At 65.9% G+C, this 52,874-nt stretch carries 57 protein-coding genes (1 of these 57 running past the window's edge); 29 read left to right on the top strand and 28 right to left on the bottom strand.

Annotated elements, in window-relative coordinates; translation table 11 throughout:
- Positions 1-542: the 5' portion of a uracil-DNA glycosylase family protein gene (locus AC2FNJ_RS03110; protein WP_496762344.1), read on the bottom strand. The gene continues 49 nt to the left of window position 1, outside the view; only the first 542 of its 591 coding nucleotides appear in the window; its start codon is at positions 540-542; the stop codon falls past the left edge of the window.
- A 327-nt stretch (positions 543-869) separates the two neighbouring features.
- Between AC2FNJ_RS03110 and AC2FNJ_RS03105 the strand changes: the two genes are divergently transcribed.
- From AC2FNJ_RS03105 to AC2FNJ_RS03090, 4 genes are read left to right on the top strand one after another with little or no spacing between them, the layout of a single operon-like run.
- Positions 870-1,529 carry an ABC transporter ATP-binding protein gene (locus AC2FNJ_RS03105; protein ID WP_496762343.1) on the top strand — a complete coding sequence of 220 codons (660 nt, stop codon included), beginning with the start codon at positions 870-872 and terminating at the stop codon, positions 1,527-1,529.
- Complete coding sequence (locus tag AC2FNJ_RS03100) at positions 1,507-3,093, top strand: KpsE/RkpR family capsule polysaccharide export protein (protein ID WP_496762341.1); 1,587 nt, start codon at positions 1,507-1,509, stop codon at positions 3,091-3,093. The genes AC2FNJ_RS03105 and AC2FNJ_RS03100 overlap by 23 nt, the downstream gene beginning before the upstream one ends.
- 5 nt (positions 3,094-3,098) lie before the next feature.
- Positions 3,099-3,932 (top strand): 3-deoxy-8-phosphooctulonate synthase, encoded by an 834-nt coding sequence (gene kdsA, locus AC2FNJ_RS03095; protein WP_496762340.1) that lies wholly within the window; start codon positions 3,099-3,101, stop codon positions 3,930-3,932.
- A gap of 15 nt (positions 3,933-3,947) precedes the next feature.
- The gene (locus tag AC2FNJ_RS03090; RefSeq protein WP_496762339.1) at positions 3,948-5,444 is read left to right on the top strand and encodes a phosphomannomutase/phosphoglucomutase; all 1,497 of its coding nucleotides are present in this window, start codon (positions 3,948-3,950) and stop codon (positions 5,442-5,444) included.
- 147 nt (positions 5,445-5,591) lie between these two features.
- On the opposite strand, the gene AC2FNJ_RS03085 is transcribed toward AC2FNJ_RS03090, so the two are convergent.
- Positions 5,592-7,538, bottom strand: a complete 1,947-nt coding sequence (locus tag AC2FNJ_RS03085) for an AsmA family protein (protein WP_496762337.1) — start codon at positions 7,536-7,538, stop codon at positions 5,592-5,594.
- 102 nt (positions 7,539-7,640) lie between these two features.
- Between AC2FNJ_RS03085 and rimO the strand changes: the two genes are divergently transcribed.
- Both rimO and AC2FNJ_RS03075 read left to right on the top strand, forming a co-directional pair.
- Positions 7,641-9,035, top strand: coding sequence for a 30S ribosomal protein S12 methylthiotransferase RimO (rimO, locus tag AC2FNJ_RS03080; RefSeq protein ID WP_496762336.1), 1,395 nt, complete (start codon positions 7,641-7,643; stop codon positions 9,033-9,035).
- A 64-nt stretch (positions 9,036-9,099) separates the two neighbouring features.
- On the top strand, positions 9,100-9,738 hold the full coding sequence (locus AC2FNJ_RS03075) for an imm11 family protein (RefSeq protein ID WP_496762335.1): 639 nt from the start codon (positions 9,100-9,102) through the stop codon (positions 9,736-9,738).
- Between the two features lie 60 nt (positions 9,739-9,798).
- Here the strand turns inward: AC2FNJ_RS03075 and AC2FNJ_RS03070 are convergent, their stop codons facing one another.
- Positions 9,799-10,155, bottom strand: coding sequence for a diacylglycerol kinase (locus AC2FNJ_RS03070; protein ID WP_496762334.1), 357 nt, complete (start codon positions 10,153-10,155; stop codon positions 9,799-9,801).
- A 117-nt stretch (positions 10,156-10,272) separates the two neighbouring features.
- On the opposite strand from AC2FNJ_RS03070, the gene AC2FNJ_RS03065 reads away from it, so the two are divergent.
- A complete protein-coding gene (locus AC2FNJ_RS03065; RefSeq protein WP_496762332.1) occupies positions 10,273-11,091 on the top strand; it encodes a trypsin-like serine peptidase in 819 nt (272 codons plus the stop codon).
- A 72-nt stretch (positions 11,092-11,163) separates the two neighbouring features.
- On the opposite strand, the gene AC2FNJ_RS03060 is transcribed toward AC2FNJ_RS03065, so the two are convergent.
- Positions 11,164-11,352, bottom strand: a complete 189-nt coding sequence (locus AC2FNJ_RS03060; RefSeq protein WP_496762331.1) for a hypothetical protein — start codon at positions 11,350-11,352, stop codon at positions 11,164-11,166.
- A 204-nt stretch (positions 11,353-11,556) separates the two neighbouring features.
- Here AC2FNJ_RS03060 and AC2FNJ_RS03055 point away from each other — a divergent pair, with 204 nt between their 5' ends.
- Positions 11,557-11,799 carry a CDGSH iron-sulfur domain-containing protein gene (locus AC2FNJ_RS03055; RefSeq protein WP_496762330.1) on the top strand — a complete coding sequence of 81 codons (243 nt, stop codon included), beginning with the start codon at positions 11,557-11,559 and terminating at the stop codon, positions 11,797-11,799.
- Here the strand turns inward: AC2FNJ_RS03055 and AC2FNJ_RS03050 are convergent, their stop codons facing one another.
- The 5 genes from AC2FNJ_RS03050 to AC2FNJ_RS03030 form a co-directional block, all read right to left on the bottom strand.
- Positions 11,800-12,057, bottom strand: coding sequence for a DUF6455 family protein (locus tag AC2FNJ_RS03050; protein WP_496762328.1), 258 nt, complete (start codon positions 12,055-12,057; stop codon positions 11,800-11,802).
- The gene (locus AC2FNJ_RS03045; protein ID WP_496762325.1) at positions 12,057-12,326 is read right to left on the bottom strand and encodes a DUF6455 family protein; all 270 of its coding nucleotides are present in this window, start codon (positions 12,324-12,326) and stop codon (positions 12,057-12,059) included. The genes AC2FNJ_RS03050 and AC2FNJ_RS03045 overlap by 1 nt, the downstream gene beginning before the upstream one ends.
- 14 nt (positions 12,327-12,340) lie before the next feature.
- Entirely contained in the window at positions 12,341-12,592 is a 252-nt protein-coding gene (locus AC2FNJ_RS03040) for a DUF6455 family protein (RefSeq protein ID WP_496762323.1), read from the bottom strand.
- 70 nt (positions 12,593-12,662) lie between these two features.
- The gene (locus AC2FNJ_RS03035; protein ID WP_496762321.1) at positions 12,663-13,031 is read right to left on the bottom strand and encodes a YigZ family protein; all 369 of its coding nucleotides are present in this window, start codon (positions 13,029-13,031) and stop codon (positions 12,663-12,665) included.
- Positions 13,028-13,732 (bottom strand): M48 family metalloprotease, encoded by a 705-nt coding sequence (locus AC2FNJ_RS03030; RefSeq protein ID WP_496762319.1) that lies wholly within the window; start codon positions 13,730-13,732, stop codon positions 13,028-13,030. The genes AC2FNJ_RS03035 and AC2FNJ_RS03030 overlap by 4 nt, the downstream gene beginning before the upstream one ends.
- A gap of 122 nt (positions 13,733-13,854) precedes the next feature.
- On the opposite strand from AC2FNJ_RS03030, the gene AC2FNJ_RS03025 reads away from it, so the two are divergent.
- Positions 13,855-14,103, top strand: a complete 249-nt coding sequence (locus AC2FNJ_RS03025) for a DUF8831 family protein (protein ID WP_496762317.1) — start codon at positions 13,855-13,857, stop codon at positions 14,101-14,103.
- A 21-nt stretch (positions 14,104-14,124) separates the two neighbouring features.
- On the opposite strand, the gene AC2FNJ_RS03020 is transcribed toward AC2FNJ_RS03025, so the two are convergent.
- Positions 14,125-14,319 (bottom strand): hypothetical protein, encoded by a 195-nt coding sequence (locus AC2FNJ_RS03020; protein ID WP_496762316.1) that lies wholly within the window; start codon positions 14,317-14,319, stop codon positions 14,125-14,127.
- Positions 14,320-14,461: 142 nt separating this feature from the next.
- Between AC2FNJ_RS03020 and AC2FNJ_RS03015 the strand changes: the two genes are divergently transcribed.
- Positions 14,462-15,040, top strand: a complete 579-nt coding sequence (locus AC2FNJ_RS03015) for a nitroreductase family protein (protein WP_496762314.1) — start codon at positions 14,462-14,464, stop codon at positions 15,038-15,040.
- Positions 15,037-15,750, top strand: coding sequence for an EI24 domain-containing protein (locus AC2FNJ_RS03010; RefSeq protein WP_496762312.1), 714 nt, complete (start codon positions 15,037-15,039; stop codon positions 15,748-15,750). Before AC2FNJ_RS03015 ends, AC2FNJ_RS03010 begins: the two co-directional genes overlap by 4 nt.
- On the opposite strand, the gene AC2FNJ_RS03005 is transcribed toward AC2FNJ_RS03010, so the two are convergent.
- The 3 genes from AC2FNJ_RS03005 to mce are packed head-to-tail and all read right to left on the bottom strand — an operon-like array spanning position 15,741 to position 17,825.
- Positions 15,741-17,060 carry a ferredoxin reductase family protein gene (locus tag AC2FNJ_RS03005; protein ID WP_496762311.1) on the bottom strand — a complete coding sequence of 440 codons (1,320 nt, stop codon included), beginning with the start codon at positions 17,058-17,060 and terminating at the stop codon, positions 15,741-15,743. The two genes, AC2FNJ_RS03010 and AC2FNJ_RS03005, sit on opposite strands and share 10 nt — an antisense overlap.
- 60 nt (positions 17,061-17,120) lie before the next feature.
- Positions 17,121-17,396: a DUF1467 family protein gene (locus tag AC2FNJ_RS03000; protein WP_496762310.1), complete on the bottom strand. Its 276-nt coding sequence runs from the start codon at positions 17,394-17,396 to the stop codon at positions 17,121-17,123.
- A 24-nt stretch (positions 17,397-17,420) separates the two neighbouring features.
- Positions 17,421-17,825, bottom strand: a complete 405-nt coding sequence (mce, locus tag AC2FNJ_RS02995; protein WP_496762308.1) for a methylmalonyl-CoA epimerase — start codon at positions 17,823-17,825, stop codon at positions 17,421-17,423.
- A 138-nt stretch (positions 17,826-17,963) separates the two neighbouring features.
- On the opposite strand from mce, the gene AC2FNJ_RS02990 reads away from it, so the two are divergent.
- Positions 17,964-18,683, top strand: coding sequence for a response regulator (locus tag AC2FNJ_RS02990; protein WP_496762307.1), 720 nt, complete (start codon positions 17,964-17,966; stop codon positions 18,681-18,683).
- Between the two features lies 1 nt (position 18,684).
- Complete coding sequence (locus AC2FNJ_RS02985) at positions 18,685-18,855, top strand: hypothetical protein (RefSeq protein WP_496762305.1); 171 nt, start codon at positions 18,685-18,687, stop codon at positions 18,853-18,855.
- 142 nt (positions 18,856-18,997) lie between these two features.
- On the opposite strand, the gene aspS is transcribed toward AC2FNJ_RS02985, so the two are convergent.
- Positions 18,998-20,779, bottom strand: coding sequence for an aspartate--tRNA ligase (gene aspS / locus AC2FNJ_RS02980; RefSeq protein WP_496762304.1), 1,782 nt, complete (start codon positions 20,777-20,779; stop codon positions 18,998-19,000).
- Between the two features lie 206 nt (positions 20,780-20,985).
- Here aspS and AC2FNJ_RS02975 point away from each other — a divergent pair, with 206 nt between their 5' ends.
- Entirely contained in the window at positions 20,986-22,212 is a 1,227-nt protein-coding gene (locus tag AC2FNJ_RS02975; RefSeq protein WP_496762302.1) for a class I SAM-dependent methyltransferase, read from the top strand.
- Positions 22,213-22,225: 13 nt separating this feature from the next.
- Here the strand turns inward: AC2FNJ_RS02975 and AC2FNJ_RS02970 are convergent, their stop codons facing one another.
- From AC2FNJ_RS02970 to AC2FNJ_RS02960, 3 genes are read right to left on the bottom strand one after another with little or no spacing between them, the layout of a single operon-like run.
- Positions 22,226-22,897, bottom strand: coding sequence for a CPBP family intramembrane glutamic endopeptidase (locus AC2FNJ_RS02970; protein ID WP_496762301.1), 672 nt, complete (start codon positions 22,895-22,897; stop codon positions 22,226-22,228).
- On the bottom strand, positions 22,894-23,541 hold the full coding sequence (locus tag AC2FNJ_RS02965) for an aminotransferase class IV family protein (RefSeq protein ID WP_496762299.1): 648 nt from the start codon (positions 23,539-23,541) through the stop codon (positions 22,894-22,896). Before AC2FNJ_RS02965 ends, AC2FNJ_RS02970 begins: the two co-directional genes overlap by 4 nt.
- Positions 23,496-24,623: an aminodeoxychorismate synthase component I gene (locus AC2FNJ_RS02960; RefSeq protein ID WP_496762298.1), complete on the bottom strand. Its 1,128-nt coding sequence runs from the start codon at positions 24,621-24,623 to the stop codon at positions 23,496-23,498. The genes AC2FNJ_RS02965 and AC2FNJ_RS02960 overlap by 46 nt, the downstream gene beginning before the upstream one ends.
- 179 nt (positions 24,624-24,802) lie before the next feature.
- Here AC2FNJ_RS02960 and carB point away from each other — a divergent pair, with 179 nt between their 5' ends.
- Both carB and AC2FNJ_RS02950 read left to right on the top strand, forming a co-directional pair.
- The gene (carB, locus tag AC2FNJ_RS02955; RefSeq protein WP_496762297.1) at positions 24,803-28,147 is read left to right on the top strand and encodes a carbamoyl-phosphate synthase large subunit; all 3,345 of its coding nucleotides are present in this window, start codon (positions 24,803-24,805) and stop codon (positions 28,145-28,147) included.
- 361 nt (positions 28,148-28,508) lie between these two features.
- The gene (locus AC2FNJ_RS02950; protein WP_496762295.1) at positions 28,509-29,633 is read left to right on the top strand and encodes a beta-ketoacyl-ACP synthase III; all 1,125 of its coding nucleotides are present in this window, start codon (positions 28,509-28,511) and stop codon (positions 29,631-29,633) included.
- 19 nt (positions 29,634-29,652) lie between these two features.
- Here the strand turns inward: AC2FNJ_RS02950 and AC2FNJ_RS02945 are convergent, their stop codons facing one another.
- Positions 29,653-30,600, bottom strand: coding sequence for a hypothetical protein (locus tag AC2FNJ_RS02945; protein ID WP_496762294.1), 948 nt, complete (start codon positions 30,598-30,600; stop codon positions 29,653-29,655).
- 112 nt (positions 30,601-30,712) lie between these two features.
- On the bottom strand, positions 30,713-31,174 hold the full coding sequence (locus tag AC2FNJ_RS02940) for a hypothetical protein (RefSeq protein ID WP_496762292.1): 462 nt from the start codon (positions 31,172-31,174) through the stop codon (positions 30,713-30,715).
- Positions 31,175-31,517: 343 nt separating this feature from the next.
- On the opposite strand from AC2FNJ_RS02940, the gene AC2FNJ_RS02935 reads away from it, so the two are divergent.
- Entirely contained in the window at positions 31,518-32,108 is a 591-nt protein-coding gene (locus tag AC2FNJ_RS02935) for a thymidine kinase (RefSeq protein WP_496762291.1), read from the top strand.
- On the opposite strand, the gene AC2FNJ_RS02930 is transcribed toward AC2FNJ_RS02935, so the two are convergent.
- The 5 genes from AC2FNJ_RS02930 to AC2FNJ_RS02910 form a co-directional block, all read right to left on the bottom strand.
- Positions 32,098-33,054: a 2-hydroxyacid dehydrogenase gene (locus tag AC2FNJ_RS02930; protein WP_496762290.1), complete on the bottom strand. Its 957-nt coding sequence runs from the start codon at positions 33,052-33,054 to the stop codon at positions 32,098-32,100. The genes AC2FNJ_RS02935 and AC2FNJ_RS02930 overlap by 11 nt on opposite strands.
- Positions 33,054-33,392: a tRNA-binding protein gene (locus AC2FNJ_RS02925; RefSeq protein ID WP_496762288.1), complete on the bottom strand. Its 339-nt coding sequence runs from the start codon at positions 33,390-33,392 to the stop codon at positions 33,054-33,056. Before AC2FNJ_RS02925 ends, AC2FNJ_RS02930 begins: the two co-directional genes overlap by 1 nt.
- Entirely contained in the window at positions 33,385-34,200 is an 816-nt protein-coding gene (proC, locus tag AC2FNJ_RS02920; protein WP_496762287.1) for a pyrroline-5-carboxylate reductase, read from the bottom strand. Before proC ends, AC2FNJ_RS02925 begins: the two co-directional genes overlap by 8 nt.
- A gap of 39 nt (positions 34,201-34,239) precedes the next feature.
- Entirely contained in the window at positions 34,240-34,740 is a 501-nt protein-coding gene (locus AC2FNJ_RS02915) for a type III secretion system chaperone family protein (RefSeq protein WP_496762285.1), read from the bottom strand.
- Between the two features lie 324 nt (positions 34,741-35,064).
- The gene (locus AC2FNJ_RS02910; protein ID WP_496762283.1) at positions 35,065-35,313 is read right to left on the bottom strand and encodes an accessory factor UbiK family protein; all 249 of its coding nucleotides are present in this window, start codon (positions 35,311-35,313) and stop codon (positions 35,065-35,067) included.
- A 97-nt stretch (positions 35,314-35,410) separates the two neighbouring features.
- Between AC2FNJ_RS02910 and lgt the strand changes: the two genes are divergently transcribed.
- From lgt to AC2FNJ_RS02890, 4 genes are all read left to right on the top strand, one after another.
- Positions 35,411-36,298, top strand: a complete 888-nt coding sequence (lgt, locus tag AC2FNJ_RS02905) for a prolipoprotein diacylglyceryl transferase (protein WP_496762281.1) — start codon at positions 35,411-35,413, stop codon at positions 36,296-36,298.
- Positions 36,295-37,362, top strand: a complete 1,068-nt coding sequence (locus AC2FNJ_RS02900) for a class I SAM-dependent methyltransferase (RefSeq protein ID WP_496762280.1) — start codon at positions 36,295-36,297, stop codon at positions 37,360-37,362. The genes lgt and AC2FNJ_RS02900 overlap by 4 nt, the downstream gene beginning before the upstream one ends.
- Positions 37,359-38,114 carry a peptidoglycan editing factor PgeF gene (gene pgeF / locus AC2FNJ_RS02895; RefSeq protein ID WP_496762278.1) on the top strand — a complete coding sequence of 252 codons (756 nt, stop codon included), beginning with the start codon at positions 37,359-37,361 and terminating at the stop codon, positions 38,112-38,114. Before AC2FNJ_RS02900 ends, pgeF begins: the two co-directional genes overlap by 4 nt.
- Before the next feature lie 734 nt (positions 38,115-38,848).
- Positions 38,849-39,631: a Hint domain-containing protein gene (locus AC2FNJ_RS02890; RefSeq protein WP_496762277.1), complete on the top strand. Its 783-nt coding sequence runs from the start codon at positions 38,849-38,851 to the stop codon at positions 39,629-39,631.
- Between the two features lie 96 nt (positions 39,632-39,727).
- On the opposite strand, the gene AC2FNJ_RS02885 is transcribed toward AC2FNJ_RS02890, so the two are convergent.
- Positions 39,728-40,228: an Lrp/AsnC family transcriptional regulator gene (locus AC2FNJ_RS02885; RefSeq protein WP_496762276.1), complete on the bottom strand. Its 501-nt coding sequence runs from the start codon at positions 40,226-40,228 to the stop codon at positions 39,728-39,730.
- A 224-nt stretch (positions 40,229-40,452) separates the two neighbouring features.
- On the opposite strand from AC2FNJ_RS02885, the gene trxB reads away from it, so the two are divergent.
- From trxB to AC2FNJ_RS02870, 3 genes are all read left to right on the top strand, one after another.
- Positions 40,453-41,394 (top strand): thioredoxin-disulfide reductase, encoded by a 942-nt coding sequence (gene trxB / locus AC2FNJ_RS02880; protein WP_496762275.1) that lies wholly within the window; start codon positions 40,453-40,455, stop codon positions 41,392-41,394.
- Positions 41,395-41,505: 111 nt separating this feature from the next.
- A complete protein-coding gene (locus tag AC2FNJ_RS02875; protein WP_496762274.1) occupies positions 41,506-43,167 on the top strand; it encodes an adenylate/guanylate cyclase domain-containing protein in 1,662 nt (553 codons plus the stop codon).
- A gap of 221 nt (positions 43,168-43,388) precedes the next feature.
- Positions 43,389-45,107, top strand: a complete 1,719-nt coding sequence (locus tag AC2FNJ_RS02870; RefSeq protein ID WP_496762272.1) for a bifunctional sulfate adenylyltransferase/adenylylsulfate kinase — start codon at positions 43,389-43,391, stop codon at positions 45,105-45,107.
- A 217-nt stretch (positions 45,108-45,324) separates the two neighbouring features.
- On the opposite strand, the gene AC2FNJ_RS02865 is transcribed toward AC2FNJ_RS02870, so the two are convergent.
- Positions 45,325-46,224 carry an alpha/beta fold hydrolase gene (locus tag AC2FNJ_RS02865; RefSeq protein ID WP_496762270.1) on the bottom strand — a complete coding sequence of 300 codons (900 nt, stop codon included), beginning with the start codon at positions 46,222-46,224 and terminating at the stop codon, positions 45,325-45,327.
- Positions 46,225-46,476: 252 nt separating this feature from the next.
- Here AC2FNJ_RS02865 and AC2FNJ_RS02860 point away from each other — a divergent pair, with 252 nt between their 5' ends.
- The 5 genes from AC2FNJ_RS02860 (at position 46,477) to AC2FNJ_RS02840 (ending at position 51,468) form a co-directional block, all read left to right on the top strand.
- Positions 46,477-46,788: a co-chaperone GroES gene (locus tag AC2FNJ_RS02860; protein ID WP_496762269.1), complete on the top strand. Its 312-nt coding sequence runs from the start codon at positions 46,477-46,479 to the stop codon at positions 46,786-46,788.
- A 53-nt stretch (positions 46,789-46,841) separates the two neighbouring features.
- Entirely contained in the window at positions 46,842-48,485 is a 1,644-nt protein-coding gene (gene groL / locus AC2FNJ_RS02855; RefSeq protein WP_496762267.1) for a chaperonin GroEL, read from the top strand.
- 177 nt (positions 48,486-48,662) lie between these two features.
- Positions 48,663-49,505 carry a DMT family transporter gene (locus AC2FNJ_RS02850; RefSeq protein WP_496762265.1) on the top strand — a complete coding sequence of 281 codons (843 nt, stop codon included), beginning with the start codon at positions 48,663-48,665 and terminating at the stop codon, positions 49,503-49,505.
- A gap of 38 nt (positions 49,506-49,543) precedes the next feature.
- Positions 49,544-50,314: an alpha/beta fold hydrolase gene (locus AC2FNJ_RS02845; protein WP_496762264.1), complete on the top strand. Its 771-nt coding sequence runs from the start codon at positions 49,544-49,546 to the stop codon at positions 50,312-50,314.
- Positions 50,311-51,468, top strand: a complete 1,158-nt coding sequence (locus AC2FNJ_RS02840) for an alpha-D-ribose 1-methylphosphonate 5-triphosphate diphosphatase (RefSeq protein ID WP_496762262.1) — start codon at positions 50,311-50,313, stop codon at positions 51,466-51,468. The genes AC2FNJ_RS02845 and AC2FNJ_RS02840 overlap by 4 nt, the downstream gene beginning before the upstream one ends.
- 183 nt (positions 51,469-51,651) lie before the next feature.
- On the opposite strand, the gene AC2FNJ_RS02835 is transcribed toward AC2FNJ_RS02840, so the two are convergent.
- Positions 51,652-52,512: a glycosyltransferase family 10 fucosyltransferase gene (locus AC2FNJ_RS02835; protein WP_496762261.1), complete on the bottom strand. Its 861-nt coding sequence runs from the start codon at positions 52,510-52,512 to the stop codon at positions 51,652-51,654.
- Positions 52,512-52,874 (bottom strand): PhzF family phenazine biosynthesis protein (locus tag AC2FNJ_RS02830; RefSeq protein ID WP_496762259.1); only part of this gene is annotated, 363 nt, incomplete at its 5' end. The genes AC2FNJ_RS02835 and AC2FNJ_RS02830, both read right to left, overlap by 1 nt.

Raw genomic sequence — 52,874 nt, 5'->3', positions numbered from 1 at the left:
TCGGCCTCGAACCACGGGTTCTTCTTCAGCCAAGCCGTATTGCGCCAGGACGGATGAGGCAAGGCGAAGACCCGCGGCGCATGGTCCCGCCAGTTGCGCACGGTCTCGGTGACGGGGGTTCGGGCGTTCAGGTGATAGCGGTGCGCGTGCCCGCCCACGAGGACGGTCAGCGGCACCGCGCCCAGTTCGGCCATCACCCGGTCATGCCAGGTGCGGCGGCAGATCGGCGGCGGCGGCAGGTCGGCCTTGCGGGCGTCGTAGCCGGGAAAGCAGAAGGCCATCGGCACCACCGCCACGCGCGACAGGTCGTAGAACACCTTGGCGCCGATCCCCAGCCAGTCGCGCAGCCGGTCGCCGGAGGGGTCGGTGAAGGGCCGGCCCGACGCGTGCACCCGCGCGCCCGGCGCCTGACCCGCGATCAGGATCCGCGCGCCGGGGCGGAACCAGACCACCGGCCGCGGCCGATGCGCGGTGGCGGTGGCGGCGAACCGGTCGGCGCAGAGCCGGCAGCTTTTGATTTCCGCGGCGACGGACGTGTTCATGTCATCCCCTCAGGATCGATCCGGCTTGCGCCGGGGCGCTCCGCAATGCTAGCGGCAAGGTTCCGACTGTCCAGAAACGAAGGCTGGAAGCCGCGCAAACCGTTAACGATTTGGAAACAAAATCCCGCCCGAAGCGCCGGCCCGATAGCGGCCGGCCCGAGTCCCTGCGCCCACAGGTGCAAAGGAAACGCCCGGCCCGCATTGAAGATTTGTTTCACATTTCGACATAATGTGGCCAAGATCGAACGGTAACCGGCACCTTGTCCCAGAAAAACGATAACGACCGGTGTCCGGCAGCCGAAACCGCGACGTGGCAGCAGACCTGAGATGCTAGAATTCGAGAATGTCAGCAAGTCCTTCTGGACCGGCACCCAGCGCAAGGTGATCCTGGACCGGGTTTCGTTCCGGGTGGAGTTGGGCAAGTCGATGGGCATTCTGGCCCCGAACGGCACCGGCAAGACGACGCTGATCAACATGATGGCGGGTCTGGAGAAACCGGACGAGGGCGTGATCCGCCGCGACTGCAACATCTCGTTCCCGCTGGGCTTCATGGGTGGGGTGATCGGCCGGATCTCGGCGATGGAGAACGCCCGCTACATCGCCAAGATCTATGGCATGGACCCGGATTACGTCGAAGCCTACTGCCGCTGGCTCTGCGATCTGGGCGAGTATTTCGATCAGCCGCTGGGCACCTACTCGTCGGGGATGCGCGCCCGGTTCACATTCGCGTTGATGCTGGCGCTGGATTTCGACATGTACCTGATCGACGAGGGCATGCCCGCGACCACCGATGTGGAGTTCAACAAGAAGGCCGGCGCGATCCTGCAGGAGCGGCTGCGCACCACGACGATCGTGATCGTGTCGCACAGCCCGACGGTGCTGGAGAAATTCGCCCGGCAGGCGGCGGTCCTGATGGATGGGCAGCTCTACCATTTCGACTCCTTGGAAGAGGCAAAGCAGCTTTATGACTACCAGACCCAAGGCTAGAAAATACCGCATCCGCCGTGAGCCGGACCCCGCCGCGCCCGACGCGGGCGGGCACAGCGCGGATGCCGGCAAGCCCGATCCGGCCGAGCGCATCCGCCGCGCCATGGGGCAGCGCGACCCGGACACCCCGGCCGGCGCCGAGATCGAGGCGATCAAGCACGAGGGTCTGACCGGCCGCCAGCTGCGCATGGCGCGGAGACTGGCGCAGAAGCACAACCTGCCGGCCACCTCGGACTATGACGCGGTGCGGCTGCTGCGCCAGAAGGGGATCGACCCCACCCACCGCTCGAACGTGCTGGACCTGGTGGTGCCGAACAAGCCCCAGGACCAGGACGCGCCCCGCGACCGGGTGCAGTTGCCGCAGACCGTGGACACGCCGCGAAAATCCCTGCCGTCGATCGAGTTGAGCCCGTCGCAGCGGCGCGAAATGGAAATCGGCCGCATCCAGCGCGACATCGCCCGCAGGCGGCGGCGCAAGCTGTTCGGGCTGCTGGCGCGGCTGGCGGTGTTCGTTCTGCTGCCGACGGCGCTGGTGGGCGTCTATTTCTATCGCTACGCCACACCGATGTATTCCACCAAGTCGGAATTCGTGATCCTGCAGGCCGATGGCGCGCTGAGCAGCGTCGGCGGCCTGTTCGCGGGCACCCAATTCGCGACCAGCCAGGATTCGATCTCGGTCCAGTCCTTCCTGGAATCCAAGGAGGCGATGCTGCTGCTGGACCGCGACGCCGGGTTCAAGGCGGAATTCCAGCAACCCTGGATCGACCGGATTCAGCGGCTGGCCCCGGAGGCCAGCAACGAAGAAGCCTACAAGACCTACAAGCACATGGTGAAGCTGGGATACGACCCGACCGAGGGCGTGATCCGGATGGAGGTGATCGCCCCCGACCCGCTGGTGGCGACAGCGTTTTCCGAAAAGCTGATCTCTTATGCCGAGGACCGGGTGAACGACCTGTCGGAGAAGAAGCGCGAGGACCAGATGCGGGACGCGCGCGAAAGTTTCGAACTGGCCCAGCAGGAACGGCGCAAGGCGCAGGAGGCGCTGGTGCAGCTGCAGCAGCAGGGCGCGATCCTGGACCCCGAGGGCGTGATCGCCAGCCTGCGCGGACGGATCGACCAGGTCGAGGTGCAACTGCAGGAAAAGGAACTGCAGCTGGCCGCGCTGCTGGACAACGCGCGCCCGAACCAGGCCAAGGTCGAGGGGGTGGCAGGCGACATCGAACGGCTCAAGGCGGTGCTGGCCGGGCTCAATGCCGAGATGGTCGACGCCTCGGCCGGCGAGAATTCGCTGGCCCAGCTCAACGTGCGGATCCAGATGGCGCAGGCGGATCTGGTTTCGCGCGACATGATGCTGCAGACCGCGCTGCAGCAGATGGAAACCACGCGGGTCGAGGCCAACCGCCAGGTGCGGTACCTGACCGTCTTCGTGAACCCCGTGCCGAGCCAGGAGCCGAGCTATCCCCGCAAGTTCGAAAATACGATTTTGGCATTCCTGCTTTTTGCTGGTATCTACCTCATGATCTCGCTCACCGCGTCGATCCTTCGTGAACAGGTATCCTCGTAAGACTCATGAAACATGTGAAAATCGCCGATCTGACGGTCGGCAATGACCTCCCGCTCACCCTGATCGCGGGCCCCTGCCAGCTTGAATCGGCCGATCATGCGCAGATGATCGCCGGAACCATGAAGGACGCCTGCGACGCGGCCGGCGCGCAATACGTGTTCAAGGCATCCTATGACAAGGCCAACCGCACCTCGCTGAGCGGCAAGCGCGGCATGGGCATCGAGGCCGGGCTGAAGGTTCTCGACGACATCCGCAGGACGATGGGCATCCCGGTGCTGACCGATGTGCATACCGAGGCACAATGCGCGCAGGCGGCCGAGGCGGTAGACGTGCTGCAGATCCCGGCCTTCCTGTGCCGTCAGACCGACATGCTGCTGGCCGCCGGGGCGACGGGCAAGGCGGTCAACGTCAAGAAGGGGCAGTTCCTGGCCCCCTGGGAAATGCCCAATATCGTCGAAAAGATCGAAAGCACCGGCAACGAGAACATCCTGCTGACCGAGCGCGGCACCTCGTTCGGCTACAACACGCTGGTGGCCGACATGCGGTCGCTGCCGCAGATGGCGCAGACGGGATATCCCGTGGTGATGGACGCCACCCATTCGGTGCAGCAGCCGGGCGGGCGTGGCGGCTCGTCGGGCGGCCAGCGGGAGTTCGCTCCGGTCATGGCGCGTGCGGCGGTGGCGCTGGGGGTGGGCGCGGTGTTCATCGAGACCCATCAGGATCCCGACAACGCGCCTTCGGACGGGCCGAACATGATCCCGCTGGACCAGATGCCCCGGCTGATCGACACATTGATGCGCTTCGATGCGCTGGCCAAGGCGAATCCCATTCAGATTTAACCATTGAGACCTGTTATGACCAAACCGATCCCCGACGTGACCCCGAACACCTGGAGCTTTCTGCGCGATCCGATGATCAAGCCGACCGGCTTTCGCGAATACGACGCGCGCTGGAAATACCCCGAAGAGATCAACCTGCCGGGCATGACCGCCCTTGGCCTCGGACTCGGCACCCAGATGCAGCGGCGCGGGATCGCGCCGGTGATCGCGGTCGGCAACGACTATCGCGACTATTCGCTGGCGATCAAGAACGCGCTGGTCCTCGGGCTGATGCAGGCGGGCATCCAGGTCAGGGACATCGGCCCGGCGCTGAGTCCGATGGCCTATTTCGCGCAGTTCCATCTGGACGTGCCGGCGGTGGCGATGGTGACGGCCAGCCACAACCCCAATGGCTGGACCGGGGTCAAGATGGGCTTCGACCGCCCGCTGACCCACGGGCCGGATGAGATGGCCGAACTGCGCGACATCGTGCTGAACGGCGATTTCGAGACCCGGCCCGGCGGGTCCTATGAATTCGTCGAGGGCGTCAAGGAAGCCTATATCGACGATCTGGTGGGCGATTTCCGCATGTCGCGGCCGCTCAAGGTGGTCTGCGCCACGGGCAACGGAACCGCCTCGGCCTTCGCGCCGGAAATCTTCGAGCGCATCGGGGTCGAGGTGGTGCCCAGCCACACCCGGCTGGACTATACCTTCCCCCACTACAACCCCAATCCCGAGGCCATGGAGATGCTGCACGACATGGCCGCCACGGTGAAGGCGACCGGCGCCGACCTGGCGCTGGGCTTCGACGGCGACGGCGACCGCTGCGGCGTGGTCGATGACGAGGGCGAGGAGATCTTCGCCGACAAGGTGGGGGTGATCCTGGCCCGCGACCTGTCCCGGCTGCACCCCAACGCGACCTTCGTCGCGGATGTGAAATCCACCGGCCTCTTCGCGGCCGATCCGGAGCTGCAGAGAAACGGCGTGACGGCGGATTACTGGAAGACCGGCCACAGCCACATGAAGCGGCGCGTCAAGGAAATCGGCGCGCTGGCCGGGTTCGAGAAATCCGGCCACTACTTCCTGGCCGAGCCGATCGGGCGCGGCTATGACTGCGGGATGCGCGTGGCCGTCGAGATCTGCAAGCTGATGGACCGCAACCCGGACAAGAGCATGTCGGACCTGCGCAAGGCCCTGCCGAAAACCTGGTCGACCCCCACCATGTCGCCCTTTGCCGCCGATACCGAGAAATACGACATCCTCAAGCGTCTGGTGGACCGGCTGGTCGCCAAGCACGACGCCGGCGAACCGCTCGCCGGCCGGCCGATCAAGGAGGTCGTGACGGTGAACGGCGCGCGCGTGATCCTGGACAATGGCAGCTGGGGGCTGGTGCGGGCCTCGTCCAACACCCCCAACCTCGTGGTCGTCTGCGAAAGCAGCGAAAGCGAAGAGGAGATGCGCGCGATCTTTGCCGATATCGACGCGGTGATCCGTACCGAACCCGGCGTCGGAGACTACGACCAGACCATCTGAGAGCGGGAATTTGCCGGGCCTTTTGCGAGGCTCCGCCTCGCGCTCCGGGGTATTTTCGACCAGAAAGAAGCCGGATCGCGGCGCTGCTTCTTTCTGGTCCGAAATACCCCGGGGTGAATTGCCCGAAGGGCAAGAGGGGCAGCGCCCCTAATCCGCACCGAGCAGTTTCAGCAGACCTTTCCTGGCTTCGTCTTCCAGCCGGTCCTTGATCAGTTCCTCGATATCCTGATCCTCGGTCACCGGGGTGTCGAGCTCTTCGCTCAGTTTCCGGCGCAGCTTGTCTTTCGCCTGCGCCTCGATCTCGTCGATCTTCTTGTCCGTGGCGGCCTCGATCATCTGGCTCAGGTCGGGTCGGATCCGGGGGTCCGCCCAGGGGCCGACGATCCGAACGGGCACGGCCAGACCCTGGCCGGAATTGGCCCGCAGGGCGACCGGCGTGAACAGATAGTCGATGTCGCGGTTGCCCAGACCGATGCGCCCGTCGCCATCCGCGCGGAAATTGTCGAGCTGCATCAGCAGGTCGCGGTTGAAGAGATCGCCATCTGTGATCTCGAAACTTGCGGTCAGGCTGTTGAAGACGGTGGTCCCTCCGGTGCCGGTGCCGGTCTCCATCAGGCGGTCCAGGTCGAGGCCCGAGATCACGCCGCGCCCCATTTCGACACGCCCCGCCCCGCGGAGCGACCGCATGATCTGAGCCTCGGTCTGGCCGACGCCGAGGAATTCCAGTTCCCCGGCCGCCTCGCCCGACAGCCGTTCGATGTCGGCCAGGGCGGACAGGGCCTGTTCCACGTCGATGCCATCGGCGCGAATCCTGCCGCCGACCGACAGTCCGTTGCGGTTGTTGGCCACCAGTTCCCCGGTCAGGCGGCCTGAAAACAGCGTGACCGGGTTCATGTTCAGCACCGCGCGCGCCCGGTCGAGCGTGAGCGTCAGGCCGCTGGGGCCGAGGGTCAGGCCGGGCGTCGAAATCGACTCGGCGTCGAGGCGTATCGATCCGTTTGCAAGCGCCAGGGCCGAGGCATCGATGGGCGCGTCGGACCAGCCGGACGGTGCTTCCGGGCTTGTCAGTCCGGACCCGGCCGCGCCGGGCTGCGTGCCGGCCCCTGTTCCGGTCAGATCCAGATGGCCAGCGGTCAGCCGGGCGGTGACCTGGGGCGGATCGGAGATCATGATGTCGGCCTCGCCCGCGAGTCGATTGTGATCGAGCGCCGCGTCGAGGTCGCGCAGCGACAGGCGGCCGTTCCGGGTATAGGTCGCCTGAGCCCTGACATCGGCGGTCTGCCCCAGGCCGGGCGCAAGGGACAGGCCGGGTTGCCCCAATGCCGCCAGCATCCGGGCGGTGTCGGTCGTCCTGAAGCGGGCCGCGCCCGCGGCTTCCCCCGCGATATTGGCCGCGCCCGAAAAGGTGAGGTCTCCGCCCGGCGCGGTCAGGGTCATGTCCAGACCGGTATCCGCGCCCGAGGCGAAGGCGGGCAGGTCGGGAAGCGTCAGCGCGACGGCGATCTCGCCCTGTCGCGCCTGGACCTCCAGCGGGTCGGAGGGGGACGGCCACCGCGCCGACAGATCCACATGCGCAAGGTCGAACCGCGTCGTGCCCTCCTCGACATAGATCAGCCGCGCATTGGTGAGTTGCAGCTTGTCGAGCGTCACCTCCTGCTGCCGGCCCGCACCGTCCGAAGCCGCGGATGCGGGCGCGGACGCGGCGGCGGGCGGCGGTCCGAATTCCCAATTGCCGCGCCCGTCGGCGATTTCGAGGCGCAGGACCGGATCCTGCGCCACGATCTCGCGGATCCGGACCTGCCCCGACAGCAGCGGGGCGGCCTCGACGCCCACTGCCAGCGCGGCGGCGGACAGCATGGGGTCGGGTCCGGCCCAGGCGGCGTTGCCGAATGTCACGGGGCCGGTTTCGAACCCCAGAACCGGCCAGAGGGACAGGCGGACATCCCCCTCCAGCGTCAGCGTGCGCCCGGTCTGCGCGCGCACCTGATCGGCCAGGATCCGGCCCAGCTTGTCCCCCGGCATCAGCAGCAGCGCGCCGGCCACCAGGACCACCACCGCGATCAGGATGAACACGATCCGAATCAACCAGACCATTCCGCTGCTCCCTTTGTGTTCTGGTTCAGAACGGCATATGGCAACTGAGCCCTGCGCCGACAACATTTGCAAGGGGAAGCGTTCCCCACTATATGCGCGCGCATGAGCACGAACCCGCCAAACCTCCGCCCCGACCTGGCGCCCGCCGCCCGCATCGCCGACGCGCCCCGCGCGGGCCAGCCGACCATCGGCATGGTATCGCTGGGCTGCCCCAAGGCGCTGGTGGACAGCGAGCGCATCCTGACGCGGCTGCGCGCCGAAGGCTATGGCATCTCGCCCGACTATGCCGGGGCGGATGCGGTGATCGTGAACACCTGCGGGTTTCTCGACAGCGCCAAGGCCGAAAGCCTCGAGGCGATCGGCGAGGCGCTGGTGGAGAACGGCAAGGTGATCGTGACCGGCTGCCTGGGGGCCGAGCCGGATTACATCCGCGAGCACCATCCGCGCATTCTGGCCGTGACCGGCCCGCATCAGTACGAACAGGTGCTGGATGCGGTCCATGCCGCCGTGCCGCCCGACCCGAACCCCTTCGTCGATCTGCTGCCGGCCTCGGGGGTCAAGCTGACCCCGCGCCATTACAGCTATCTAAAGATTTCCGAAGGCTGCAATCACAAGTGCCGGTTCTGCATCATCCCCGACATGCGGGGACGTCTGGCCAGCCGCCCCGCCCATGCGGTGCTGCGCGAGGCTGAAAAGCTGGTGGAAAACGGCGTGCGCGAATTGCTGGTCATCTCGCAGGACACTTCGGCCTATGGGTTGGACCGCAAACATGACGAGAACCCGTGGAAGGACCGCGCGGTGCGCAGCCACATCACCGATCTGGCGCGCGAGCTGGGGCAGCTGGGGGCCTGGGTGCGGCTGCATTACGTCTATCCCTACCCGCATGTGCGCGATCTGATCCCGCTGATGGCGGAGGCGGGGTCGGGCGTGCTGCCCTATCTGGACATTCCGTTCCAGCACGCGCATCCGGACGTGCTGAAACGCATGGCGCGGCCGGCGGCGGCGGCGAAGACGCTGGACGAGATCGCCGCCTGGCGCGACATCTGCCCCGACATCACCCTGCGCTCGACCTTCATCGTCGGCTATCCGGGCGAGACCGAGGCCGAGTTCCAGACCCTGCTCGACTGGATGGACGAGGCGCAGCTGGATCGCGTCGGCTGCTTTCAGTACGAAAACGTGGACGGCGCGCGGTCGAACGCCCTGCCCGACCATGTGCCGGACGAGGTCAAGCAGGACCGGTGGGAGCGGTTCATGCAGAAGGCGCAGGCGATCTCGGAGGCGAAACTGGCGGCCAAGGTGGGCCGGACCATCGAAGTGATCGTCGACGAGGTGGACGCCGAGGCCGCCACCTGCCGCACCAAGGCCGACGCCCCCGAGATCGACGGGAACCTGTTCATCGACGAGGGCTTCGAGGGGTTGAAGCCGGGGGATGTCGTGGCGGTCGAGGTGGACGAGGCCGGGGAATATGATTTGTGGGGGCGGCTCAACACGCAATAGTTGAGTTTCCCTCGGTCATGTGCTTGATTTGCTGAAGGTTTCCCTTCAGTTTGAGACCATCAGTATGGCGACAAAGAAATTGAAAGTCTGGGTAACGCCGTTTCTGGCCGATCCCGCCAATGTAATATCAATAGGATACTCTGTTGATGGAAATTTGGACGACAGACTAAGCTTGTCAAGAAAGGCTAAATCGTCTCACGAAGCGGTTTGCCCGAATGAGGTGCCGAAGTACTTGTACTTCGATTTGCGGAACCTTGCAGAATCAAAAAAAGGCAATCTGCCGGATCTGTTTAGAATCGAGGACGGCCTTCCGATAATTTCGGAGAAACTGCACAAGCTGCTTCAGGATTTTGATCTTGGGACAACTCAGTTTTTCGAGGTACCGCTTTTTGAATTTGATGAAAAAACAAAAAGACCCGATGTTCTCTATCTCATGAACATCACGGAAAAGAAACCCGCGTTTGTTCCAGAGGAATCCGAAGGGTTTAGAAAGAAAATTCCAACAGCCAGCTCGTGGACCTCATACACTTTGAGTGACAAGTCAGCTGTTCGACAGAAAATTGCTGAAGTTGGTGTCGATCTTTGGGTTGATCCCTCAGTGCACCAAAGAGTTTATTTGTCAGATCGATTGGCTCAAGCGATCAAGCAGGCTGGAATAAAAGTTCGGTCGTTTCGGCTGCGACCGTGCAAGATTGTTCCCTAGGAAACTCGTCCTGGGTTTCACATCCATCAAGTCACCGACTTCGTGCACGCCTCTGACCGATCACACCAACCCCACCAGCACCACCACCCACGCCACCCCCGCCGCAACCGCGGTCAGGGCCACCGCGGCGCTGGCGGCGTCCTTGGCCTGGCCGGCGAGTTCGTGGTGGTCGGTCGAGGTGTGGTCCACCGCCCGCTCGATGGCGGTGTTGACCAGTTCGGCCACCAGCACCAGCAGCCCCAGGGCCAGGATCAGGGCGCGTTCGCCGGGGCTGAGCGGCAGTCCCAGCGCCAGCGCGGCCGAGACCAGATTGGCCCAGACCCAGGCGCGAAAGGAATACTCGCTGCGCCAGGTGGCGATCAGGCCCGACCAGCTCCACCGGGTCCGGTCCTTGAGATGTAACAGAAATCGCCGCATCGTCCCTCCGCGCGGCCACTCTGGCGCGGGACGGGGCGGGATGCAACGGGGGCCGCGCGCCCTGCCCGACCCGCGCGGGGGTTGCCATCCGGGGCGCGGCATGCCGAAGCTGCGGGCATGGTGATCAGGCTGCTTTCCCTCTGCGCCCTGGCGCTTGTGCTGACCGGACCCGAGGCCGCGGCGCAGGTGGACGAGGTTTTCGTTCCGGATTTCGATGCGCTGTGCCGGGCGGGCGAGCGACTGGCCGAAGGCTGCGACGCGATCCGCGCCCGCGATATCGTGGATGCGCGGGCCCATCCCTGGCGCGCCATCGGGCGGGTCAATTTCGCCAGCACCCAGCTGCGCAGCCACTGCACCGGCACGCTGGTGGCCGACCGGATCGTGCTGACCGCGGCGCATTGCCTGTACAACCGCGCGCGCAGGGCATGGATCCCGCCCGAGAGCCTGCGGTTCGTGGCCGGGTATCAGCGCGGCTCCGGGTTGGCGGTGTCCGGGGTCGAGCGGTATGTGCTGGCCGCGGAGGTCGAGGCCGGGCGGCCTGCCTATGACCTCGCCCCTGCCGACGACTGGGCGCTGCTGGTGCTGACGCAGCCCCTCGGCGCGCGGCTGGGGGTTCTGGGCGTGTCGGCGCAGGTGCCGGATGCGGCCGGTCCCGCCGGGTTTGCGCTGGCCGGCTATCCCGGTCTGCGCCCGCATGTCCTGTCGCTTGACCGCGGCTGCGGTGCGCCGGCGCGGAACAGGGCACAAACGCTGGTCCTGCAGCGATGTGCGGCCATGTCCGGGGATTCCGGCGCGCCTTTGCTGGCAGAGGTCGGGGACCGTTGGGCGGTGATCGGGGTTCTGTCCGGCGTCGCCGCCACAGGGGCCGGCGTGACCAGCATCGGGGTGCCGGCCGCGGCCTTTGCGGAGGCTCTGCGCCGGGAAACGGCCGAGTGACACCTTCCCGAAACGCGGGTTTCGGGAAGGCGACCTTGGTTTCAGGTGGCGGTCGAACCGCCGGGAACTGATTTACTGGGTGACCGGCGAGCAGACGGTCTGACCGGCTTCGGTCGTCGCCAGCTGGTAGCCCGCGGCGCAGCTCGGCGTGCCGTACTTGTCATAGCTCGGTTCGATAAAGACCGGCGCAGGCTCTTCCTGCTGCGCGCAGGCGGTCAGAAACAGGGCAAATGCACCAAGGGCAGCGAATTTCAGTTTCATGTCCTTCAATCCTCGTTTGTCGTTAAGCGTTGTCCCCCAATACTCCTTGGGCGCGGCCCTAGGATAGGGACCGCCGTATTTGATTGCAATCGCAGGATTCTTTGCGCCGCGCCAAATGGCGGAACGCCGCCAGCCCGGCCCCCTACCAATTCGCAACGGCCCCGCTATTCTTTGCACCAGACATCAGCCAGAGAGGAAAGCCACATGTCCGACGCGCCCCATATCGCGCAGAAAGCCCCCTATCCGGTCGAGGTGACCGAAGGAAAGACCTATTTCTGGTGCGCCTGCGGGCGGAGCGCCAAGCAGCCGTTCTGCGACGGCTCGCACAAAGATACGGAGTTCTCGCCGGTGAAATACACCGCCGAGGCGGACAAGAAGATCTTCTTCTGCGGCTGCAAGCATTCGGACAAGAAGCCGCTCTGCGACGGCAGCCACGCCAAGATCTGATCAGCGCAGGCGGTTGAGCGTTTCCGCGTTGGCGCAGAACTCCGGCGCGGCGTCGGCGCGGGATTGCTGGTGGGCGAGCCAGTGTTCGCATTGTGCCTGGCATTGGCCGGCGCGGCAGCGCGTCACCATTTCCGCATAGCCGTGTTCGGTCAGCCGCCCCTCGGCCATCGCCTCGGTCAGCGACAGCCCCATGCACCGCGCCACCGAGCGCGTCAGCCAGAAATGCCGTTCGATGTCGCCAAGCGGAATCTGGGCCATCACGTGTCCTCTGTCTGGTTTTGCCGGAGCGCGGCGAAGCGGGCGCGGTTCGGGCAGGTTTCGGGGGCGTCTTCGATGCGCTCGTTGTCGTCCAGGAATTCCGGACAGCGCCCGGACCATGCGCAGGCGCGGCAGGTCGTGACCATGTCGGCCCAATCCTCCTGGCTCAGCCGGCCCGCGCGGTGCGCGGCCACCAGATCCGTCCCGGTCGCCCGGCCCATCCCCAGCACGAGGCGCAGGTGGGTCATGATCTTGCCAAGGCGCGGCATCGGCTGGCTCCGGTTCAGGCGGTCAGGCGGGCGAACAGATCCGCGTTGCGGCAGTATTCGGGCGTGCGGTCCAGCATGGGCCGGTCGGTCAGGGTCTGGCCGCAATGGTCCGGGTTCGGGCAATCGGTGCAGCGCAGCACGACCTCGGCAATGTCGTCGGCGGTGAGCCTTCCGGCGATGGCGGCCTCTTGCAGGTCGAGCCCCTGCGCGGTGGCCATCCGGTCCACCAGATCGGCATGTCTGCGGAGCGTTTCGCGGTCGGGCATGGTCGGATCCTTTCTGTCGCGCGATGCAAGAAAGGGTAAACCCTGCCGCGGCATTCGCCTTTGACTCAGGTCAAGACGCGATTCCGATGTGATCGAGATAGGCGCGGGTCGCCTCCTGCACGTGGCGGAACCGGTCGCCGCCCAGCTTCTTTCCGCCGTACCATCGGGTGACGATGATGACGTGATCCTGCAGCCCGGCACGTTCCATCATCCGCAGGATCACCATCCCGGCGCCGCCCTCGCCGTCGTCGGCCTTGAGCGCCCCGGCCGGCAGGATGGCGGCCCAGCTGTTGTGGGTCGCCTTGGCATAGGACCGGTCGGATTTGAGCGCCGCCAGAACCGCGTCCACGTCGTCCCGGCTCGCCGCCCGCGCGCCGGACACCGCGTATTTCGACCCGCGATCGGTCAGCACCACGCCCAGCCGCGTCAACCCGGTCACTGGACCAGACCCAGCTGCGCCGCGGTGGCGCGGACCAGTTGGGTTCTCTGCGCGTTCGGGGGGTGGGTGCCGAGGAACCGGTCGCCGGGATCCGGGATGCGTTCGAAGAACTTGACCCCGGTCAGCGGGTTGTAGCCTGCGTTGTAGGTGATGATCGTGCCGAGTTGATCGGCCTCGAGCTCGAATTCCTTGGAATAGCTGCGGGCGCCGACGACGGCGCCGAGCTGCTGCGCCGCCTCGATCGACGCGGAGTTTCCGCCGGTCAGCCCGGCGAGCTGGCCAAAGATCACCGCGCCGACCGCGGCGTTGTCGGCCTGGCGCGCGAGATGCCCGCGGATGTGGTGCGCGGCCTCGTGACTCATGACAAAGGCCAGTTCGTCGCCGTTGCGCGCCGAGGCGATCATGGCGGACGTGAAGATGATGACCGGCCGGCCCTGTTTGTCGAGCGTCTGATAGGCGTTGACGGGCGCGCGCGGATCGGGATCGACGACGATGCGGAAATCGCAGTTGCCGCCATTGGTGCGGCGCAGGCATTCGGCCCGCGCCTGCGCGCCGACCGCGCGGCTGACCGCGTCGAAATCGCGCGGGGCCGCCTGGGCATCCACCGCGACCGGCTCGACGCGCGGCGCCGGACCGCCCACCGGCTGCGGTACGTCGCAGCCCGCGAGAAAGACAACCAGTAGCAGACTCAACCGACGCATTGCGGGGCCTTTCGATTCAGGAACTCGGATCGGGAAAATAGCCCGGCCACCGACGGCCTTCCAGAGGCGTTGCGATTTCTTGCCGGCTTGCAATGGCGGCGCGGCACCGGCAGTCTGCGGGCATGTTTAGTATCGAGCACGAATTCGACTCCACCGTCATTACCCTCGTCGATGAAGGCGACGCGCCCTTGCAGGAGGACGTGGTCATCAACGGTTTCGCGGAATGCGTGACCGTGGAGCAATACGACCCGCGAACGCAGACGATGCAGAAGATCACCCTGTCGCCGGAACAGCTGCGCGATCTGGCGGCGGCGCTGGACCTGCCGGAAGGTGTCTATCAGTTCCGCGAAATGCCGCATCAGGGTTCCTAGGCCCCGGGATCGGCGCGGGCCTCAGAACTCGTCACCGCGGGGGCCGGAATAATAGGCGTTGGCGGCGGCTCTTTGTTCGGGCGTGCGCCCACGGGCGGGGGCCAGGCCGCCCTGAGCCTCGGCCACCTGGGTGGCATGGGTCGGAACCGGCGGGGCCAGATCGCAGCCCGACAGGGCAAGCGCGGCGAACAGGGCAAGGCACGGCGGTTTGGGCATGGGGCCTCCGGGATGATTTGGGTCAGTCTAGCAGCTTGGGCGCGGGCCGCATGGGCAATTCCTGCCGGTCACGCCCATTTTATCCTTGAAACCCGGCCGCGGCTGTCCGAGATACAAGGGGCTATGTAAAAGGGTTTCACATATGACGCTGAAGAACCCCGCCGCCCTGGATTTTCTGCTGTCGCGCCGTTCGCGGCCGGCCAAGACCCTGAGCGCGCCCGCGCCGACCCGCGACGAGCTGCGCCCGCTGCTGACCGCCGCGGCGCGCAGCCCGGATCACGGCAAGCTCGAACCCTGGCGCTTCGTCGTGCTGGAAAAAGGGGCGATGCCGCGCCTGGCGGACCTGGCCGAGGCCCGCGCCAAGGCCCTGGGCAAACCGCCCGAGGACATCGCCAAGGCGCGCAGCCAGTTCGACCTGGGGCAGCTGGCGGTGGCGGTGATCGAGGTTCAGAAACCCTCGGACAAGGTGCCGCCCATCGAGCAGAGCTATTCCGCCGGCGCCGTGTGCCTGGCGCTGCTCAACGCCGCGCTGGCCGCGGGATGGGGCGCGAACTGGCTGACGGGCTGGGTCGCCCATGACCGGACGTTCTGCACGCAGGCGCTGGGCCTTGCCGACAATGAGCGCATCGCCGGCTTTGTCCATATCGCCACCGAAGGCGCCGCCCCGCCGGAACGGCCCCGGCCCGACGTGGACGCCATCACCGAATGGGTGAGCGAATGATTGTCCTGAACGGGTTCCTTCTGGCCCTCGGGCAATTGGGAGACCCGCGCTTTCGCAAGGTTCTGCTGCTGGGCGTCGGCCTGACCCTGGCGCTGCTGTTCGGCTTCACGGTGGTGGCGGTCTGGGGCGCACGCATCTTCGTCGGCGATACCGTGACCCTGCCCTGGATCGGCACGGTCAGCTGGGTCGGCAACGTGCTCAGCTGGGCGATGATACCGCTGATGCTGCTGCTGTCGGTGGTGCTGATGGTGCCGGTGGCCTCGGCCATCACCTCGATGTTTCTGGACGACGTGGCGCAGGCGGTCGAGGACCGGCACTATCCGGGCCTTCCGCGGGTCGAACCCGTGCCGTTCCGGGATGCGGTGCGCGATTCGCTGGGATTTCTCGGCGTGCTGGTCGCGGCGAACCTGCTGGCACTCATCCTCTACGTGATCTTCACGCCGCTGGCGCCGTTCATCTTCTGGGGCATGAACGGGTTCCTGCTGGGTCGGGAGTATTTCACACTGGCGGCGATGCGGCGGCTTGGCCGGGACGGCGCGCGCAGGCTCAGGGCGAAGCACATGCCGACGATCTGGATCGCCGGGACGCTGATGGCGGTGCCGCTGTCGGTGCCGCTGGTCAACCTGCTGATCCCGATACTGGGCGCGGCGACCTTTACCCACATCTATCACGGTTTGAACGACCGGTCCGGGACGCGAGGTCAGTCGTAGACGAAGGATTCGCTGAGAATGCGGCGCGGCGGGACTCCCATCGCGATCAGATCCCCCCGCACCGCCCTGAGCATCGCCGGCGGGCCGCACAGGACATAGACCCAGTCCCGCTGGGCCGGGTCCGGGAACACCCGTTCAAGCAACGCCCGGTCGATCATCCCGACCTCGCCCTGCCAGTTCTCGGGCGGCTCGGAGAGGGTATGGACCAGGCGCAGCCGGCCCTCGCGCTCCAGGGCGGCCAAAGCCTCGGGATCGACGATCTGCGACGCGGCCCGGTTGCCGTAGACCAGCGTCACCGGCCTCGGATCGTCCTGCGCCCGCAACTCGCGCAGAAGGCCCAGCATCGGCGCGACGCCGACGCCGCCCGCGATCAGCGCCACGCCCGGAGCCGCCTGCCCGCGCAGCGTCAGACTTCCGAACGGCGCGTCGAGATAGGCCCGCGCACCCGGCTCGATCCCGCCCAGGCTGCGGGTGAAATCCCCGAGTTCCTTGATGACGAAGCGGATCTCGGGCCCCTCGGACGGCGCCGAGGCGATCGAGAACGGGTTGTCGTTCACCGAGAACGGGTTGCGCCCCACGTGCAGCCAGGCAAACTGCCCGGCCTCGTACCGCATGCCGTCATGACCGTCGGGGGCCAGCACCAGTTCCCATGTGCGCTCGGCGATCCTGCCGATGCGCGTGACCCGCCAGGGGCGCCGCAACCGGGCCAGCGGCGACAGCAGGTAGACCCGGAGCAGCGACAGGACCGCGATGCCGCCCAGCCCCAGCCAGTACCCGGCCAGGATCGGGTCGGCGCTGTACCGGCCGGCCACCAGAGCGTGCCAGAGCGCGAAACCCGCAATCGCAAGGGCCGTCAGCCCATGCGCCAACCGCCAGGATTCATACCGCTTGCCCGGTGCGCTGCGCGACAGGGCAAGACCGACCAGCACCGCCAGCAGGGCCCAGGCGGCGGCGCCGGGCAGGATGGTCTCGGGCTGCCAGGACAGCGTCAGCTGCCGGGTTGCGTCCCAGGGATAGGCCGGATTGCGCTCGGCCCGGTACAGAAAGGGATGAACCAGCGCCAGAACCAGCGCCACACGCGCCAGCAGCTGATGCCAGCGCATGGTCACATCCATGCCGATCCGGCGCGAGATCAGCCGAAACCGGCCGGAAAGCGGAAATTCGACCAGCAGGATGACCATGGCCAGCATCCCGGCGCCGGTGGCCAGTTCGTCCCAAAGCGAGCGCGGCGGGATGCCCTGCGCCACCGCCAGCCCAAGCGGCGCCAGCATCAGGCCGAGATAGACCAGAAACAATAGCCAACCGGGCATCCGCTCTCCCCCTCAGGTCCGGATCGGGCCGTTGGTCCCGCCGATGTGCGGCCGGCGAGGTCAGTCGGGCGGACCCAGCCGGTTCATCCAGTCGAAATCGCGCACCGTGATCAGGCCGGAAACGATGATCCCCGCGATGATCGCCCACAGCACCACCGCGATCGCGGTGGTGATCCACGCCTTCTTCTTCAGGTGATGCACCTCGGGCGCGCCGGCATGGGTGCCGGGCACCACGTCGCCCAGATCCCCCTGCGTCTTGATCCGGATCGGCAGGACCACGAGGAAGGTCATGAACCAGATGACGGAGAAAAGCACCAAGGCGGCGGTGATCGTCATGGCGAAACCTCTGTCAGCGCGGCGTCAGACCTGTTCCAGTTCGACCAGGCAGCCGTTGAAATCCTTGGGGTGCAGGAACAGGACCGGTTTGCCGTGGGCGCCGATCTTGGGCTCGCCCGAGCCCAGCACCCGCGCGCCGGTTTCCTTGAGGTGGTCGCGGGCGGCGATGATGTCCTCGACCTCGTAACAGACGTGATGGATGCCGCCCGAAGGGTTCTTTTCGAGAAACCCCTTGATCGGGCTGTCCTCGCCCAGGGGATAGAGCAGCTCGATCTTGGTGTTGGGCAGTTCGATGAACACCACGGTCACACCGTGATCCGGCTCGTCCTGCGGCGCGCCAACCCTGGCGCCCAGCGCGGTGCGGTACTGTTCGGATGCCGCGGCGAGATCCGGGACGGCAATGGCGACGTGGTTCAAACGGCCGATCATGGGCTTCCTCCTCGATCCATCGGGTTGCCGAGGTTATGGGGGCTGCCGCGCCCGAGGGCAAGTGCGCCAAAACGCCCATTAACCCCGCGTTAGCCGTATCTGCCTAGCGTCGGGGCGTCTGCTGAAAGGAAGCCTGCCATGGATGATTCGGATCCCTTTGCCGCCCTGCACACGATCCCCGGTTCGACCCGGCCGCTGCTGGGCCTGACGATACTGGCGGTCGAGGACAGCCGTTATGCCTGCGAGGCGCTGCGCCTGATGTGCCTGCGCAGCGGGGCGCGCCTGCGGCGCGCGGACTGCCTGAAATCGGCGCGCCGCCACCTGCAGGTCTATCGCCCCTCGGTCATCATCGTGGATATCGGCCTGCCGGACGGGTCGGGTCTGGACCTGATCGAGGAACTGGCCGACGCCACGCCGCGGATCGACGTGATCCTGGGCATGTCGGGCGAGGACACGGCGCAGGCGGCCGCGCTGGCGGCGGGCGCCGACGGGTTCCTGGCCAAGCCGCTGGCCTCGCTGGCCGGGTTCCAGGACTGCATCCTGTCGCGCCTGCCGGAAGAGCGGCGCCCGGTCGGCCCGCGCCCGGTTCAGGATGACCTGGTCCGCCCCGATCCCATGGCCTATCGGGACGACATGGCGCATATCGCCGATGTGCTGTCGGATGCCAGCGACACCCGCGCGCTGGACTATGCGGCGCAGTTCATCGGCGGGGTAGCGCGGGCCGCGGACGACCTGCCGCTGGCGCAGGCGGCGCAGGATCTGGCCCGCTCGCGGGCGCGCGGCGCACCGCTCGCCGCCAGCGCCGCGCGCCTGGCCGGGATGGTGCAGAACCGTCTGGACCGGCGCGAGGCGATCTGACATGGCGGAAAGCCTGCTGATCGCGGTCGCGGCGCTGTATGTGACGGTATGTTTCCAGGCCCGCGCGCTGGCGCGGAGCATCCGGCTCAGGCGGGTCCGGCTGGGGATCGAAGAGCTCGGCCTGTGCCGGCCGCCCGGCGAGTCCGGCCGTTCGACGCAAGCGCGGCGATGAAGCGCAATTTGGGGGCCAGGGCCAAACCCGCATCGGCCGCACCTGAATCCCGGACGCTCCGGCCAGTTCGCGACCGCGGCACGGCTTTCCGCCAAGCGCCGGAAACCGCCGCAGGAACAGGCCGGGCAGAGCCTTCGCGGCTCTACTCCCGCGGGATCAGGCGCAGGCCCAGCTCCATCAGCTGATCCGATGTGGGCTCCGAGGGGGCCGACATCATCAGATCTTCGGCCCGCTGGTTCATCGGGAACATGATGACCTCGCGGATGTTCGCGGTGTCGGCCAGCAGCATCACGATGCGGTCGATGCCCGCCGCGCAGCCGCCATGCGGCGGGGCGCCGTACTGGAAGGCGTTGACCAGCCCGCCGAAGCGCCGGCGCACCTCGTCCGCGCCGTATCCGGCGATCTCGAACGCCTTGAACATGATCTCGGGGATGTGGTTCCGGATCGCGCCCGACAGGATCTCGTACCCGTTGCAGGACAGGTCGTACTGATAGCCCAGCACGTCGAGCGGATCGCCCTCCAGCGCCGCCATGCCACCCTGCGGCATCGAAAACGGGTTGTGCTCGAAATCGATCTTTCCGGTTTCCTCATCCCTTTCATAGATCGGAAAATCCACCACCCACGCAAAGGCGAACCGGTCCTGCTCGGTGAGGCCGAGTTCCGCGCCGATCACGTCGCGGGCCTTGCCGGCGACCTTTTCGAAGCTCTTGGGCTTGCCGCCTAGAAAGAACGCCGCGTCCCCGACGCCCAGCCCCAGCTGCTGGCGGATCGCCTCGGTACGCTCGGGGCCGATGTTCTTGGCCAAGGGGCCGGCCGCTTCCATTCCTTCGCCCTGATCGCGCCAGAAGATATACCCCATCCCCGGCAGGCCCTCTTTCTGAGCAAAGGCGTTCATGCGGTCGCAGAACTTGCGGCTGCCGCCCCCCGGCGCGGGGATCGCGCGGATCTCGGTGCCGTCCTGCTCCAGCAGCTTGGCGAAGATCGCAAAGCCCGAGCCGCGGAAGTGCTCGGACACTACCTGCATCTTGATCGGGTTGCGCAGGTCGGGCTTGTCGGTGCCGTACCAGAGCGCGGCGTCGCGATAGGAGATCTGCGGCCAGTCCTGCGGCGCGTCCACGCGGCGGCCGCTGCCGAACTCCTCGAACACGCCGGCCAGAACCGGCGCGATGGTGTCGAAGATGTCCTGCTGCTCGACAAAGGACATCTCCATGTCGAGCTGGTAGAAATCTGTGGGCGCGCGGTCGGCGCGCGGGTCTTCGTCGCGGAAACAGGGCGCGATCTGGAAATAGCGGTCGAAGCCCGACACCATGATCAGCTGCTTGAACTGCTGCGGCGCCTGCGGCAGCGCATAGAACTTGCCCGGATGCAGGCGCGACGGCACCAGAAAGTCGCGCGCGCCTTCGGGGCTGGACGCGGTGATGATCGGGGTCTGGTACTCGCGGAACCCGATGTCCCACATCCGCTTGCGCATCGAGGCCACCACGTCCGAGCGCAGCGTCATGTTGCGCTGCATCGCCTCGCGGCGCAGGTCCAGATAGCGATAGCGCAGGCGGGTTTCCTCGGGGTATTCCTGATCGCCGAACACCATCAGCGGCAGTTCCTCGGCCTTGCCCAGAACCTCCAGTGCGCGCACATAGACCTCGATCTCACCGGTCGGGAGCTTGGGGTTCACAAGCTCCGGGTCGCGGGCCTTGACGGTGCCGTCGATGCGGATGCACCATTCCGAGCGGACCTTTTCCAGTTCGGCAAATGCCGCGCTGTCGCCGTCGCAGAGCACCTGGGTGATGCCGAAATGGTCGCGCAGGTCGATGAACAGCACGCCGCCGTGGTCGCGCACCCGGTGGACCCAGCCCGACAGGCGGACGGTGTCACCGACATTGGCGGCGGTCAGATCGGCGCAGGTATGGCTGCGATAGGCGTGCATCGGTCATATCCCTTCGGGCACAGAAAACGTCGCGCCGATACACCGCGATAGGGCCGGGAAGTCAAGGGCTGCGGGCGGGCGAGCGCCCAGAGTGATCCAAAAGCCCGACGAAACGTAAAATTGGTGTATAATTCCAATGCTGTGATAAGGAGAGGTTGGCTGCAATTTCGATGCGTCCGGCGCACCGGGCGGGAAAGAGTAGGACCATGTGGCAGAGAATACTCGATCGTGTGTTGAACAGGTTCGTCCGCAAGGGCGGGCTGCGGGTGCGTTATCCTGACGGGACCGAAAAGACCTATGGCGACGGAGCCGGCCCGGTCCCCGCCTTTCAGATCCACGACCCCGCCCTGTTGCGGGGGCTGTGCCGCAATCCCGAACTGGCCTTTGGCGAAGGGTTCATGAACGGCACCCTGACGGTGGAGGGCAGCAGCCTGGAAGAGGTGATGCGGGTGGCGATTCGCAACCTCGCGGAGGGCAACCTGCCCTCCTACTACAAGTGGATCGATCGCCTCCGCTTTTTCCTGCGCCCGCTCACGCAACGCAACACGGCGCGGCTGGCGCGGCGCAACGTGGCCCATCACTATGATCTGTCGGACGACTTCTACCGGCTGATGCTGGATCAGGACATGCAGTACAGCTGCGCCTATTTCGAGACGCCCGACCGCACGCTGGACGAGGCGCAGGCCGCCAAGAAGGCCCATATCGCGCGAAAGCTCTGCCTCGAACCCGGACAGCGGGTGCTGGACATCGGCTGTGGCTGGGGCGGGATGGCGCTGACGCTGGCGCGCGATTTCGGCGTGTCCGTCACCGGGCTGACCCTGTCGCGAAACCAGCAGCAGACCGCAACCGCCCGCGCCGCCGAGGCCGGACTGTCGGACCGCATCGACATCCGCCTGCAGGACTATCGGGAACTGGACGGGCAGTTCGACCGCATCGTCTCGGTCGGAATGCTGGAACATGTCGGCGCCCCGCACTACGACCAGTATTTCGGCAAGGTGGCGCGCCTGCTGAAACCGGACGGCGTGGCGCTGATCCACACGATCGGGCGGAACGGGCCGCCCACGACCCAGTCGCCCTGGCTCAACAAGTACATCTTTCCCGGTGGCTACGTGCCCTCGATCTCGGAACTCGTCGGGCCGATCGGGCGCGCGGGGCTGTGGAACCTGGATATCGAAAGCCTGCGCCTGCACTATGCGCGGACGCTGCGGGGTTGGCTGGCGCGGTTCGAATCCAACATCGAGCAGGTGCGCGCGATGTATGACGACCGTTTCATCCGGATGTGGCGGTTCTATCTGATCAGCTGCATCCTGGTGTTCGAGGAACGCGACCAGACGGTGTTTCAGTTCCAGCTGGGGCACAAGCGCGATGCGGTGCCGCTGACGCGCGACTATCTCTACCGCGGGCGGGACCAGATGCGGGACGCCGCCGAATGAGGCGCGGGCCGCGTCAGAACGGGCGCTCGACGTTGCCGGAATAAAAGAAGACGCCCAGCCCCACGGCGAACAGGATGTTGCCCGCAATCGCGTGCAGCAGCACCGCGTAGAAGAACGAGCCGCGCTGACGGTAGGCCCAGGAAAACAGCAACCCGCCGGCAAAGGTCATCGCGGCGACGATCCAGCTCCAGTACATCAGATGCGCGAAGGAAAAGACCGCCGCGTTCAGCAGGTCCGAGGCGCGGCCGCCGGGCAGGATCGCGCGGTAGCGGCGAAAGAAGAGCGGGCGGAACAGCAATTCCTGCGGCAGCGCCGAGGCGAGCGGATAGCCGAGCCAGATGAAGGCCAGAAGCTCGGGGCGGTGGCGCACCAGAAAGAACGCGGCTTCGGGGCGGGTGGCCTGCACGACGGCATAGCTCAGCGCGGTCATGCCCAGCGCAAATCCCATCAACTCGATCCAGGACCAGTTGCGCCAGTCATAGCGCAGCTCGGCCCAGTTGAATCCGGGCGTGAAATGCAGCAGGACGATGCCCAGCGCGGTGAAGGCGAAGAGCGCCGGGAACATCCAGTCGGGCGGGAACAGGACCGCGATCAGCAGCGGCGCGGCCAGGTAGAACAACCCGAATTCCACGCGCAGCCGGAAATCCGCCGGCGCTGCCTCCGTGTCTGACCGCTGCCTGCTCACTGTGTCACCAACTCCACCCGGATCAGCCCGCGCACCGAATTTCCCGCATAAACATGTCGGGCGTTTGTCAGATCGGTCAAGGTCAGAACGGCTTTGGAAACCGTTCTGTTTTCGAGTTTTTCCTCGCGCAGGATGCCCGGCAGAAGGCCACAGGACAGCGCCGGGGTCAGCAGCCGGCGTTCGGCCGTTTCGACGAACAGGTTGGTGATCGTGCCCTCGCACAGCTCGCCCCGCTCGTTCAGAAAGAACAGTTCGTCCAGACCCGCGGGAAGGCTGGCGCGGGCGCGGTCGTAGAGGGCGCGCCGGGTTGTCTTGTGGCGCAGCCAGATGTCATCGGAGCGCAGCCGGTCCGGGGCGATCCCGACGCGCCAGGCCGGCGGGTTTTCCGGCAGCGGCCCGGTGGTCAGATCCAGGCGGCCGGCCGCGTCCAGCGTCAGGCGGCACCGCAGGGCAGCGTCGCCGGCGGCGGTGCCGAGCAAGTCCCGGGCGGCGGCCGCATCGAACGGGATGCCCAGGGCCGCGGCCGAACGGGACATGCGGGCCAGATGCCGGGCGCCGCGCACGAAGCCCTGGCCGGGGCGATGGCCGAGCGTTTCGATCAGGCGGAAACCAGGGTCAGCTGGCGGACAAACCGGGCTTTCCATAGCGCCTCCTCGTATTCCGACGCGGCGGTGCTGTCCCAGACCACGCCGCCGCCCACGTTCAGCGTGGCGCGGTTCCCATCGACCGTCAGCGTGCGGATCGCCACGCTGAACTCGGACCGGCCATCGGGCGCGGCCCAGCCGATGGTGCCGCAATAGATGTCGCGCGGCCAGGGCTCCTGCTCCGACAGGATCTCCATCGCCCGGATCTTGGGTGCGCCGGTGATCGAACCGCAGGGGAAGAGCGCGGCCAGAATATCCGACAGGCCCGCCCCCGCACGCAACCGCGCCCGGACCAGCGACACCATCTGATGCACGGTAGCGTAGGTTTCGACGCGGAACAGCTCGGGCACCTCGACCGTGCCGGGCACCGCGACGCGGCTGAGGTCATTGCGCAGCAGGTCCACGATCATCAGGTTCTCGGCCCGGTTCTTTTCGTCCGAGACCAGAAAGGCGCGGCGGCGCGCGTCTTCGGCCGGATCGGCGCTGCGCGGCTGGGTGCCTTTCATCGGGCGGGTTTCTATCGTGCCCCCGGCATCGGTGCGGAAGAACAGCTCGGGCGAGCGCGACAGGATGTCGGGCAAGCCCTCCTGCTCGATCAGCGCCCCATGGCCCACCGGTTGCCGCTCGGCGAGCGCGGCATGGAGCGCGGCGCTGTCGCCTTCGATGCCGAGGTCCACGGGAAAAGTCAGGTTGGCCTGATAGATGTCGCCCGCCCCGATGGCGTCATGCACCGCGTCAAAGGCGCGGGAATAGCGCGGCTCGTCCCAGCGTGGCGTGAAACCGGTGATGCCTCCGGCCTCGGGCGGCAGGGCGCGGATGGCGGGTGCGTCGTACACCCCGAAACACAGCAGCGGCAGGCGCCGACCGGCGGGCATCCGGGCCGCCAATCGCGGCTCCAGCGCGTAACCCAGCTCATAGGTGGCATATCCGGCCAGCCAGGCGCCCCCGGCCCGTGCCGCGTCCACCGCGGCCAGCGCGCCGGGCACGTCCGACGGCTCATCGGCGCGGATCACCCGCGACGGCCGGTCGAAACACGTCCCCGGCCCGGCCGGACCCTGATCGAAGCGAATCCGCAATGGCATCCCCGTTTTCCGTGGGCTGCGATATAGAGAAATCGGGACCGAACGAAAGGGGAGAAAGCGGCAAATGCGCCGCGTTTTCCGATCCCCCTTGCACCTTTCGGCGCTGTCCCTATAACGCACGACAATTTGGGCGCACGGGCGGTGCCCCCGACTCGCGGATCATCGAAGGAACGAAGGCCATGCCGAAGAGAACCGACATCCAGTCGATCATGATCATCGGAGCGGGGCCCATCGTCATCGGACAAGCCTGCGAGTTCGACTATTCCGGGGCGCAGGCCTGCAAGGCGCTCAAGGAGGAAGGATACCGGGTCATCCTGGTCAACTCGAACCCGGCCACGATCATGACCGATCCGGGGCTGGCCGATGCCACCTATATCGAACCGATCACGCCCGAGGTCGTCGCCAAGATCATCGAAAAGGAACGCCCCGACGCGCTGCTGCCCACGATGGGCGGGCAGACCGGCCTGAACACCTCGCTGGCGCTGGAAGAGATGGGCGTGCTGGAGGAATTCGGCGTCGAGATGATCGGCGCCAAGCGCGAGGCCATCGAAATGGCCGAAGACCGCAAGCTGTTCCGCGAAGCGATGGACCGGATCGGCCTGGAAAACCCGCGCGCCACCATCGTGACCGCGCCGCGCAAGGAAAACGGCGCGGCGGATCTGGACGCGGGCGTGCAGCTGGCCCTTGAGGCGCTGGAAGACATCGGCCTGCCGGCCATCATCCGCCCCGCCTTCACCCTGGGCGGCACCGGCGGCGGCGTCGCCTACAACCGTGAGGATTACATCCATTATTGCCGCTCGGGCATGGATGCCTCTCCGGTCAATCAGATCCTGGTCGATGAAAGCCTGCTGGGCTGGAAGGAATACGAGATGGAGGTGGTCCGGGACAAGGCCGACAACGCCATCATCGTCTGCTCCATCGAAAACGTCGATCCGATGGGCGTGCACACCGGCGACTCGATCACCGTGGCACCTGCCCTGACGCTCACCGACAAGGAGTACCAGATCATGCGCAACGGCTCGATCGCCGTGCTGCGCGAGATCGGGGTGGAAACCGGCGGCTCGAACGTGCAATGGGCGGTGAACCCCGCCGATGGCCGCATGGTGGTGATCGAGATGAACCCGCGCGTGTCGCGCTCCTCGGCGCTGGCGTCCAAGGCGACCGGTTTCCCGATCGCCAAGATCGCGGCCAAACTGGCGGTGGGCTATACGCTGGACGAGCTCGACAACGACATCACCAAGGTCACGCCCGCGAGCTTCGAGCCGACCATCGACTATGTCGTGACCAAGATCCCGAAATTCGCCTTCGAAAAGTTCCCCGGCTCCGAGCCTTACCTGACCACGGCGATGAAGTCGGTGGGCGAGGCGATGTCCATCGGCCGCACGATCCATGAATCCATGCAAAAGGCGCTGGCCTCGATGGAATCGGGGCTGACCGGGTTCGACGAGATCGAAATTCCCGGCCTGAATGTCGGCGTCTGGGAGATTGCCGATGACAAGGCCGCCGTGATCAAGGCGATCAGCCAGCAGACCCCCGACCGGCTGCGCACCATTGCGCAGGCGATGCGGCACGGGCTGTCGGATGACGAGATTTTTGGCGTCACCAAATTCGACCCGTGGTTTCTCGCCCGCATCCGCGAGATCGTCGAAGTGGAACGCGCGTTGCGGTCCGACGGGCTGCCCATGACCGAAGAGGGCCTGCGCGCGCTCAAGATGATGGGTTTCACCGATGCGCGGCTGGGCAAGCTCACCGGCCGGGATGAGGCCAATGTGCGCCGCGCCCGCCACAACCTGGGCGTCACGGCGGTGTTCAAGCGCATCGATACCTGCGCCGCCGAGTTCGAGGCGCAGACGCCCTACATGTACTCGACCTACGAAACCCCGGTCATGGGCGAGGTGGAATGCGAGGCGCGCCCCAGCGACCGGAAAAAGGTGGTCATCCTGGGCGGCGGCCCCAACCGGATCGGCCAGGGGATCGAGTTCGACTATTGCTGCTGTCACGCCTGTTTCGCACTGACCGAGGCCGGCTACGAGACCATCATGGTCAACTGCAACCCGGAAACGGTCAGCACCGACTATGACACCTCGGACCGGCTGTATTTCGAGCCGCTGACCTTCGAGCATGTCATGGAAATCCTGCGCACCGAGCAGCAGAACGGCACCCTGCATGGGGTGATCGTCCAGTTCGGCGGCCAGACCCCGCTGAAACTGGCCAATGCGCTCGAGGCCGAGGGCATTCCGATTCTGGGCACCACGCCCGACGCCATCGACCTGGCCGAAGACCGCGAGCGGTTCCAGGATCTGGTCAACCGGCTGGGCCTGAAGCAGCCCAAGAACGGCATCGCCGCGACCGATGCCAGGGCGCTGGAGATCGCCGAGGACATCGGCTTTCCGCTGGTGATCCGCCCCTCCTACGTGCTGGGCGGGCGCGCGATGGAAATCGTGCGCGACATGGATCACCTGAGGCGCTACATCAACGAGGCGGTGGTGGTCTCGGGCGACAGCCCGGTTCTGCTCGACAGCTATCTGGCCGGTGCGGTGGAGCTGGACGTGGACGCGCTCTGCGACGGCACCGACGTGCATGTGGCCGGTATCATGCAGCATATCGAAGAGGCTGGCGTGCATTCGGGCGACTCGGCCTGTTCGCTGCCGCCCTATTCGCTGTCGAAAGAGATCCTTGCCGAAATCAAGGACCAGACCCACAAGCTGGCCCGCGCGCTGAACGTGGTCGGGCTGATGAACGTGCAGTTCGCGATCAAGGATGACGAGATCTTCCTGATCGAAGTGAACCCGCGCGCCAGCCGGACCGTGCCTTTCGTGGCCAAGGCGACCGACAGCGCCATCGCCTCGATCGCGGCGCGGGTGATGGCGGGCGAACCGCTGTCGAACTTCCCGCAGCGCCCGCCCTACAAGGCGGGACAGGACACCAAGATCGCCGACCAGATGACGCTGGCCGACCCGGACATGCCGTGGTTCTCGGTCAAGGAGGCCGTGCTGCCCTTTGCCCGCTTCCCCGGCGTCGATACGATCCTGGGCCCCGAGATGCGTTCGACCGGCGAGGTCATGGGCTGGGACCGCAGCTTCGCCCGCGCCTTCCTCAAGGCGCAGATGGGGGCGGGCATGGTGCTGCCGTCCAGGGGCCGCGCCTTCATCTCGATCAAGGATGCCGACAAGGGCGCGATGATGCTGGAGGCGGCGCGGGTTCTGGTGGAGCAGGGGTTCGATCTGGTGGCCACGCGCGGCACCCAGAGCTGGCTCAGCGGCCACGGGGTGCCCTGCGACGTGGTCAACAAGGTCTATGAGGGCCGCCCCGACGTGGTGGACATGCTCAAGGACGGGCAGGTGCATCTGCTGATGAACACCACCGAAGGCGCGCAGGCGATCGAGGACAGCAAGGCGATCCGGTCCATCGCGCTTTATGACAAGATCCCCTATTTCACCACCGCCGCCGCCAGCAACGCCGCGGCGCTGGCGATCAAGGCGCAGGCCGAAGGGGATGTCGAGGTCAAGTCGCTGCAGGGCTGAAGACCGCCGACCGTCCGCTGAATCGCCGCCCTCCGTTGACCCGTGTCCCGCGGGTCGTCATGGTGGCGGCAACGAGCAGTTTCAGAAAGTCCAGCCATGCGCGTCTTGTTGGCCCTCGCCTGCGTTCTTGCCCTTGCCGCCTGCGATGTTCCCTTCGTTCCGTTGATCTGATCCGGGCCGCCGCCCGGTTTCGGCGGCGGATCCGGGCGCCAGGGTCCGGTCGGCCGCGATGCCATGCCGGACATTGGCGCGTCGGATGCAGGAAACTGCGGAGCCCGGCACCTTCCCTAGGGTCATGTCCCCTTGATTCGAAGGCACGGCGCCGTCATTTTGTGCAAATCCGAAATCGCCAGGAAGCACGATGCACACGCCCGCCATTACCGGAACCGGTGTCTTTACGCCGCAGAACGTGATCACCAATGCCGAACTCGTCGCGGCCTTCAACGCCTATGCCGACAAGGTCAATGCCGCCAATGCCGAGGCCATCGCGGCCGGACGGATGCAACCGCTGGAACACTCATCGGAGGAGTTCATCGTCAAGGCGTCGGGGATCGAGAACCGCTATGTGATGGACAAGAAGGGCGTTCTCGATCCCGACATCATGCACCCGAGCCTGCGCCAGCGCAGCGACGACGAGCCGGGGATCATGACCGAAATGGCGGTGGACGCCTGCCTCAAGGCGCTGGATCAGGCGGGGCGCACGGCCGACGACATCGATCTGGTGATCTGCGCCGCCTCGAACCACGAACGCGCCTATCCGGCGGTGGCCATCGAGATCCAGAAAGAACTGGAAATCAAGGGGTTCGGGTTCGACATGAATGTGGCCTGCTCGTCGGCCACCTTCGGGATACAGGCGGCGGCGGACATGGTGCGCTCGGGGTCGGTGCGGGCGGCGCTGGTGGTCAACCCCGAGATCTGCTCGGGCCATCTGGAATGGCGCGACCGCGATTGCCACTTCATCTTCGGCGACGTGGCCACGGCGACGGTGATCGAGCGGATCGACGCCGCCCAAGGGCCGCATTTCGAGATCGTCTCGACCCGCTGCGCCACCGAATTCTCGAACAACATCCGCAACAACAACGGCTTTCTGCGCCGCACGCGGCCCGACGGGATGAAGGACAGGCGCGACATGCAGTTCATGCAGAACGGCCGCAAGGTGTTCAAGGAGGTGCTGCCGCTGGTCAGCCAGCACATCGCCGATCACATGGCCGCCGAGGGCATTTCGAACGGCGACCTGAAACGGCTGTGGCTGCACCAGGCCAACAAGACGATGAACGACTTCATCGGCAGAAAGGTCATGGGCCGCGAGCCCGAGCCGGGCGAGCAGCCCAACATCCTTCAGGACTATGCCAACACGTCGTCCGCCGGGTCGATCATCGCTTTTTCCAAACATTCCGACGACCTGCAGGACGGCGATATCGGCCTGATCTGCTCGTTCGGCGCGGGCTATTCCGTGGGATCGGTGATCGTCAGACGGCACGTCTGAAGCGGCGAGGTCGGCCGGTTCACTCGGCAACCGCCGCCGGGGGCGGAGCCGGGATCATTTCGTCCAGAATGGACCCGGCCTCATAGCCCAGAAGATCCACCTCCATCCGCCCCGGATCCCCGAATGCCCAGGCACCGACGTGCCGCTGCATTCTCACATAGCCCGCATGCCGCGCCAGGGCGTCCGTCCCGTGGGCGTTCTCCGCGAACAGCACCTGCCCCGCCGCGACCTTTTCCGGCATCACGCGCTGCAGGTACAGCAGGACGACATTGACGTTCTTCACGCTGGAACCGCCGTGATGCACGATGTACATCCTGGCCCAATCGTCTTCGTCCATCGCGGCACGGGCCTGGGACACGGCGGCGTGGAGCGCGGTCAATTCCGCGCGCGCGGCCTGGCGCATGTTCGCCGCCCAGATCGGCCGCATGTCGTTGATCGCCTTGGAGACGGCTTCGCGGGTGAGTTCACCCGCGCTCAGCGCGTTCTCGATGAATCCGCGCGCCGTTTCCAGCATTTTCCGCTGGCTGGCCAAGGAGTCGTCCGGCAGGCCGAGACCGTCGATCACGGCCAGAACCTTGTCGATCTCCGTGGCAATGGTCGCAAAGTCCTGCGTCCAGCGTTCCTTGCCGTCCTCACCCTCGGGCCAGGGCGTGACCGCGCCGATGATCCCCAAGAGAACATGCGACAGGGATTTGAGGTGGTCATAGCTCGGTGCGTTCCTGGGATAGGTCGCCTCGCCGTCCTTCGATATCACGGTCACGTCGCGGGCGATCACCATGACGGGCCGCGTTTCCGCCGTCAGGTCGTCCTGACTGCGACGAAATATCGACAGCATCGCACCGTCGAAGGCATCGACGGCTTTCTGGGCCTCGTTTTGGTCGGCGGACGCGCCAGGCGCGGTCTGAACGATGGCGAGTCCAAGAATGGCGGCCGCGATCAGGCCACGCCGATTAAATGATTTCTGCATGGTGCACCCCCCTGCGCTCGGTTTGCCGGGCCATCTTACACGGTCGATGCGAACCGCGAAGGCCCGCGGTTCGACCGGATCGCCGAATCCCACGGTACGGCAGAGCGGGAGGTCAGCTTGCGCTTTCCTCCTCCAGGTGCAGCTTCATGTCGATCAGCACCTGCTGCAGCAGGACGGTTTCCCGCAGCAGCCGCTTGGCCTCGTTCACGGTGATAATCCCGTCCTCGATGGCGGCCTGGTATTCGGTCATCAGCATGGCGAAACGCTGGCTCAGCGCGATCACGTCCGAATTCACCCCGCCCGAGCGCGGGTTGTCGGAGTTGTTGTTGTGATAGGACAGGGTGATGTTCTTGAGATCCGCCAGCGCCGAGGTGACGTGCGGATAGGTCGCCGCGTTTTCGAGCTTGGCGACGGCATCGACCGGCATGAACCGGTCGGCATGTTCGGAATTGTCGGAATAGTACCGGCCCAGGGTGGCCTTGGATTTTCCGGTGATCTCGCAGGCGGCCTCGATCCCGACATCCTTGACCAGTGCTTCGGTGTGCTTTTTCAGATAGGTGCCGATGTCGGCCATGACTGCCTCTTGGATCCACGGCTTGGCCCTGCCCCGGATCATTCCGGGGAAAGGACCGCCAAAATTCCCATTTCAGACTATTAATTCAAATGTCATATCTTGGCTATCCCTGCGACAAGCAGGGATTTTGTGAGTGAGTGGCGGCAGTTCCTGCCGGTAAAGAGTGAATGCGGGGTGGATTTGTTGCCTCGTGTTGGTCTGGTCTCATGATGACCAACGGCGTCGCTGTCGCGGCTGAGGGACAACCATCCCCAAAAGTGAGCGTCTGCTCATGTCCCGACTCCATGCGGCGGCGCCGCGTCATCTGCTTGCCCAAAAGCGCGCTGCGATCTAGACCCGGCGCATGGCCAAGCTGTATTTCAACTACTCCACGATGAACGCCGGCAAATCCACCGTGCTCTTGCAGGCGTCGCACAACTACCGCGAACGCGGCATGGAAACCTATCTGCTGACCGCGGCGCTCGACGGGCGGGCCGGAAGCGGCCGGATCGCCTCGCGAATCGGCATATCGGCCGAGGCCGACATGTTCGGACCCGAGGACGATGTCTTTGCGATGATCGAAACCCGGCTGTCCGCCGGCAGGGTCGCCTGCGTGTTCGTGGACGAGGCGCAGTTTTTGTCCGAGGCCCAGGTCTGGCAGCTTGCCCGCGCCGTGGACGACCTGAAGGTGCCGGTGCTGACCTATGGGCTGCGGGTGGACTTCCAGGGCAAGCTGTTTCCGGGTTCCGCGACCCTGCTGGCGCTGGCGGACGAGTTGCGCGAAGTGCGCACGATCTGCAGATGCGGGCGCAAGGCGACCATGGTGATCCGCATGGATGCGGACGGGAACGCGATCACCAAAGGCGAACAGGTTCAGATCGGCGGCAACGAGACCTATGTCTCGCTCTGCCGCAAGCACTGGCGCGAAGCGGTCGGCGCCCAGGTCAGACCGTGACCGGGTTGGGCAGCGGCCGCCCTTCGGCAAAGGCCGCGACATTGTCGAGCGCCATGTGCCCCATGTCGGTCCGCACCTCTTCGGTCGCGGTCCCCAGATGCGGCAGCAGCGTGACGTTTTCCATCGCGCGCAGGGTTTCGGGCACATCCGGCTCGAATTCATAGACGTCCAGCCCCGCGCCCCCGATCGCGCCCGACTGCAGGGCCGCAACCAGCGCCGCTTCGTCCACGACCTCGCCGCGGGCGATGTTGATCAGGATGCCCGTCGTTTTCATCGCCGCCAGAACCGTGGCGTCGATCAGGTGGCGGGTCTCGGCCCCGCCGGGCACCGCGACGAACAGAAAATCGACCGAAGCCGCCAGGGCCGGCAGATCGGCGGCGAATTCGGCGGGATGGTCGAGCGTTTTCGGGCCGCGCGCGGTATAGGCGATCTCCATCCCGAACCCGAAATGGCAGCGCCGGGCGATGGCCTGGCCGATCCGGCCCATGCCGACGATCCCGGCGCGCTTGCCCGTGACGTGATGGCCCAGCATCTGGGTCGGATGCCAGCCCTCCCATCGGCTGGCGCGCACCAGCCGTTCGCCTTCGCCGGCCCGCCGGGCCGTTGTCAGCAGCAGCGTCATGGCGACATCGGCCGTGGCGTCGGTGACGGCACCGGGCGTGTTGCTGACCGCCACTCCGGCGGCCTGCGCGGCCGCCACGTCGATGTGATTGAAACCGACCCCGAAATTGGCCAGCAGGCGGCAGCGGGGCTGCGGCACCTCGGCAAAGACCCGGGCCGAAAAGGCGTCGCCCAGCGTTGGCACCACCGCGTCGAACTCGGTCAGGGCGCGGCGCAGTTCCGAGGCGTCCAGCGGCGCGTTGCTGGTGCGGATTTCGGCGCCAAAGGAGTCGCGGGCGCGCGCCTCGACCGCGGGCGGCATGGGACGGGCAATCCAGAGTTTCATCAGTGCATCCTGCCTCCGACCGGCACTTTGCCGTCCGGCCCGATCAGCACGATTTCACCGTCCGCGTCCGGCAGTCCGAGAACCAGAACCTCGGACATGAACCGGCCGATCTGCCGCGGCGGGAAGTTCACCACCGCCATCACCTGTTTGCCGACCAGCGTTTCGGGATCGTAATGGGCGGTGATCTGGGCCGAGCTTTTTCGGGTGCCGATCTCGTCGCCAAAGTCGATCCACAGTTTCAACGCGGGTTTGCGGGCCTCGGGGTACGGCTCGGCGCGGACGACCTCACCCACGCGGATATCGACCTTGAGGAAATCGTCAAAGGTGATGTCAGCCATCGGAAAGCTCCCGTGATCGCTGCGTGGCCGCCGCGACGGCACGGGTCATCAGGGCGGGGAACCCGGTTTCGGGGTGCATCAGCACCTCCAGCGCGGCCTGGGTGGTGCCGTTGGGCGAGGTCACGTTGACGCGCAACTGCGCGGGGTCTTCGCGGGCCGTTTCCGCCAGCGCCCCTGCCCCGGCCACGGTGGCCTTGGCCAGATGCATCGCCAGCTCCGCCGGCAGCCCCTGCGCCGTGCCGGCCGCGGCAAGGGTTTCGATCAGATGAAAGACATAGGCCGGTCCAGATCCGCTGACGCCGGTCACTGCATCCATCTGCGATTCATCCGTCAGGCGCACGGTCTGGCCGACGGCCGACAACAGGCTTTCGGCCTGCACCATGTCCGCCTCGGAGGCATGGGCGTTGCCGATCAGAGCGGTGATGCCGCGCCGGATCGCGGCGGGCGTGTTGGGCATGGCGCGCACGATCGGCGTCGCCGCCCCCAGCACCGATTCAAAGGTCGCGATCGGGGTACCCGCGGCCACCGACACGAACAGGGTGCGTCCGCCGCCCAGCGCCCGGATCGCGGGCAGGGCCGCGCCCATCATCTGCGGTTTCACGGCGATCAGGACCACGGCCGGCGCTTCCGGCAGGGGCGTGTTCACGTTCACCCCCTGCGCCTTGACCCAGTCCGACGGGTTCGGGTCGATGACCCAGACCGAGGCCGGCGGCAGGCCGTGTTCCAGCCAGCCCGCCAGCATCGCCGAGCCCATCTTGCCGCAGCCCAGAAGCACCAGCCCCTGATCCGCGACGCGCGACATGTCCATGATTGCCCCTCCCCTAGCCGTCAGGTTCGGGGCAAAGCTTTACGCGCGGCCGTAAGCCTCTGCAATGGCGACCTGCATCGCCTCGTCCGCGGACCGGTTGCCCCAGGTCACAAGCTGGATCGCCGGGTAATACCGCTCGGCGCTCAGCACCGCCGCGTTGATCATCGTATCGATCTGTTCGGGGCTGGCCGTCTGCCCCCCCGCAAGCACCAGACCATAGCGATAGACCATCAGCTTCTGACCGCCCCAATAGGTGAAGGCACCGGCCCAGCACTGGTCGTTCATCGCGTTGAGCAGCTCGTAGAGCTGCGGCATCCGCTCGGCGGGCGGCTCCATCTCGAAGGTGCAAACCATGCGCAGCGTCTCATCGAAGCCCGACCAGGCCAGAGTGATGGAGTAGGTGCGCCACTGTCCCTCGACCGCCATGGCGATCTGATCGTCGCCGATGCGGTCGAAATCCCATTCGTGGTGTTCGGCAAGATGCTCCACAATGTCGATCGGGTGGATCTCTTCTTCCAGATACTGCTCGGAAAGGGCCATAGTACACCTCACTGATCTCTAGCGGATCAGGGCCGCAACGGCCCCAACGCTAGTCGCCTGCTCAACAGACCGGGTTATTCCCGTTGGCCTGTACTAGATATGGTGCGATGTGGCCGTTCTCCTGACAACCCCCATTTTTGGGGACAATGGCAATAAGTTGTGGACAGCCCGCAACGGGGATCAAAATATCGGCACCTCACGCAGCTTTTGCTTGCAATGGTGATGGTGGGCGTCACAATGCACGGCACCGCGCAAACCTCGCGGATTGCACGGTACGGATGGTTGCAGCCCGAAATCTTTCGTGATCTGAGGATCCTGTTCGGATCAGTCGCCCAGCTTGGCTTCGAGCTTGGCGATACGCTCCTCCAGCGCGGCGTTTTCCTCGCGCGCCTTCTGGGCCATCGCACGCACGGCGTCGAATTCCTCGCGGGTGACGAAATCGCGATCCGCCAGCCACCGGTCCAGCATCGATTTCATCGCCGTCTCGGCCTCTTCCCGCGCGCCCTGCGCCACGCCCATGGCATTGGTCATCAGCTGCGAGATGTCGTCGAGGATCTTGTTGCGGGTCTGCATGTCTTCACTCCCGTGTCGCGGATGCCACCTATATGGGTCACATGCGCGGCGGGCTCAAGGTTGACTTGCCCCTCGATCCGCGGGCAATGAGACGCATATGCAGGCAGTCATTCCGTTTCCCGACATCTCCCCCGAAATCTTCTCCGTCTCGCTGTTCGGGATGGAGTTCGCGCTGCGCTGGTATGCGCTGTCCTATATCGCGGGCATCCTGATCGCGTGGCGCATGGCGCTGATGGCGCTGCGCCGTCCGGCGCTGTGGCCGGCGCAATCCACGCCGATGACCGCAAAGCAGCTCGAAGACCTGGTCACGTGGATCATCGTCGGGGTGATTCTCGGCGGGCGGCTGGGATTCGTGCTGTTCTATCAGCCGGGCTACTACCTGCAGAACCCGCTCGACATCCTGAAGATCTGGCAGGGCGGCATGGCGTTTCACGGCGGTTTGCTGGGTGTGGTCGTGGCGACGCTGACCTTTGCGCGACGCCACGGCATTCCGGGGCTGCAGATCTCGGATCTCGTCGCGCATACGGTGCCGCCGGGGCTGTTTCTGGGGCGGCTGGCCAATTTCATCAATGCCGAGCTTTGGGGCCGGCCCAGCGACCTGCCCTGGGCGGTGGTGTTTCCCGGCGCGGCGGCGCAGACCTGCCCCGGCGTGACCGGCCCCTGCGCGCGGCATCCGTCGCAGCTGTACGAGGCGGGGCTGGAAGGGCTGCTGCTCGGCGCGCTGATCCTGTGGCTGGTCTATCGCCGCGGCGCGTTCCAGCGGCCCGGCCTGATCCTCGGCACGTTTCTCGCGGGCTACGGGGTGTCGCGGTTCATCGTCGAATTCGTGCGCCAGCCGGACGCGCAATTCGTGTCGCCGGGCAACCCGCTGGGACTGGCCTGGCACGTCGGCGGCTATGGCCTGACGATGGGGCAACTCCTGTCGTTGCCGATGGTCGCCGTGGGGCTGTGGTTCGTCTGGCGCGCGCGGCGGGCAGGCGAATGAGCCTGCGCGAGATCCTGATCGAACGCATCCGCGTGGATGGCCCCATGACGGTCGCGGATTACATGGCGGAATGCCTGCTGCACCCCAAACACGGCTATTACACCACCCGCGATCCGCTGGGCGCGCAGGGGGATTTCACCACCGCGCCGGAAATCAGCCAGATGTTCGGCGAACTGATCGGCCTGGCGCTGGCGCAGGCCTGGCTGGATCAGGGCCGCCCTGCCCCGTTCACGCTGGCCGAGCTCGGCCCCGGCCGCGGCACGCTGATGGCCGACATCCTGCGGGCCGCGCGTGCGGTGCCGGGGTTTCTGGCCGCGGCGCAGGTGGTTCTGGTCGAAGTCTCGCCTGCCCTGCGCTCCATTCAGCAGAGGACGCTGGCCCAAGCATCGCCGACCTGGGCGGATCGGGTCCAGGATCTACCGCACGCCCCGCTGTTCCTGGTGGCGAACGAGTTCTTCGATGCGCTGCCCGTCCGGCAGTTCCTGCGCGACGGTGCCGGATGGCGCGAACGGCTGGTGGGCGTGCAGGACCGAGCGTTGGCGTTCGGGCTGGGCGCCGGGGCGCCACAGCCGGCGCTGGAGCACCGTTTGGCGGATACCCGCGATGGCGATCTGGTCGAGCTCTGCCCGGCCGCCGCGCCGGTCGTCGCGGCTCTGGCCGGCCGAATCGCCGCGCAGGGCGGCGCGGCGCTGATCATCGACTATGGCGATTGGCGCTCGCTCGGCGATACGTTTCAGGCCGTGCAAGGGCACGCGCGGTCCGATCCGCTCGCCGCGCCGGGGCAGGCCGATCTGACCGCCCATGTCGATTTCGAAATGCTGGCCCGGGCGGCCACGGCATCTGGATGCGCCCATAGCCGCCTGACCACGCAAGGCGTGTTTCTCGAACGGCTGGGCATCACGGCGCGGGCGCAGGCGCTGGCGCGCGGGACGGGCAAGGAAGAGACGGATGCGCTGGCCAGCGCACATCGCCGGTTGACGCATCCCGAGGAAATGGGAAACCTGTTCAAGGTGCTGGCGCTCTACCCTGCGTCGGCTTCTCCGCCACCCGGACTGGATTCATGACGCTGGAAATACTGACGTCGGATTTGCTGGCCCCCACGCATCACGGCTTCTTCAGCCGCCGCGGGGGCGCATCCTCCGGAATCTTCGCCGGCCTGAACTGCGGCGTCGGGTCGTCGGACCTGCGCGAGGCGGTGGCCCTGAACCGCACGCGCGTGGCCGAGGCCATGCGACTCCCGGCCGAGGCGCTGATCGGCGTGCACCAGGTTCACTCGGCCGATGTGGTGGTTGTCACCGGGTCGGAAAACAATCGTCCCAAGGCGGACGCATTGGTGACGGCGGTGCCCGGCCTGGCGCTGACGGTTCTGACCGCCGATTGCCAGCCTGTCCTGTTCGCCGACCGGCGGGCCGGTGTCATCGGCGCGGCCCATGCCGGATGGCGCGGGGCGCTGGACGGCGTGCTGGAGGCGACGCTGGACGCGATGGAATCGATCGGTGCCCGGCGTGCGGATACGGTCGCGGTCATCGGCCCGACGATCTCGCAGCGGGCATACGAGGTAGGCCCGGAATTCCTTGATGAATTCATGGCAGAAGACTTTGACAATTCACGATTTTTCGCCAATGGCAATGGCGACCGGCTGTTGTTCGATCTGCCCGCATACGGGCTTCACCGACTGCGCCGCGCGGGCATCGGTGCGGCGGAATGGACGCGGCACTGCACCTATTCCGATCCCGACCGGTTCTATTCCTACCGACGCGCCACACATGCGGGCGAAGCGGACTATGGGCGGCTGATCTCGGCCATCCGCCTTTAACGAATGTGTCCGAATTAAGGCAGTTTTGCCACGATTTGGCCGGAAACTTTTTGTCTATTTTCCCGTGAATCACCCGTGGAATTGCGTCTGGGCGCAGACGCTTGTCGGGTGTGTCGAAACCGCCTGATTAAGGCAGGAACAGCGAAGGGGGTCTTTTACGCGAAATATTGTCCTCATTTTTTCCCGGATCAGCCCCATGGGCGCCGCAAAACGACGTCATACACGAAGGATCATGTTTTGAGGGTCGCCAGGACCGCAGCAGGTTAGGGAAAGAAATGAAAGTCGGATCTCGCTTCATCAGGTCGGTGATCACAGCTGCCAAGGATCACACTCTGCCAACGCCCTGGAAGCTGAGAGCCGGCCTTGCGACCAAGGTGGCTCGTCTGCGCGAGCGGACCTGATCATGCTCCGAGATGCCCGGATGCCGGGCTTTGGGACCATCCGCAACGGCAAGTGCCTCGGGCCGGTGGGGAACAATCGAAGGGTCGGCGCAAAGTTGCGCGGGCTTTCCGGGGCGCGCGTGTGGCGGGCTTTTGTGCCTGCTTGTTATGAGTTCTGTTTTGGGGGGTCATCCTTGACCAAAGACGGGCATTCTTCCGCTCGCTTTACCGAGCAATCCCGCTGGTTCACAGCGCGGTTGCGACCGTTTCAGGACATTCAAATCTTGAATGCCAGTTCAAGGCCGTCTGAGGGGGCTGCCGACACTTGGCGGAAATGAAAGGGACGGGATACGTATGTCTATTCCATATTCGTTGACCCGCGCGGCACGGAATGCCGTCACCACGACCGCGGTGCTCGAGGATCCGGCCGCGCTGCGCGGCGCGACGCGCCCGCAACTGCGGCGCTACGAAGTCAGTTCGCTGGCGCCGAACGGGGACGTGGTGCGCCAACGCCATGTCGCGCCCGCATTGTCCTTGTTCGAGGACGCCTTCTGCGCCTTGTCGCGCGGATCGCTGGTCGAAACCGACCACGGCGCGACGGCGATCGAGGATCTGCTGCCCGGAGACCGCGTGATCACCCATGACGGCAGCGCCCAGACCGTGCTCTGGAAAGGGTCCGTCACGTTGCTGCCGGGTCGCCCCGACGCGCGCGGACGCACCCATCCCCTGACCCGCATCACCGCGGACTCCTTCGGCGTCCAGAAACCGATGTCGGGGGTTCTCGCCGGGCCGTCCGCCCGAATCCTTGCGACGCCGTCGCATCTGCGGCACATGGCCGGCGGCAGCCCGATGCTGACTCCGGTGCAGGAGTTCCTGGACGGCATGAGCGTCGTGGAGACCATCCCGCCGACGCCCGTGGAACTGTTCCACATCTGCCTCAGGCGCCACGCGCTGATCAAGGTGGACGGCCTGCAGTTCGAGACCTACCACCCCGGCCTCAACGCGATCCGGATGATGAGCCACACCCTGCGCACCATCTATCTGAGCCTGTTCGACCACATCGAGTCGCTGAACGATTTCGGGCCGCTGCTCATGCCGCGCGCCGGCGACGGCGAAGTCGATGCGATCACGGCCTGAGAGGACGCGCCATGCACATTCTTATCAGCTGGGCCGTGTCCCTGACCCTCGCCGCCTGTCTGCCGTCAACCAGATCGCCGGGTGGCGACGTCAAGATCAGGCGCTTCGGCTCAGACGCTCTTCGAGCACGTCGAACGGAACTCCTGGTTCATCCTTTGCCCCGCGGATGACCAGCGAGGTCTTGACGCTGGCCACGTTCGGCGTGGTCAGCAACTCGCCCGTCAGGAACTGCTGAAAGCTGCTCAGATCGGGTGAAACGCATTTGAGGATGAAATCGACCTCGCCGTTGAGCATGTGGCATTCGCGCACCAACGGCCAGTTGCGGCACCGTTCCTCAAAGGCGCGCAACTCGACCTCGGCCTGGCTTTCCAGCCCCACCATGGCAAAGACCTGAACCTCGAAGCCCAGTTCGCGGGCGTTGACATCTGCGTGATAGCCGCGGATGTAACCCGCTTCCTCCAGCGTACGCACCCGCCGCAGGCACGGCGGAGCCGATATGCCGACACGTTTTGCCAGTTCCACATTGGTCATTCGACCGTCCGCCTGCAGTTCGGCAAGAATCTTGCGGTCGATTTCGTCCAACCGTGTTGAGACCATGAAATGCTCCTGACTTTTGCGGTTCTTATAACAGCCCCCTATTCAGGCGCAATATTCTTTCGCGATCGCGCAACATTCTTATATGTCAAAGGCATGTTTTGCCCGCCCCGCCGTGAATACCGGCGGCCGGCGCAGGTCAGTTAGGGCTTTAAGACCGCATCGAGCATGGCTATATCCCTGCTCCGAAGAATACGGGTACGACAGGCAAGCAGAGCGGGGATTTCATGGCCGAGACACGTCACACCAGGGTTCTGATCATCGGATCGGGGCCGGCCGGCTACAGCGCCGGCGTATATGCCAGCCGCGCCATGCTCCAGCCGATCCTGGTCCAGGGCATCGAACCCGGTGGCCAACTGACCACCACCACCGATGTCGAGAACTATCCCGGCTTCACCGAAGTCCAGGGCCCCGATCTGATGATCAAGATGCAGGAGCACGCCGCCGCCATGGGCTGCGAGATCGTCGGCGACATCATCACCGACCTGGACCTCAGCCAGCGCCCGTTCACCGCCAAGGGGGACAACGGCACCACCTACACGGCGGATGCGGTGATTCTGGCGACCGGCGCGCGGGCGAAATGGCTGGGATTGCCGTCCGAGGACAAGTTCAAGGGCTTTGGCGTGTCGGCCTGCGCCACCTGCGACGGGTTCTTCTATCGCGGGCAGGAGATCGTGGTCGTCGGCGGTGGCAACACCGCGGTCGAAGAAGCCCTGTTCCTGACCAATTTCGCTTCGAAGGTGACGTTGATCCACCGCCGCGACGAACTCCGGGCCGAGAAGATCCTGCAGGACCGGCTGTTCAAGAACGAAAAGATCGAGCCGCTTTGGTTCCACACGCTCGAAGAGGTGATCGGCACCGACGATCCGCTGGGCGTCGAAGGGGTTCGCGTCAAGAACGTCAAGACCGGCGAGATCACCGAAATTCCCTGCAAGGGCGTGTTCATCGCGATCGGCCACGCTCCGGCCAACGAACTGGTCAAAGATGTGCTGGAAACCCATATGGGCGGCTATGTCGTGACGAAACCGGATTCGACCGAAACCTCGATTCCGGGCGTCTTCGCGGCCGGCGACCTCACGGATCACAAATACCGTCAGGCCGTGACCTCGGCCGGCATGGGGTGCATGGCGGCGCTGGACGCCGAGCGGTTCCTGGCCGAACAGGCGTGACCGGAAAACGCGGCGCACCGGCATCGCCCTGATGCCGATGCCCGCCGCGCTTGACCGGTGCGGTCCGTGGCCGCAGACTTGGGACAAGCGCGGCAAGTATCGGGTGACAGTTTGAGCAACCCCCTTTGGCAGGGCAGTTGGGCGACCCGGCTCAGGATCGCGAGCGGTCTTGTGTTGTTCGCGTTCGCGTTCTTCCATTTCCTCAACATCGGCCTTGGGCTGTTTCACACCGACTTTCTGCACGACATGCAGGACGGCCGGCAGGAGATCACGCGGCATCGGCTCGGCAGCATCCTGCTGTACATTGCGCTGTCGGTGCACGCGGGCCTTGCGCTGGTCACGATCGCCCAGCGCCGCACCCTGCGGATGCCGTTTCACGTGGCGCTGCAGGCGGTACTGGGCTTCCTGATCCCGCTGCAGCTGATCTCGCACATCGTCCACACGCGCTATGCGCATGAGGTTTTCGACGTGAATGACGAGATGGGCTACATCATCCTCCTGATGTGGCCCAACTCGGCCATCTGGATGCAGAGCACCCTGCTGTTGGTGGTGTGGATCCATGGCTGCATCGGGCTGCATATGTGGCTGCGCATCACGCGCTGGTGGAACCGGACCGTGCCCTATCTGATCGGCGTGGCGGTGTTCATCCCCAGCTTCGCCCTGGCGGGTCTCCTGACCGAGGGGCGGCGCATCTGGGCGGATTTTTCCGACCCGGACCTGCGCACGCAGTATGTCGAGCACTACAACTGGCCCGCGCCCGAGGCGTTCGAGGCGATGACCATCGTCAAGAACAACGCGCTGACGGCATTCTGGATCGCACTGGGCGCGGCGTTTCTGGTGCATTTCGGACGCAAGCTGTGGCGGCGGCGGCACTCGGTCCGGGTGCGCTACGTGGACGGCCCCGAGGTGGTCTCGGAAAAAGGCATGACCCTGCTGGAGATGTCGCAGGCCAACGGTGTGCCGCATACCGCCCTCTGCGGCGGCAAGGGGCGCTGCACGACCTGCCGGGTCATCGTCGAGGAAGGCGGCGAGTTGCTGCACCCGCCCGGCGAGGTCGAGGCCAGAAGCCTCGCCGCCGTCGGCGCCCCGCCGGGCATGCGCCTGGCCTGTCAGATCCGGCCGATGAACCCGTCAACGGTGTTCCGGGTGTTCCGCCCCGAGGGCGGCCGCAGCCGCGCCCATGCCAGCCAGGGACAGGAACGGCAGCTGGCCGTGCTGTTTCTGGACATGCGCGGGTTCACCGCGCGGACGACCGGCCAATTGCCCTATGACGTGGTGTTCCTGCTCAACCGTTTCTTCGACGCCATCGTGCCCGCCATCACCGAAGCGGGCGGGATCGTGGACAAATACCTTGGTGATGGCCTGCTGGCGGTGTTCGAAACCCGCGATGCCGCCAGCTCGGCCCGCGCGGGGCTGGCCGCCGCGGCCGGCGTCGGCCGCGCCCTGGAGCGGTTCAACGAGCAACTGGCGGCCGAAGACGCGCCGGCCATCCGCATCGGCATGGGCCTGCATATCGGCAACGTGGTCCTTGGCGAAATCGGCGCAGCCGGACACGCCCCCCGCACGATCATCGGCGATACCGTCAACACCGCCAGCCGGCTGGAAGGCCAGACCAAGGATCTGAACGTCGAACTGCTCGTCTCGGCCCAGGTTCTGAAGACCGCCGGGCTGGACATCTCGTCGCTGCCGCTGCGGGACTTCCGCCTGCGCGGCGTGACCGCCCCCCTCAGCGCCCTGCCTGTCGCGCGCGCATCCGACCTGGACGACATTTGACACCGAGGCGAAAGGTCAACCCCGAAATCGCGAGCCGCCGTTCAAGAAAACCTTTCCCTGCTCGTGCATATGCCTCCGAATTTTCTTCTGATATGCAAAAAAACGGCACATATCGTCCTTAGTTGCAGTGGACCATCTGGACTTCCCCCGATCAACGCGGCAAATGCCCAGCAGAACACCCACATGGCCACATTCCCTGACTGCGTGAAAAGAGTATTGATATGACGATGTTGAGCAATCTCGCCCCGATCCCCGAATTGTACGTTTCCTACGACTCCGCCCAGAAACTCAAGGTCGAGGCGGCGGACCTGACCAGCTGGGATCTGACGCCGCGCCAGATCTGCGACCTGGAACTGCTGATGAACGGCGGGTTCAACCCGCTCAAGGGGTTTCTGTCGGAGGCGGACTACAACGGCGTGGTCGAGACCATGCGGCTGTCGGACGGCACGCTGTGGCCCATTCCCATAACCCTGGATGTGGGCGAGGCCTTCGCCGAAAAGGTCGAACTCGGCCAGGACATCGCCCTGCGCGATCAGGAGGGCGTGATCCTCGCCACCATGACCGTCACCGACCGCTGGACCCCCGACAAGGCCAATGAAGCGGTCAAGGTCTTTGGCGCGGACGATATCGCGCATCCGGCGGTCAACTATCTTCACAACGCCGCGGGCAAGGTCTATCTGGGCGGCCCGGTGACCGGCATCCAACCGCCGGTGCACTACGACTTCAAGGCCCGCCGCGACACGCCGAACGAACTGCGCGCCTATTTCCGCAAGGTGGGCTGGCGCCGCATCGTCGCCTTCCAGACCCGCAACCCGCTGCACCGGGCGCATCAGGAACTCACCTTCCGCGCCGCCAAGGAGGCGCAGGCCAACCTGCTGATCCACCCGGTCGTGGGCATGACCAAGCCGGGCGACGTGGATCATTTCACCCGCGTGCGCTGCTACGAGGCGGTGCTGGACAAATACCCGGCCTCGACCACCTCGATGTCGCTCCTGAACCTCGCCATGCGCATGGCCGGCCCGCGCGAGGCGGTCTGGCACGGGATCATCCGCAAGAACCACGGCTGCACCCATTTCATCGTCGGCCGCGACCATGCCGGCCCCGGCAAGAACAGCCGGGGCGAGGACTTCTACGGCCCCTATGACGCGCAGGATCTGTTCCGCAAGCACCAGGACGAGATCGGCATCGAGATGGTCGATTTCAAACACATGGTCTATGTGCAGGAACGCGCGCAATACGAGCCCAGCGACGAGATCAAGGACAGGGACAAGGTCACGATCCTGAACATCAGCGGCACCGAACTGCGCCGCCGTCTGCGCGAAGGGCTGGAGATCCCCGAATGGTTCTCCTTTCCCGAAGTGGTCGGTGAATTGCGCCGCCGTTTCCCGCCGCGGTCGCAGCAGGGCTTCACCGTCTTCTTCACCGGGTTCTCCGGGTCGGGCAAATCCACCATCGCCAACGCGCTCATGGTCAAGCTGATGGAAATGGGCGACCGCCCGGTGACGCTCCTGGACGGCGACATCGTGCGCAAGAACCTCAGCAGCGAGCTGGGCTTCTCGAAAGAGCACCGCGACCTGAACATCCGACGCATCGGCTATGTCGCGTCCGAGATCACCAAGAATGGCGGCATCGCCATCTGCGCCCCGATCGCGCCCTATGCGGTGACACGCCGCGCCGTGCGCGAGCAGATCGAGCAGTTCGGCGCCTTCTGCGAGGTGCATGTGGCGACCAGCATCGAGGAATGCGAACGCCGCGACCGCAAGGGCCTCTACAAGCTGGCACGCGAAGGCAAGATCAAGGAGTTCACCGGCATCTCGGACCCCTATGATGTCCCGGAAAACCCGGAACTGAGGGTCGAGACCGAAAACGTGGACGTGGACAACTGCGCCCATCAGGTGCTCTTGAAACTCGAAAGCATGGGGCTGATCGCCGGGAACTGACCTGTCGCCGAGGTCGGGTTGATGGGCCGGCGGAGGGGCGCTGCCCCTCTTGCCCTGCGGGCAATTCACCCCGGGGTATTTTCAACCAGAAAGAAGCAGCGGTCTCTTTCTTGCTTCTTTCTGGTTTCAAATACCCCAGGGAGTTTGAGGGACAGCGTCCCTCAACAAAAAAGGAGTAGAGCGCGCCGGAGGCGCTCATTTCGAAGGACATCCTGCCTCAAACGGCGCGGCGGCGGAGGAAATCCGACACGATTGTCACGATCACCGGCGCCAAGGCCGGAGTGATGATGTGTCCCATGCCGTCGATGGCGTGAAACTCGCTGCCGGGGATATGGGCGGCGATTTCCGCGCCGAGGCTTGGAGGAACCAGGGTGTCGTCCGAACCGTGCAGGATCAGGCAGGGCAGGTCTACGTGTTTCAGGGCGGCACGCCGGTCCGGGGCGTGTGCCATGGCGAGAATCTGACGGTTCATGCCTTCGTCGTCGACGCCGCGCGCATAGGCGCGGGCGGCCATGGCACGGATGTCGTCTTCGGCCATCGGATAGCCGGGGCTGCCCCACATGCGGTGTTCGGCAATCTGGCTGTCGAGATAGTCGCGTTGCGAGCGGGGCGGCACCAAGAGGCTTTCGGCCAGAGACAGAAGCGCCGCCGGATCGCCGCCGGATCGTTCGGCCAGGGGGCGGCAGGCCGTCATCACCAGCGTGGCCGACAGCAGCCGGTCGGGTTGCGCGATGCAAATCTGCTGCAGGATCGCGCCGCCCATCGAGATGCCGAGGACATGCGCGCGTTCGAGGTCAAGCGCATCCATCAGGCCGGTGACATCCGCCGCCATGTCCTCGAGCCCGTAGGGCCTGGGCAGCGGGCCGCCGCCCCGGATGAGATCAAGGATCGCCTCGGCCTTGCCGGGTGCGTTGGGAGTCGGGCAGCGCTGGGACAGGCCGACATCGCGGTTGTCGAACAGGATCGTGCGGCATCCGGCCTCGACAAAGCCTTCGACCAGCGCATCGGGCCAGTGAACCAGCTGGCTGCCCTGACCGCGGATCAGAATCAGCGGCGTTCCCGTGCGGGGGCCGAACTCCTCGACTTCGAGGTGTATGCCGTTTGTTTCGATCTGCATTGCATCCCTTTCGGCCGGCGCCCGCGGCGTGGGATCCGCCCGGTCCGGCCTCAGCCTAATCGCCGCCGCGCGGGCTGGAAACCCGTCGTCTGCGGGATCGCCGGCGGGGTTCAAAAAATCTTTCCCGGCTTGTTGACACAAACGGGCTTCCGCCTTAGCTATTCCGCGTTAGCACTCTCTCAGGGTGAGTGCCAACACTCCCGCGACCCGCGGGGGGAGGAAAAACAACCTTTGAGCCAAGGAGCTGCAAAGATGGCATTCAAACCTCTTCATGACCGGGTGCTGGTGCGCCGTGTCGAAAGCGACGAAAAGACCGCTGGCGGACTGATCATCCCCGACAGCGCCAAGGAGAAACCGGCCGAAGGCGTCGTCATCGCCTGTGGAGAAGGTGCCCGCAAGGACAGCGGCGAACTGATCCCGATGTCCGTTTCGGAAGGCGACAAGATCCTGTTCGGCAAGTGGTCGGGTACGGAAGTCACCATCGACGGTGAAGAACTGCTGATCATGAAGGAAAGCGACATCCTGGGCATCATCGAAGCCTCGGCCGCGGCCAAGGCCGCCTGAAGCGCCCGGATCGCCTGACCTCAACGACAAAGTGAATTCAAGGAGCAAGTCAAATGGCTGCTAAGGACGTCAAGTTCACGACGGATGCCCGCAACAAGATGCTCAAGGGCGTCAACGTATTGGCCGACGCCGTCAAGGTCACGCTCGGCCCCAAGGGCCGCAACGTGGTTCTGGACAAATCCTTCGGCGCGCCGCGCATCACCAAGGACGGTGTGTCGGTCGCCAAGGAAATCGAACTGGAGGACAAGTTCGAGAACATGGGCGCGCAGATGGTGAAGGAAGTCGCCCAGCGCACCAATGACGAAGCCGGCGACGGCACCACCACCGCCACCGTGCTGGCCCAGGCCATCGTCAAGGAAGGCCTCAAGCAGGTTGCGGCAGGTCTGAACCCGATGGACCTCAAGCGCGGCATCGACCTGGCGACCGCCAAGGTCGTCGAAGGCATCAAGGCCGCCTCGCGCGAGGTGAAGGACTCGGCCGAGGTTGCGCAGGTCGGCACCATCTCGGCCAATGGCGAGGCCGAAATCGGCCGCCAGATCGCCGAGGCGATGCAGAAGGTCGGCAATGAAGGCGTCATCACCGTCGAAGAGAACAAGGGTCTGGAAACCGAGACCGATGTCGTCGAAGGCATGCAGTTCGACCGCGGCTACCTGTCGCCCTACTTCGTGACCAACGCCGACAAGATGGTGGCCGAACTGGAAGACGCCATGATCCTGCTGCACGAGAAGAAACTCTCGTCGCTGCAGCCGATGGTGCCGCTGCTCGAGCAGGTGATCCAGTCGCAGAAGCCGCTGCTGATCATCGCCGAGGACGTCGAAGGCGAAGCGCTGGCGACCCTGGTGGTCAACAAGCTGCGCGGCGGCCTGAAGATCGCGGCCGTCAAGGCGCCGGGCTTCGGCGATCGCCGCAAGGCGATGCTGCAGGACATCGCGATCCTGACCGGCGGTCAGGTCATCAGCGAAGACCTGGGCATGAAGCTGGAAAACGTCACCATGGACATGCTGGGCACCGCCAAGAAGATCTCGATCACCAAGGACGAGACCACCATCGTCGACGGGGCCGGCGAAAAGGCCGAGATCGAGGCGCGCGTGGCCCAGATCCGTACCCAGATCGAGGAAACCACCAGCGACTACGACCGCGAGAAGCTGCAGGAACGCGTGGCCAAGCTGGCCGGCGGTGTGGCCGTCATCCGCGTCGGCGGCATGACCGAGGTCGAAGTGAAAGAGCGCAAGGACCGTGTGGATGACGCGCTGAACGCAACCCGCGCCGCGGTGCAGGAAGGCGTCGTCGTCGGCGGCGGTGTCGCCCTGGTTCAGGCCGGCAAGGCGCTGGACGGGCTGGAAGGCGAAAACGCCGACCAGAACGCGGGCATCAACATCGTGCGCAAGGCCATCGAGGCGCCGCTGCGCCAGATCGCCGAGAACGCGGGTGTCGACGGCGCCGTGGTTGCCGGCAAGATCCGCGAATCCAGCGACCCGGCCTTCGGCTTCAACGCCCAGACCGAGGAATATGGCGACATGTTCGCCTTTGGCGTGATCGACCCGGCCAAGGTTGTCCGGACCGCGCTGGAAGATGCGTCGTCGGTCGCCGGCCTGCTGATCACCACCGAAGCGATGGTGGCCGACAAGCCGCAGAAGGAAGGTGCAGGCGCCGGTGCCGGCATGCCCGACATGGGCGGCATGGGCGGCATGATGTAAGCACCGTCCTCCGTTCAAAGGATGCTGGGGGTCGCCTTCGGGCGGCCCCTTTTTCGTCAAGGCCCGCGATGCGGGCCTGCCTCCGGCGGGGGTATTTGCGACCAGAAAGAAGCCGGGATGCCGGGGAGCGGTGAGAATCGCGTTTGCGCGGCGCGCAACGGGCCTTATGAGGGGAGGATGCACGTCGTTCTTCTGACAGCGTTGACCATGGTGGCCTTTGCCGCCAATTCGATCCTCAACCGGCTGGCGGTGGAGAGCGGCGCGAGCGATCCCGGGGGATTTGCGGTCGTGCGGGTGCTGGCCGGTGCGGTGACGCTTGCCGTGCTGGTGATGGCGCGCGGGGGCCGGTTGCCGCTGCGCTCCGGGCGGCGGGTGGTCGGCGCCGGGGCCCTGTCGCTCTACATGATCGGCTTTTCGCTGGCCTACCTGACGCTGGATGCCGGCGCCGGCGCGCTGATCCTGTTCGGTGTCGTTCAGCTGACCATGTTCGCCGCGGCCTCGGTCTCCGCCGCGCCGCCCTCGCCGCGCCAATGGGCCGGGGCGGCCGTCGCCTTTGCCGGCCTGGCCTATCTGCTGTGGCCGTCCGGCGCGGTCCGGGTCGATCCGGCGGGGGCCGCTCTGATGGTGCTGGCCGGGATCGGTTGGGGCGCCTATTCGCTGGCGGGACGCGGCGAGCCGGATGCCCTGGCCGGCACAGGCGCGAATTTCGTGGTCGCCCTTCCGATGACCGGGCTGGCGATACTGCTGTTTGGAGGGGGCTGGAGCATGACGCCTGCAGGTGCGTTGCTGGCGGTTCTGTCCGGCGCGGTCACGTCGGGTCTGGGCTATGCGCTTTGGTACAGTGTGCTGCCGCGGCTTGCCGCGCCGGTGGCGGCCACGGTGCAGCTCAGCGTGCCGGTCATCGCCATGGTGGCCGGTGTCCTTGTGCTGGCGGAAGGCCTCGGTTGGCGGCTGGTCCTGGGCGCCGGGCTGGTTCTGGGCGGGATCGCGCTGGCGGTATCGCGGAACCGTGGCGGCTGAGGCTTTTCCTGCCGCGGAAATGCGCGTATCTGGCGGGCATGCGTTTTGTGCTTTTCCTGCTGCTGATCTGGCCCGCGGCCGCGCGCGCGGATTGCGTGGTGCTGCTGCACGGGCTGGCGCGGACCGAGGCTTCGTTTGCGATGATGGAACAATTGTTCCTGGCCCGCGGTTATGACGTGGTGCGGCCCGGCTATCCGTCGACGGCGCTGCCGATCCGGGAGCTTGCGGACCGCACCCTGCCGGCGGCCTTCGCCGAATGCGGCGATCAGCGGGTGCATGTCGTGGCGCATTCGATGGGCGGCATCCTGGTTCGCCATTGGCTGCAGGACCGCAGACCCGCAAATCTGGGGCGCGTGGTCATGTTGGGACCGCCCAACCAGGGCAGCGAACTGGTGGACGCCTTGGGCGACTGGTCCGCATTCGGGCTTTTGCACGGGCCTGCCGGTCTGGCGCTGGGGACCGGGCCGGACAGCGTGCCGCGCGCGCTGCCGCCGGTGGATTTCGAACTGGGCGTGATCGCGGGGCAAAACTCGCTGAACCCGTTCTTCTCCGCTATGATCGACGGCCCGGACGATGGCAAGGTCTCGGTCGCCAGTACCCGGGTTGAGGGCATGGCGGATCACATCGTGCTTCCCGTGACGCATACGTTCATGATGAACAACCCCCGCGTGGCCGCGCAGGCCCTGCATTTCATCGAGTTCGGCCGCTTCGGACCCGACCTGTCGTGGTCCGAGGCGGTGGCGGCGCTGATCGACGAAATCTGCCTTGGCCAGGACTGTTCGGAACCGGCGTCGGAGCCGACGCGATGACGGCGCTGGAAATGCGCCTTTGCGGCGCCGAATTCCTGTTGCCGGGCCAAGGACTGGTCGAGGCGGAGCTATCCATCGCCGATGGTCGCATCGCCGAAGCGGGTGCGGGGCCGTGCGTCGATCTTTCGGGATATCTCGTCCTGCCGGGTATCGTGGATCCGCACGGGGACGGGTTCGAGCGCCACCTGGCGCCGCGGCGCGGGGCGATGAAGCAGCTGGACGAGGGCGTTCTGGCGGCCGAGGCGGAACTGGCCGCCAATGGCATCACCACCGCCGTGCTGGCGCAGTTCTGCAGCTGGGAAGGGGGGCTCCGGGGGCCGGAATTTGCGGCGCGTGTCTTTGCGGCGATGTTGCGGGTCAAGCCCCTGGTGGGGACGGACCTGATCCCGCAGCTGCGTTTCGAGACGCACCTGCTGGACAATTACGACGGCCTGCCCGACCGCCTGTCCGCCTGGGGCGTGTCCTATGTGGTGTTCAACGACCATCTGCCCCACGACCGGCTCGCGCAGGGACGCCGCCCGCCGCGGCTGACCGGACAGGCGCTCAAGGCCGGTCGCAGCCCGGACGCGCATCTCGAGCTGATGCAGGCGCTGCATGCCCGGACGGCCGAGGTGCCCGCCGCGCTGGATATTCTGTGCGCACGGCTGTCGGAACGCAGCATACGCATGGGCAGCCATGACGACGGTCGGGCCGAAACCCGGCACCGTTGGCGGCGGAGGGGTGTGGATATCTGCGAATTCCCTGAAACGCTCGCTGCGGCCGAAGCGGCGAAGGCGGGCGGTGACGGCGTGGTTCTCGGGGCGCCGAACGTCGTGCGTGGCGGGTCGCACAACGGCAATGTCAGCGCGGTGGACCTGATCGCGATGGGCCTGTGCGATGCGCTGGCTTCGGATTACCATTATCCCAGCCCACGCCGCGCCGCGCTGATGCTGGCGGCCTCCGGACTGCTGGATTTCGCCTCGGCCTGGGCATTGGTGTCGGAGGGGCCGGCGCGCGTTCTGGGACTGACCGATCGCGGGACGCTGGCGGCCGGAAAACGCGCCGACATGGTCGTGCTCGACGCCAGTTCGCATCGTGTGGCCGCGACCCTGAGCGGCGGGCGGATCAGCCATATGTCGGGTGACATTGCGGCGCGGTTTCTGGCCGCCACCTGATCTGGAAACCCGCGAAGGGGCGCTGCCCCTCTTGCCCTTCGGGCAATTCACCCCGGGGTATTTCGGACCAGAAAGAAGCCGCGGTCTCTTTCTTGCTTCTTTCTGGTGTCAAATACCCCAGGGAGTTTGAGGGACAGCGTCCCTCAACAAAAGAAAAACTCAGCGCGCCGGAGGCGCACCGCTTTAGAGTTGATCCCGCAAGGCCTCGGCGGCGCGGCGTTCGAATGCGCCGAAATCCGCGGCCGCCGGGCGCAAGGCCTGAATATGCGGTCGCCGCCGCTCGTACTCCTCGGCCGAAGCCGCTGCAACGGCGCGACGGATGTCGGCCTCGCTGCTGCACAGGATCATGCCGGTGGGATCGAGAAAGCGGTCGATATTGGGGCAGCCCCAATAGATCGGCACCGTGCTGCACAGGATGGCATCGATCAGCTTTTCCGAGAAATAGTTCCTTTCCCGTACGTTCTCGATCACCACCGAATAGCGGTAAGGCGCCAGCCCGTCCGATTTGCGCCCGAAGGGCTGGTAGCCGCGGCCCATGATGTCCACGTCCTGTCCGCTGGCGCGCGCCCAGTCGATCACGGCATGGCGCAGTTGGTGGCCGATCAGGTCGCGCTTGGACGAGGCGATGAGCGAGCAGGACCGGGTCTTGTCCACCTTCAACTCGCGCCATTCCGGCACCAGGGTCGAGCCGTAGGGCAGGAACACCGCGTTGGGCAGCGTCTCGAGCAGGATCTCGTGAAAGGTGAAGACCCGGAAGAACCGCCGCCAGGTGAACCGCAGCAGACGGTCGTGTTTGGCATGGATCGCGCTGGGTTCGCCCATCATCAGCGAGATCCGGGCCCGGGTGCCGCGCCGCAGGCGGAAATGCGCCATGGTGTTGGGGTACATGATCAGGTGGTCGGTGGGCTCGAGGTCGCCGACCGCCGCGCCGGTCAGCCGCTCCGGGCAGCCCAGCGGCCAGATCAGTTCGGACAGCGGCAGCCGCGCCAGATCCGGGCCGAGCCGTTTGCCATAGGGCAGTAGCGCGATCGCGGGTTCGGCCATCAAATGCCCCCGGCCGGCAGGTCGGCCTGCCCGCGCATCAGGACAAATCCCCGCCCCGACACCTTGACGCCGGTCATCGCCTCGACCGGGCCGACGCGCGTGACTTTCGCCTGGCCGGGACGCCCCATGTCATGGCCCTGCTCGGCCACGAAGCTGTCCTTCGGCATCAGGCCGTATTTCCAGAGATAGGCCGCCATGGCGCCGGTCGCCGATCCGGTGAACGGATCCTCGGGCGGGCTTGGCGGGGCCATCAGCAGGCGCGAGAAGGTGTCGCCCCGCTCCGTGGCGCCCTGAAGCGTCACCAGAAACGGCTCCATCATGTCGGTTCCGGAATACCCCTGGCTTTCGGCAAGGCGGCGCAG

Source organism: Ruegeria sp. BHSB196, assembly GCF_059613135.1.
Note: the sequence above shows the minus strand (reverse complement) of the source record. Positions and strands in the feature narration are given on the sequence as shown.

What these genes read in the sequence shown, in the direction of transcription:
- AC2FNJ_RS03030 (WP_496762319.1), bottom strand. Translation starts at nt 13,732, where the DNA reads ATGCGTCGGTTGAGTCTGCTACTGGTTGTCTTTCTCGCGGGCTGCGAC.
- AC2FNJ_RS02885 (WP_496762276.1), bottom strand. Translation starts at nt 40,228, where the DNA reads ATGGTCTCAACACGGTTGGACGAAATCGACCGCAAGATTCTTGCCGAA.
- aspS (WP_496762304.1), bottom strand. Translation starts at nt 20,779, where the DNA reads ATGCACGCCTATCGCAGCCATACCTGCGCCGATCTGACCGCCGCCAAT.
- rimO (WP_496762336.1), top strand. Translation starts at nt 7,641, where the DNA reads ATGAGCACGAACCCGCCAAACCTCCGCCCCGACCTGGCGCCCGCCGCC.
- AC2FNJ_RS02890 (WP_496762277.1), top strand. Translation starts at nt 38,849, where the DNA reads ATGTCTATTCCATATTCGTTGACCCGCGCGGCACGGAATGCCGTCACC.
- groL (WP_496762267.1), top strand. Translation starts at nt 46,842, where the DNA reads ATGGCTGCTAAGGACGTCAAGTTCACGACGGATGCCCGCAACAAGATG.
- kdsA (WP_496762340.1), top strand. Translation starts at nt 3,099, where the DNA reads ATGAAACATGTGAAAATCGCCGATCTGACGGTCGGCAATGACCTCCCG.
- AC2FNJ_RS03075 (WP_496762335.1), top strand. Translation starts at nt 9,100, where the DNA reads ATGGCGACAAAGAAATTGAAAGTCTGGGTAACGCCGTTTCTGGCCGAT.
- trxB (WP_496762275.1), top strand. Translation starts at nt 40,453, where the DNA reads ATGGCCGAGACACGTCACACCAGGGTTCTGATCATCGGATCGGGGCCG.
- AC2FNJ_RS03010 (WP_496762312.1), top strand. Translation starts at nt 15,037, where the DNA reads ATGATTGTCCTGAACGGGTTCCTTCTGGCCCTCGGGCAATTGGGAGAC.
- AC2FNJ_RS03020 (WP_496762316.1), bottom strand. Translation starts at nt 14,319, where the DNA reads ATGCCCAAACCGCCGTGCCTTGCCCTGTTCGCCGCGCTTGCCCTGTCG.
- AC2FNJ_RS03070 (WP_496762334.1), bottom strand. Translation starts at nt 10,155, where the DNA reads ATGCGGCGATTTCTGTTACATCTCAAGGACCGGACCCGGTGGAGCTGG.
- AC2FNJ_RS03040 (WP_496762323.1), bottom strand. Translation starts at nt 12,592, where the DNA reads ATGCCCGACCGCGAAACGCTCCGCAGACATGCCGATCTGGTGGACCGG.
- AC2FNJ_RS02870 (WP_496762272.1), top strand. Translation starts at nt 43,389, where the DNA reads ATGACGATGTTGAGCAATCTCGCCCCGATCCCCGAATTGTACGTTTCC.
- AC2FNJ_RS03060 (WP_496762331.1), bottom strand. Translation starts at nt 11,352, where the DNA reads ATGAAACTGAAATTCGCTGCCCTTGGTGCATTTGCCCTGTTTCTGACC.
- AC2FNJ_RS03090 (WP_496762339.1), top strand. Translation starts at nt 3,948, where the DNA reads ATGACCAAACCGATCCCCGACGTGACCCCGAACACCTGGAGCTTTCTG.
- AC2FNJ_RS02985 (WP_496762305.1), top strand. Translation starts at nt 18,685, where the DNA reads ATGGCGGAAAGCCTGCTGATCGCGGTCGCGGCGCTGTATGTGACGGTA.
- AC2FNJ_RS02925 (WP_496762288.1), bottom strand. Translation starts at nt 33,392, where the DNA reads ATGGCTGACATCACCTTTGACGATTTCCTCAAGGTCGATATCCGCGTG.
- mce (WP_496762308.1), bottom strand. Translation starts at nt 17,825, where the DNA reads ATGATCGGCCGTTTGAACCACGTCGCCATTGCCGTCCCGGATCTCGCC.
- AC2FNJ_RS02945 (WP_496762294.1), bottom strand. Translation starts at nt 30,600, where the DNA reads ATGCAGAAATCATTTAATCGGCGTGGCCTGATCGCGGCCGCCATTCTT.
- AC2FNJ_RS03085 (WP_496762337.1), bottom strand. Translation starts at nt 7,538, where the DNA reads ATGGTCTGGTTGATTCGGATCGTGTTCATCCTGATCGCGGTGGTGGTC.
- AC2FNJ_RS02950 (WP_496762295.1), top strand. Translation starts at nt 28,509, where the DNA reads ATGCACACGCCCGCCATTACCGGAACCGGTGTCTTTACGCCGCAGAAC.
- carB (WP_496762297.1), top strand. Translation starts at nt 24,803, where the DNA reads ATGCCGAAGAGAACCGACATCCAGTCGATCATGATCATCGGAGCGGGG.
- AC2FNJ_RS02960 (WP_496762298.1), bottom strand. Translation starts at nt 24,623, where the DNA reads ATGCCATTGCGGATTCGCTTCGATCAGGGTCCGGCCGGGCCGGGGACG.
- AC2FNJ_RS02900 (WP_496762280.1), top strand. Translation starts at nt 36,295, where the DNA reads ATGAGCCTGCGCGAGATCCTGATCGAACGCATCCGCGTGGATGGCCCC.
- AC2FNJ_RS02930 (WP_496762290.1), bottom strand. Translation starts at nt 33,054, where the DNA reads ATGAAACTCTGGATTGCCCGTCCCATGCCGCCCGCGGTCGAGGCGCGC.
- AC2FNJ_RS03105 (WP_496762343.1), top strand. Translation starts at nt 870, where the DNA reads ATGCTAGAATTCGAGAATGTCAGCAAGTCCTTCTGGACCGGCACCCAG.
- AC2FNJ_RS02915 (WP_496762285.1), bottom strand. Translation starts at nt 34,740, where the DNA reads ATGGCCCTTTCCGAGCAGTATCTGGAAGAAGAGATCCACCCGATCGAC.
- AC2FNJ_RS02860 (WP_496762269.1), top strand. Translation starts at nt 46,477, where the DNA reads ATGGCATTCAAACCTCTTCATGACCGGGTGCTGGTGCGCCGTGTCGAA.
- AC2FNJ_RS03065 (WP_496762332.1), top strand. Translation starts at nt 10,273, where the DNA reads ATGGTGATCAGGCTGCTTTCCCTCTGCGCCCTGGCGCTTGTGCTGACC.
- AC2FNJ_RS02935 (WP_496762291.1), top strand. Translation starts at nt 31,518, where the DNA reads ATGGCCAAGCTGTATTTCAACTACTCCACGATGAACGCCGGCAAATCC.
- proC (WP_496762287.1), bottom strand. Translation starts at nt 34,200, where the DNA reads ATGGACATGTCGCGCGTCGCGGATCAGGGGCTGGTGCTTCTGGGCTGC.
- AC2FNJ_RS03000 (WP_496762310.1), bottom strand. Translation starts at nt 17,396, where the DNA reads ATGACGATCACCGCCGCCTTGGTGCTTTTCTCCGTCATCTGGTTCATG.
- AC2FNJ_RS02965 (WP_496762299.1), bottom strand. Translation starts at nt 23,541, where the DNA reads ATGGAAAGCCCGGTTTGTCCGCCAGCTGACCCTGGTTTCCGCCTGATC.
- AC2FNJ_RS02840 (WP_496762262.1), top strand. Translation starts at nt 50,311, where the DNA reads ATGACGGCGCTGGAAATGCGCCTTTGCGGCGCCGAATTCCTGTTGCCG.
- lgt (WP_496762281.1), top strand. Translation starts at nt 35,411, where the DNA reads ATGCAGGCAGTCATTCCGTTTCCCGACATCTCCCCCGAAATCTTCTCC.
- AC2FNJ_RS03015 (WP_496762314.1), top strand. Translation starts at nt 14,462, where the DNA reads ATGACGCTGAAGAACCCCGCCGCCCTGGATTTTCTGCTGTCGCGCCGT.
- AC2FNJ_RS02990 (WP_496762307.1), top strand. Translation starts at nt 17,964, where the DNA reads ATGGATGATTCGGATCCCTTTGCCGCCCTGCACACGATCCCCGGTTCG.
- AC2FNJ_RS03025 (WP_496762317.1), top strand. Translation starts at nt 13,855, where the DNA reads ATGTTTAGTATCGAGCACGAATTCGACTCCACCGTCATTACCCTCGTC.
- AC2FNJ_RS02865 (WP_496762270.1), bottom strand. Translation starts at nt 46,224, where the DNA reads ATGCAGATCGAAACAAACGGCATACACCTCGAAGTCGAGGAGTTCGGC.
- AC2FNJ_RS02850 (WP_496762265.1), top strand. Translation starts at nt 48,663, where the DNA reads ATGCACGTCGTTCTTCTGACAGCGTTGACCATGGTGGCCTTTGCCGCC.
- AC2FNJ_RS03050 (WP_496762328.1), bottom strand. Translation starts at nt 12,057, where the DNA reads ATGGCCCAGATTCCGCTTGGCGACATCGAACGGCATTTCTGGCTGACG.
- AC2FNJ_RS03055 (WP_496762330.1), top strand. Translation starts at nt 11,557, where the DNA reads ATGTCCGACGCGCCCCATATCGCGCAGAAAGCCCCCTATCCGGTCGAG.
- AC2FNJ_RS03045 (WP_496762325.1), bottom strand. Translation starts at nt 12,326, where the DNA reads ATGCCGCGCCTTGGCAAGATCATGACCCACCTGCGCCTCGTGCTGGGG.
- AC2FNJ_RS02835 (WP_496762261.1), bottom strand. Translation starts at nt 52,512, where the DNA reads ATGGCCGAACCCGCGATCGCGCTACTGCCCTATGGCAAACGGCTCGGC.
- AC2FNJ_RS03100 (WP_496762341.1), top strand. Translation starts at nt 1,507, where the DNA reads ATGACTACCAGACCCAAGGCTAGAAAATACCGCATCCGCCGTGAGCCG.
- AC2FNJ_RS02940 (WP_496762292.1), bottom strand. Translation starts at nt 31,174, where the DNA reads ATGGCCGACATCGGCACCTATCTGAAAAAGCACACCGAAGCACTGGTC.
- pgeF (WP_496762278.1), top strand. Translation starts at nt 37,359, where the DNA reads ATGACGCTGGAAATACTGACGTCGGATTTGCTGGCCCCCACGCATCAC.
- AC2FNJ_RS03005 (WP_496762311.1), bottom strand. Translation starts at nt 17,060, where the DNA reads ATGCCCGGTTGGCTATTGTTTCTGGTCTATCTCGGCCTGATGCTGGCG.
- AC2FNJ_RS02975 (WP_496762302.1), top strand. Translation starts at nt 20,986, where the DNA reads ATGTGGCAGAGAATACTCGATCGTGTGTTGAACAGGTTCGTCCGCAAG.
- AC2FNJ_RS02845 (WP_496762264.1), top strand. Translation starts at nt 49,544, where the DNA reads ATGCGTTTTGTGCTTTTCCTGCTGCTGATCTGGCCCGCGGCCGCGCGC.
- AC2FNJ_RS02910 (WP_496762283.1), bottom strand. Translation starts at nt 35,313, where the DNA reads ATGCAGACCCGCAACAAGATCCTCGACGACATCTCGCAGCTGATGACC.